Source organism: Desulfomicrobium macestii, from assembly GCF_014873765.1.
Lineage (GTDB): Bacteria > Desulfobacterota > Desulfovibrionia > Desulfovibrionales > Desulfomicrobiaceae > Desulfomicrobium > Desulfomicrobium macestii.
Genome location: NZ_JADBGG010000007.1, coordinates 1 through 56628, shown reverse-complemented (window position 1 = coordinate 56628; position 56628 = coordinate 1). Strand labels below are relative to the sequence as shown.

The 56628-nt window shown below is 57.7% G+C and carries 53 protein-coding genes, 2 tRNA genes and 1 riboswitch (1 of these 56 only partly in view); of the genes, 30 read left to right on the top strand and 25 right to left on the bottom strand.

Features of this window, described 5'->3' with window-relative positions:
- The 7 genes from qrcB to H4684_RS06260 form a co-directional block, all read left to right on the top strand.
- Positions 1–914: the end of a menaquinone reductase molybdopterin-binding-like subunit QrcB gene (qrcB, locus tag H4684_RS06290; protein ID WP_192623205.1), read on the top strand. 1147 nt of this gene lie to the left of the window's left edge; the window shows 914 of its 2061 coding nt (coding positions 1148–2061); its start codon lies off the left edge, out of view; its stop codon occupies positions 912–914.
- 42 nt (positions 915–956) lie between these two features.
- A complete protein-coding gene (qrcC, locus tag H4684_RS06285) occupies positions 957–1727 on the top strand; it encodes a menaquinone reductase iron-sulfur cluster-binding subunit QrcC (RefSeq protein WP_092193331.1) in 771 nt (256 codons plus the stop codon).
- Positions 1720–2955 carry a menaquinone reductase integral membrane subunit QrcD gene (gene qrcD, locus H4684_RS06280; RefSeq protein ID WP_092193333.1) on the top strand — a complete coding sequence of 412 codons (1236 nt, stop codon included), beginning with the start codon at positions 1720–1722 and terminating at the stop codon, positions 2953–2955. Before qrcC ends, qrcD begins: the two co-directional genes overlap by 8 nt.
- A 138-nt stretch (positions 2956–3093) precedes the next feature.
- Positions 3094–4209, top strand: a complete 1116-nt coding sequence (locus H4684_RS06275; protein ID WP_192623204.1) for an acyltransferase family protein — start codon at positions 3094–3096, stop codon at positions 4207–4209.
- Positions 4210–4221: 12 nt separating this feature from the next.
- Entirely contained in the window at positions 4222–5451 is a 1230-nt protein-coding gene (locus H4684_RS06270; RefSeq protein ID WP_092193440.1) for an MFS transporter, read from the top strand.
- An 83-nt stretch (positions 5452–5534) separates the two neighbouring features.
- A riboswitch (cobalamin riboswitch) is annotated at positions 5535–5690 on the top strand.
- A 65-nt stretch (positions 5691–5755) separates the two neighbouring features.
- Positions 5756–6394, top strand: a complete 639-nt coding sequence (locus H4684_RS06265; protein ID WP_092193337.1) for an anaerobic ribonucleoside-triphosphate reductase activating protein — start codon at positions 5756–5758, stop codon at positions 6392–6394.
- A gap of 33 nt (positions 6395–6427) precedes the next feature.
- Positions 6428–8488, top strand: a complete 2061-nt coding sequence (locus tag H4684_RS06260; protein WP_192623203.1) for a ribonucleoside triphosphate reductase — start codon at positions 6428–6430, stop codon at positions 8486–8488.
- Positions 8489–8568: 80 nt separating this feature from the next.
- On the opposite strand, the gene H4684_RS06255 is transcribed toward H4684_RS06260, so the two are convergent.
- From H4684_RS06255 to H4684_RS06245, 3 genes are all read right to left on the bottom strand, one after another.
- On the bottom strand, positions 8569–8715 hold the full coding sequence (locus H4684_RS06255; protein WP_153304614.1) for a hypothetical protein: 147 nt from the start codon (positions 8713–8715) through the stop codon (positions 8569–8571).
- A 145-nt stretch (positions 8716–8860) separates the two neighbouring features.
- Entirely contained in the window at positions 8861–9616 is a 756-nt protein-coding gene (locus H4684_RS06250; protein WP_192623202.1) for a FlgO family outer membrane protein, read from the bottom strand.
- Positions 9616–10335 (bottom strand): hypothetical protein, encoded by a 720-nt coding sequence (locus H4684_RS06245; RefSeq protein ID WP_192623201.1) that lies wholly within the window; start codon positions 10333–10335, stop codon positions 9616–9618. The genes H4684_RS06250 and H4684_RS06245 overlap by 1 nt, the downstream gene beginning before the upstream one ends.
- Before the next feature lie 108 nt (positions 10336–10443).
- Between H4684_RS06245 and H4684_RS06240 the strand changes: the two genes are divergently transcribed.
- From H4684_RS06240 to trxB, 8 genes are all read left to right on the top strand, one after another.
- Complete coding sequence (locus tag H4684_RS06240) at positions 10444–11016, top strand: FlgO family outer membrane protein (RefSeq protein WP_192623200.1); 573 nt, start codon at positions 10444–10446, stop codon at positions 11014–11016.
- 89 nt (positions 11017–11105) lie between these two features.
- Complete coding sequence (locus H4684_RS06235) at positions 11106–11978, top strand: substrate-binding domain-containing protein (RefSeq protein ID WP_092193347.1); 873 nt, start codon at positions 11106–11108, stop codon at positions 11976–11978.
- A 131-nt stretch (positions 11979–12109) separates the two neighbouring features.
- A complete protein-coding gene (locus tag H4684_RS06230) occupies positions 12110–12802 on the top strand; it encodes an ABC transporter permease (RefSeq protein ID WP_092193349.1) in 693 nt (230 codons plus the stop codon).
- Entirely contained in the window at positions 12799–13827 is a 1029-nt protein-coding gene (locus H4684_RS06225; protein WP_192623199.1) for an energy-coupling factor ABC transporter ATP-binding protein, read from the top strand. Before H4684_RS06230 ends, H4684_RS06225 begins: the two co-directional genes overlap by 4 nt.
- Complete coding sequence (locus tag H4684_RS06220) at positions 13824–14726, top strand: hypothetical protein (protein WP_192623198.1); 903 nt, start codon at positions 13824–13826, stop codon at positions 14724–14726. The genes H4684_RS06225 and H4684_RS06220 overlap by 4 nt, the downstream gene beginning before the upstream one ends.
- A 27-nt stretch (positions 14727–14753) precedes the next feature.
- Positions 14754–15206: an Hsp20/alpha crystallin family protein gene (locus tag H4684_RS06215; RefSeq protein ID WP_092193355.1), complete on the top strand. Its 453-nt coding sequence runs from the start codon at positions 14754–14756 to the stop codon at positions 15204–15206.
- A complete protein-coding gene (locus tag H4684_RS06210) occupies positions 15199–17619 on the top strand; it encodes a Lon protease family protein (RefSeq protein ID WP_192623197.1) in 2421 nt (806 codons plus the stop codon). The genes H4684_RS06215 and H4684_RS06210 overlap by 8 nt, the downstream gene beginning before the upstream one ends.
- Before the next feature lie 40 nt (positions 17620–17659).
- Positions 17660–18607 carry a thioredoxin-disulfide reductase gene (gene trxB, locus H4684_RS06205; RefSeq protein ID WP_225940285.1) on the top strand — a complete coding sequence of 316 codons (948 nt, stop codon included), beginning with the start codon at positions 17660–17662 and terminating at the stop codon, positions 18605–18607.
- A gap of 261 nt (positions 18608–18868) precedes the next feature.
- Here trxB and H4684_RS06200 read toward each other — a convergent pair.
- The 6 genes from H4684_RS06200 to H4684_RS06175 all read right to left on the bottom strand — a co-directional run bounded on the left by H4684_RS06200 (position 18869) and on the right by H4684_RS06175 (position 25979).
- Positions 18869–18944 (bottom strand) — tRNA-Asn (locus H4684_RS06200).
- A gap of 85 nt (positions 18945–19029) precedes the next feature.
- Positions 19030–19656, bottom strand: a complete 627-nt coding sequence (locus H4684_RS06195) for a hypothetical protein (protein ID WP_092193362.1) — start codon at positions 19654–19656, stop codon at positions 19030–19032.
- Between the two features lie 38 nt (positions 19657–19694).
- The gene (locus H4684_RS06190) at positions 19695–20996 is read right to left on the bottom strand and encodes a radical SAM protein (protein WP_192623195.1); all 1302 of its coding nucleotides are present in this window, start codon (positions 20994–20996) and stop codon (positions 19695–19697) included.
- Between the two features lie 43 nt (positions 20997–21039).
- Entirely contained in the window at positions 21040–22116 is a 1077-nt protein-coding gene (locus tag H4684_RS06185) for a TOBE domain-containing protein (RefSeq protein WP_192623194.1), read from the bottom strand.
- Between the two features lie 1295 nt (positions 22117–23411).
- Positions 23412–23487 (bottom strand) — tRNA-Asn (locus H4684_RS06180).
- Positions 23488–23528: 41 nt separating this feature from the next.
- On the bottom strand, positions 23529–25979 hold the full coding sequence (locus H4684_RS06175; protein ID WP_161949169.1) for a diguanylate cyclase domain-containing protein: 2451 nt from the start codon (positions 25977–25979) through the stop codon (positions 23529–23531).
- A 123-nt stretch (positions 25980–26102) separates the two neighbouring features.
- Between H4684_RS06175 and H4684_RS06170 the strand changes: the two genes are divergently transcribed.
- The 9 genes from H4684_RS06170 (at position 26103) to proB (ending at position 33899) form a co-directional block, all read left to right on the top strand.
- A complete protein-coding gene (locus H4684_RS06170) occupies positions 26103–26732 on the top strand; it encodes an MBL fold metallo-hydrolase (protein ID WP_092193370.1) in 630 nt (209 codons plus the stop codon).
- 59 nt (positions 26733–26791) lie between these two features.
- Positions 26792–26968: a hypothetical protein gene (locus H4684_RS06165; protein WP_192623193.1), complete on the top strand. Its 177-nt coding sequence runs from the start codon at positions 26792–26794 to the stop codon at positions 26966–26968.
- Complete coding sequence (locus tag H4684_RS06160; protein WP_192623192.1) at positions 26965–27525, top strand: flavodoxin family protein; 561 nt, start codon at positions 26965–26967, stop codon at positions 27523–27525. Before H4684_RS06165 ends, H4684_RS06160 begins: the two co-directional genes overlap by 4 nt.
- Complete coding sequence (locus H4684_RS06155) at positions 27519–28244, top strand: ComF family protein (RefSeq protein ID WP_092193376.1); 726 nt, start codon at positions 27519–27521, stop codon at positions 28242–28244. Before H4684_RS06160 ends, H4684_RS06155 begins: the two co-directional genes overlap by 7 nt.
- Positions 28241–30877 (top strand): hybrid sensor histidine kinase/response regulator, encoded by a 2637-nt coding sequence (locus H4684_RS06150; protein WP_192623191.1) that lies wholly within the window; start codon positions 28241–28243, stop codon positions 30875–30877. Before H4684_RS06155 ends, H4684_RS06150 begins: the two co-directional genes overlap by 4 nt.
- Before the next feature lie 151 nt (positions 30878–31028).
- Positions 31029–31340, top strand: a complete 312-nt coding sequence (gene rplU / locus H4684_RS06145; protein ID WP_015775576.1) for a 50S ribosomal protein L21 — start codon at positions 31029–31031, stop codon at positions 31338–31340.
- Between the two features lie 15 nt (positions 31341–31355).
- A complete protein-coding gene (rpmA, locus tag H4684_RS06140; RefSeq protein WP_015775577.1) occupies positions 31356–31622 on the top strand; it encodes a 50S ribosomal protein L27 in 267 nt (88 codons plus the stop codon).
- Positions 31623–31723: 101 nt separating this feature from the next.
- Positions 31724–32761, top strand: a complete 1038-nt coding sequence (obgE, locus tag H4684_RS06135) for a GTPase ObgE (RefSeq protein WP_092193442.1) — start codon at positions 31724–31726, stop codon at positions 32759–32761.
- The gene (proB, locus tag H4684_RS06130; protein ID WP_192623190.1) at positions 32745–33899 is read left to right on the top strand and encodes a glutamate 5-kinase; all 1155 of its coding nucleotides are present in this window, start codon (positions 32745–32747) and stop codon (positions 33897–33899) included. The genes obgE and proB overlap by 17 nt, the downstream gene beginning before the upstream one ends.
- Before the next feature lie 167 nt (positions 33900–34066).
- Here proB and H4684_RS06125 read toward each other — a convergent pair whose 3' ends face one another.
- A complete protein-coding gene (locus tag H4684_RS06125; protein WP_192623189.1) occupies positions 34067–34705 on the bottom strand; it encodes a thiamine diphosphokinase in 639 nt (212 codons plus the stop codon).
- Between the two features lie 161 nt (positions 34706–34866).
- On the opposite strand from H4684_RS06125, the gene H4684_RS06120 reads away from it, so the two are divergent.
- Positions 34867–36261, top strand: coding sequence for an aminopeptidase P family protein (locus tag H4684_RS06120; RefSeq protein WP_192623188.1), 1395 nt, complete (start codon positions 34867–34869; stop codon positions 36259–36261).
- Positions 36258–37112, top strand: a complete 855-nt coding sequence (locus H4684_RS06115; RefSeq protein ID WP_192623187.1) for a histidinol-phosphatase — start codon at positions 36258–36260, stop codon at positions 37110–37112. The genes H4684_RS06120 and H4684_RS06115 overlap by 4 nt, the downstream gene beginning before the upstream one ends.
- Here the strand turns inward: H4684_RS06115 and H4684_RS06110 are convergent.
- From H4684_RS06110 to H4684_RS06045, 14 genes are all read right to left on the bottom strand, one after another.
- On the bottom strand, positions 37092–37544 hold the full coding sequence (locus H4684_RS06110; RefSeq protein WP_192623186.1) for a hypothetical protein: 453 nt from the start codon (positions 37542–37544) through the stop codon (positions 37092–37094). The genes H4684_RS06115 and H4684_RS06110 overlap by 21 nt on opposite strands.
- 74 nt (positions 37545–37618) lie before the next feature.
- Positions 37619–41551: a pilus assembly protein gene (locus H4684_RS06105; RefSeq protein WP_192623185.1), complete on the bottom strand. Its 3933-nt coding sequence runs from the start codon at positions 41549–41551 to the stop codon at positions 37619–37621.
- Entirely contained in the window at positions 41520–41858 is a 339-nt protein-coding gene (locus H4684_RS06100; protein WP_192623184.1) for a hypothetical protein, read from the bottom strand. Before H4684_RS06100 ends, H4684_RS06105 begins: the two co-directional genes overlap by 32 nt.
- A gap of 26 nt (positions 41859–41884) precedes the next feature.
- A complete protein-coding gene (locus H4684_RS06095; protein ID WP_192623183.1) occupies positions 41885–42385 on the bottom strand; it encodes a hypothetical protein in 501 nt (166 codons plus the stop codon).
- 28 nt (positions 42386–42413) lie between these two features.
- Positions 42414–42824, bottom strand: a complete 411-nt coding sequence (locus tag H4684_RS06090) for a type IV pilus modification PilV family protein (protein ID WP_192623182.1) — start codon at positions 42822–42824, stop codon at positions 42414–42416.
- Positions 42825–42828: 4 nt separating this feature from the next.
- Positions 42829–43404, bottom strand: coding sequence for a PilW family protein (locus H4684_RS06085; RefSeq protein ID WP_192623181.1), 576 nt, complete (start codon positions 43402–43404; stop codon positions 42829–42831).
- Between the two features lie 15 nt (positions 43405–43419).
- Complete coding sequence (locus H4684_RS21225; RefSeq protein ID WP_192623180.1) at positions 43420–43887, bottom strand: GspH/FimT family pseudopilin; 468 nt, start codon at positions 43885–43887, stop codon at positions 43420–43422.
- 77 nt (positions 43888–43964) lie between these two features.
- A complete protein-coding gene (locus tag H4684_RS06075; protein WP_192623179.1) occupies positions 43965–44237 on the bottom strand; it encodes a hypothetical protein in 273 nt (90 codons plus the stop codon).
- Positions 44238–44384: 147 nt separating this feature from the next.
- A complete protein-coding gene (locus tag H4684_RS06070; protein ID WP_192623178.1) occupies positions 44385–48245 on the bottom strand; it encodes a pilus assembly protein in 3861 nt (1286 codons plus the stop codon).
- A gap of 20 nt (positions 48246–48265) precedes the next feature.
- The gene (locus H4684_RS06065; RefSeq protein WP_192623177.1) at positions 48266–48811 is read right to left on the bottom strand and encodes a pilus assembly PilX family protein; all 546 of its coding nucleotides are present in this window, start codon (positions 48809–48811) and stop codon (positions 48266–48268) included.
- Positions 48789–49226: a type IV pilus modification PilV family protein gene (locus tag H4684_RS06060; RefSeq protein ID WP_192623176.1), complete on the bottom strand. Its 438-nt coding sequence runs from the start codon at positions 49224–49226 to the stop codon at positions 48789–48791. The genes H4684_RS06065 and H4684_RS06060 overlap by 23 nt, the downstream gene beginning before the upstream one ends.
- A 41-nt stretch (positions 49227–49267) precedes the next feature.
- Positions 49268–49765 (bottom strand): GspH/FimT family pseudopilin, encoded by a 498-nt coding sequence (locus H4684_RS06055; protein ID WP_192623175.1) that lies wholly within the window; start codon positions 49763–49765, stop codon positions 49268–49270.
- On the bottom strand, positions 49762–50511 hold the full coding sequence (locus H4684_RS06050) for a PilW family protein (RefSeq protein ID WP_092193408.1): 750 nt from the start codon (positions 50509–50511) through the stop codon (positions 49762–49764). Before H4684_RS06050 ends, H4684_RS06055 begins: the two co-directional genes overlap by 4 nt.
- 188 nt (positions 50512–50699) lie before the next feature.
- The gene (locus H4684_RS06045) at positions 50700–50888 is read right to left on the bottom strand and encodes a hypothetical protein (RefSeq protein ID WP_092193410.1); all 189 of its coding nucleotides are present in this window, start codon (positions 50886–50888) and stop codon (positions 50700–50702) included.
- Positions 50889–51141: 253 nt separating this feature from the next.
- Here H4684_RS06045 and H4684_RS06040 point away from each other — a divergent pair, with 253 nt between their 5' ends.
- The 4 genes from H4684_RS06040 (at position 51142) to msrA (ending at position 54178) form a co-directional block, all read left to right on the top strand.
- Positions 51142–52482 (top strand): sigma-54-dependent transcriptional regulator, encoded by a 1341-nt coding sequence (locus H4684_RS06040; protein WP_192623174.1) that lies wholly within the window; start codon positions 51142–51144, stop codon positions 52480–52482.
- Between the two features lie 183 nt (positions 52483–52665).
- Positions 52666–52938 carry a hypothetical protein gene (locus H4684_RS06035; protein WP_192623173.1) on the top strand — a complete coding sequence of 91 codons (273 nt, stop codon included), beginning with the start codon at positions 52666–52668 and terminating at the stop codon, positions 52936–52938.
- Complete coding sequence (locus tag H4684_RS06030) at positions 52895–53440, top strand: LEA type 2 family protein (RefSeq protein WP_192623172.1); 546 nt, start codon at positions 52895–52897, stop codon at positions 53438–53440. The genes H4684_RS06035 and H4684_RS06030 overlap by 44 nt, the downstream gene beginning before the upstream one ends.
- A 201-nt stretch (positions 53441–53641) precedes the next feature.
- Positions 53642–54178, top strand: a complete 537-nt coding sequence (gene msrA, locus H4684_RS06025; RefSeq protein ID WP_244150372.1) for a peptide-methionine (S)-S-oxide reductase MsrA — start codon at positions 53642–53644, stop codon at positions 54176–54178.
- An 88-nt stretch (positions 54179–54266) separates the two neighbouring features.
- Here the strand turns inward: msrA and H4684_RS06020 are convergent, their stop codons facing one another.
- The gene (locus tag H4684_RS06020) at positions 54267–56399 is read right to left on the bottom strand and encodes an acetate--CoA ligase family protein (protein WP_192623171.1); all 2133 of its coding nucleotides are present in this window, start codon (positions 56397–56399) and stop codon (positions 54267–54269) included.
- Positions 56400–56628: the final 229 nt, after the last annotated feature.

Genomic DNA, 56628 nt, shown 5'->3' with positions numbered 1-56628 from the left:
TCGCATACCTGAGCTCCGTGGCCGACGGCGGCGCCGAAGCTCCCGCGCTGCTCATGGTCTATGGCGCCAACCCAGCCTACGCCCTGCCGAATCTGACCAAGGCGCAGGCCGCCATGGACAAGGCCGGCTTCGTGGTTTCCTTCAGTTCGTTCATGGATGAAACGGCGGCCATGGCCGACCTGATCATGCCTGACAGCTACGCCTTTGAACGCCTTGACGACGCCTATTCCCCGTATGGTTCGGGCCAGCCCAACTATACCGTGGTAGCACCTGTCATCAAGCCGGTTTTTGACACCAGACCCGCCGGCGACGTTCTCCTGGTCGTGGCCGCCAAGGCCGAGCTGGACCTGGGCTTCGAGTCTTTTGAAGACGTGGTCAAGGCCAAGGCCGAAGCGCTGGGCGCGGACTTCGACGAGATGGTCGAGGGCGCGGCCTGGGTTTCGGAAGAGTTTCCGGCTCAGGACCTGGCGTTGTGGACGACTCCTCTGCAGGAACTGGCCGTTGCGGCCAAGGACGGCAAGAGCCTGGCCCTCGCTCCTGTGCAGCGGCTCAAGATTGGCAGCGCCAAGATAGCCATTCCTCCTTTCAACACCAATGCCATCCGCTTTGACGAAATGCTCGGCAACGACATGTACGTACTGCTCAACGCGGCCACGGCGAAGAACCTTGGGTTGAAAAAGGACGATGCCGTCAAAATCGCCAGTTCCGGCGGGGAATGCAAAGCCCGTGTGCGCATTTTTGAAGGCGTGATGAATGATACCGTCGTGGCCCCCCTGGGTCTTGGCCATACCGCCTGGGACGCTTTTTCCAGAGACAAGGGAGATAACGTTTACAAACTGCTGGCTGCCGATACCGAAGCAGAGTCCGGGCTGTCCCGGTTCGCAACGGTGCGTGTCACTGTCAGCAAGGCGTAGCACTTCCTTTGGGCACCTGGAGAAAATAAGAGGATATTCACAATGCAAGCAAAAGAATTCAAAGTAAAATGGGGCATGCTTGTCGACCTTGACAAGTGTACCGGGTGCGGTGCCTGCACCGTGGCCTGCCGGGCGGAAAACAACCTTCCCCCCGAGGCCGACGCAGCCAACAAACTGCGCACCAACGACTGGATGAACATATACGAACTGTCCAACGAGAAGCCTTTCCCCGACCATGAGGTCGCCTATCTGCCTCGGCCATGCATGCAGTGCGGTCATCCGTCCTGCTCCACGGTCTGCCCGGTAGTGGCCACCCTCAAGGACGAGGAAGGCGGCATCGTCAGCCAGGTCTATCCCCGCTGTATCGGTTGCCGGTACTGCATGGCGGCCTGTCCTTACCATGCACGTTATTTCAACTGGTTCGATCCAATCTGGCCCGAAGGCATGGAAAAGGTCCTGACTCCTTATGCTTCGGCCCGTCCGCGCGGCGTTGTCGAGAAGTGCACGTTCTGTCACCATCGATTCATGGCTGCCAAGGAGCAGGCTCGCATGAACGGCGAGGATCCGACGGAATTGGCCGAGGACGCATACATCCCCGCCTGTGCCGAGATTTGCCCGACGGGTGCGATCAAATTCGGGAATCTGAAGAATCCCGAGCATGAAGTCAGCAAGCTGGCCGCAAGCAAGTACGCTTTCCGCCTGCTGGAGAAACTCGGCACCGATCCGCAGGTCTATTATTATTCCAAGCGTGAGTGGGTGAGGAAGCTCGGGGACAATTACCTGAAGAATGCCAAGGGGGGCGAACATGTCTGATAGAGCGTACTGGCCCGAAGGGGTGGAGCGTTGTTCTGTTGGGAAGTTCCTGGCCTGGTTGGGCGTGATCAGCATCTTCCTCGCGTGGGGAGGGTACGGCGCGTTCAAGGTCCTGGGAACCGGTATCGGCGTGACGGGCCTGGACAACTATTTCGGGTTCGGCCTGTGGATCACCTTTGACTTGGCGGTCATCGCCCTGGGCGCCGGAGCCTTTTTCTCCGGATTTCTGCGGTATATCGTCCGTATCGACGAACTCAAGAACGTCATCAACCTGGCTGTCATCGTCGGATTCCTTTGCTACTCCGGCGCCATGCTGATTCTGGTGCTCGACATCGGCCAGCCGCTCAGGGCCTGGTTTGGCTACTGGCATCCCAACGTTCACTCCATGCTGACGGAAGTCATCTTCTGCATCACCTGCTACTGCACGGTGCTGATCATCGAATATGTGCCGATCGTCCTGGAAAACCGCAAGATCAACCAGAACAGGTTCTGTCATCATCTTGCTCACAACTTCCATGTCTACATGCCGCTTTTCGCCGGCATCGGCACTTTCCTGTCCTTCTTCCACCAGGGTTCCCTGGGCGGCATGTACGGCGTGCTCTTCGGCCGTCCGTTCGTGTTCCGTGAAGGCTTCTTCATCTGGCCCTGGACCTTCTTCCTGTTCATCTCTTCGGCCATCGCCGCCGGACCCGGCTTCACCATGCTGTGTGCCGCGATGATGGAAGGCATCACCGGGCGCAAGCTTGTCAGCTATGACACCAAGAAGCTCCTCGGCAAGATCTCCGGTCTGCTTCTGTGCGTCTACATCTTCTTCAAGATCATCGACACCTACGCTTGGGCCAAGGGCATCCTGCCCGGCATGGGTCTGACCTTTGACGAGATGTTCAGCAGCGAGCACGGGTACGGCAAGATCTTGCTGTGGCTCGAACTCTTCTGGTTCGGCGTGATTCCGGCCGCGTTGCTGGTCACTCCTGCAGTGCGCAATCGTCCGTGGCTCATGTACAGCGCTGTCGTCATGGCCGCCATCGGCGTCACCATCAACCGTTTCGTCTTCACGGTTCAGGCCCTGGCCATCCCGGTCATGCCTTTCGACCGTTGGACCACGTACGTACCCAACTGGGCAGAATGGTCCACCTCGCTCATGATCGTCGCCTACGGATTCCTGGTCATGAGTATCTCCTACCGCTATCTGCCGATCTTCCCGCAGGAAGTGAAGCTCAATAAGTAGAGATGGTTGTCACAAGAAAAAGGCCCTTCGGGGCCTTTTTTTTTGGGGGATGACAAATGCTTGGCATCTGTGTTCATTACCTGTGTGCTGTCGAAATTTGATGGACCGGACATGAGGCGGCAGCCTCAAGGAGTTGTCATGAAGGATGCGGAAAACGGGCGCCAGGTCGCCATCGATGTTGCCAGGGCGCTTGGACTCTTGCTTGTCTATTACGGACACTTCGTCGAACAGATCATGTATCTGAAGAATCCTGCCGCCGCCGTGCATTACAAGTGGATCTATTCGTTCCACATGATTCTCTTTTTTGTCCTTTCAGGGTGGGTTAAGGGCGCGCGGCCAAGTGTTCCGCCCATTCGGAAATTCGTGCAAACGACCTTGGCCGGGAGGATCGCGCCTTACCTTTTTTTCAGCATCACGCTGGCGGCCTTGTCGCTGGTGTTCTCGGGCTGGTTCCCCATGCTCGATCTCTCCGGCGTGCTTGGTTACTTCAAGGCCGCCGTGTCCACGGCCCTGGGCTTCCCCCTCTTCAACATCCCACTGTGGTTCGTGGCTTGTCTGGTCAGCGTGGAGTGCCTGCATCGCCTTTTACAGCCGTATCTGGATTCTCCCTCGCGGATCATGGCGGTTGCCCTTGTCTGTTATGTCGGCGGTTTCGCCCTCAATGAGCAGTATTTCTTTTTCGGCCAGAACTTGAGCTTCTGGCTCATGCATGAAGTCCCCGTGGTGTATGCGTTCTATCTCGTGGGTGTGCTGCTTGGCAGGAGTGGACTTCCGGGTCGCGTTTCGGTGGGTGCGGCAGCGGCGATTTTCGTGGTGGCGCTGGCTGCGGTTCATTTCACCTATGACCTCAACCAAGGCCCGTTCAGGTACCTGCAGGCCGTGATCATCCTGCTTTCGGGGCATGGGCATTTCCTGTGGTTTCCTTTCACCGCCTTGGCCGGAACCGCCATGATCATGGCGTTGGGGCGTGTGCTGCACAACGTCTCCCTGCTCACTTTTTTTGGGCGCAATGCCATCATATTGCTCGGTTTGAACGGGGTGTTCTATCATTTTGTCAATCCTCCCGTTGCCGCGTGGAGCGTTGCCAATCTTCCTCCGGATGGCTGGAGCGTATTTCTAGTGAGTGTCCTGGTGACGCTCGTGAGCTTTGGACTCAGCCTTCCGATCATTCACGCACTCAACCATGCCTTGCCTCAGCTGGTGGGCAAGCCTCGTACGGCGGGTCGTTTCTTTGGCCCTCTGATCAGGGAGTAGCGGCTCGTGCTCTTGCGTGGCAGGACGGGGAACGGCCATGGGCAGGACAGCGAGGATGGACTGCGGCGCACGCTGCTGACCCTCAACGTCTTCGCGGCGCTGAAGATGACCCTTTTCCCCATGGCCATCATCACCCTGTTCTGGAAGGACGAGATCGGTCTGACCCTGACCGAGATCCTGACTCTTCAGGTGTTTTTCTCGCTGGCCAGCGTGATCATGGAATATCCGTCCGGATACGTCAGCGACCGCCTGGGCTATCGGTGGGCGCTTATCACGGCCTGCGTTTTCGGCATTGTCGGGTGGGGCTGGTATCTGGTCGCGGCGACCTTCTGGGGAGTGCTTGTCGCCGAGTTGCTGCTGGGCGTCTCCTACGCCTTCATCAGCGGATCGGATACGGCGCTGCTTTTCGAGACCTTGCGCGCCAAGGACCGGGTGGACCTCTACACCCGCTGCGACGGGCGCATGGTCGGATGGGCCCAAGGGGGAGAGGCCGCGGGCGCGCTCTTTGCCGGACTCATGTACGCGCACTGGCCGCTGTTGCCCTTCGTCGCCCAGATCGGGATCTGGACCCTGGCCCTGGGTTTGTGCCTGACCTTGAAAGAGCCCAAGGCGGAAAGCGGCGGGCCGGTGGTATCGCATCTGGCCGAAGCTTTGGGCGTTTGCAGATTCGCCTTTCGGGAAAGCTCGGCCATCCGGGCGACCATCATGAACGGCATGCTTCTGGGGCTGGCTTCCTTCTACATGGTTTGGCTCATTCAGCCCTATATGCAGGAATGCCTGGTTCCCGTGACATGGTTCGGTCCGGCCTGGGCCGGGGCCAATCTGGTTGTGGCCCTGGCTGCCGCAAACAGCCATCGGGTCGAGGGCAAGCTGGGCGCGGGCGGCATGCAGACGCTCTTTTTCGTGCTGATCGTCGTGGCGTATCTTGGACTTGGAACCGTCACGGCCGTGGGAGGTTTTTTGTTCTATTATCTGCTTACGGCCATGCGAGGGCTGCAAGGGCCGCTCATGCGCTCGCGGTTGCAGGCCTTGAGCAGCCGGGCGAACAGGGCCAGCATTCTGTCGTTGCACAGCCTGGCCTTTCGAACGGGGTTCGTGGCCACCGGCCCGCTGGTAGGTTTGCTTGCCGACAGCTTCGGTCTGTCAACGACCTTCCTTGTACTGGCCGTATTTTTTTCGCTGGCTCTTCCCGTGGCAGGGCTGAATTTTTTACGCCATAACCGCTCGCATTCATTGACCTGAATTCTTCTTCCACACGGTAAAGACGCCCCTGTGGAAAAGGTTTTGGTTGATCCCGATGTCTCGATGTCCTAATACTCGACCTGTTCTGCGAAACTACTTCAGGAGCAAGGGAACCCGGTGCGAGTCCGGGGCGGTCCCGCCACTGTAATCCCGATTTCGCGCGTTAAAGGCTGATCCCGCAAAGGGAGACGCCGCGTGCGGGGGCAAGCCAGAAAACCTGCCTGAAGCAATTCTCTTAACCCTCTGCACGCGGATGCAGGGCGTTGAGTTGTTCAGAAAAACGTCATCACAACTTCGAGCGAACATGACTGACACGATTCCTTCATGGGAACGCGTGCGCGGCATGGTGCCGGTGAGTCTTTGCGACTGGCCGGGCAAAATCACGTGCGTGCTTTTTGCCGGCGGCTGCAATTTGCGCTGCCCGACCTGCCACAACGCATCCCTGGCCTGGAAATGGGCCTTGTTGCCGAGTCTCGACCGGGACATTGTCCTGTCTGACCTGCGCCGCCGCAAGCGCTGGCTGGACGGGATCACCCTGTCCGGTGGAGAGCCGACCTGCCTGGCGGATCTGGACGGGCTGCTTGAGGATCTTTCCTCGACCGGCCTGCCGGTAAAGCTTGATTCCAACGGCTCCGCGCCGGATGTCCTGGAGCGCGTGCTGGCAGCGGGGCTTGTCCAGGCCGTGGCCGTTGACGTCAAGGGACCCTGGTCGATGTATCCGGAGCTGACCGGGCAGGCTCTGGCGACCGATACGGCCCGCGACGCGCTGGAAGAGGTTTTTGGCCTGGCCCGCGCGTATCCCGGACGCGTCTATTTTCGCTGTACCAAGGTCCCGAGCCTGACCCCCGAAGATCTGGAGACGACCCGGGCCCAGATGCCGCAAGGCCTGTCCTTGCATTTTCAGGAATTTGTGCCGCCTCGAAGCGATGATGATTTTTCCTGATTCTCAATTCGACCGAACTTTATTGGAGTATTCATGCCTCAGCAGATTGTGAAACGTGATGGCCGTGTTGAATCCTGGTCCGTGGACCGGATAGCCCTGGCAATTTTGAAATCCCTCAACGCCAGCGGCATCAAGGATCCCATCCTGGCCAAGCGTCTGGCCGGAAAGGTCGAGTCCAAACTCGAAGCCGAGGTCATGCCCGAGCAGGAGCTGGTTCAGGACACCGTCGAGCAGGTGCTCATGGAGTCCAGGCTTTATCAGGTCGCAAGGCGCTACATCGTGTACCGCGAAAAGCGTCGCACGATCCGCAGCCAGACCGAAACCTTCCTGGACGTGACCGAGACCATCGACAGCTATCTGGACAAGTCTGACTGGCGTGTCAGCGAGAACGCCAACATGGCTCATTCCTTTCAGGGCCTGATGCTGCATCTGTCCGGCTCCGTTCAGGCCCGCTATTCCCTTGAGAAATATCCCGAGGAAGTCCGGCAGGCCCATGAGCACGGCTATTTTCACATCCATGATCTTTCTTTTGGCCTGGCCGGGTATTGCGCCGGTTGGTCCCTGCGCGACCTCTTGCTTGAGGGGTTCAATCTCGAAGGGCGCTGCTCGTCCGGCCCGCCCAAGCATTTTGACGCGGCCCTTGGACAGATGGTCAATTTTCTGGGCACGCTGCAGAACGAATGGGCCGGTGCGCAGGCCTTCAACAACGTGGACACCTATCTGGCCCCGCTCGTCCGCCATGACAATCTGACCTACGAAGAGGTCAAGCAGGCCATGCAGAAGTTCGTGTTCAACCTGAATACGACCTCGCGCTGGGGCGGGCAGAGCCCGTTCACCAACCTGACCTTCGACCTGGCCCCGCCCACGCACATCGCCTCGGAGGCCGTCATCATCGGGGGCAAGCTTCAGGACAGCACCTACGGCGAATACGCGGCCGAGATGGAGATGATCAATCGGGCCTTCCTTGAAGTCATGTTGGTCGGCGATTATCACGGGCGGATTTTTTCCTTCCCCATCCCAACCTACAACATCACCCCGGACTTTCCCTGGGAGACGGAGGTTGGCGAGCTGTTGCTGAAGCTCACGGCCAAGTACGGCGTCCCGTATTTTCAGAACTTCATCAACTCCGACCTGAAGCCCGAGGACGTCCGTTCCATGTGCTGCCGTCTGCAGATGGACCTGCGCGAGCTGCGCAAGCGCACCGGCGGCCTTTTTGGCGCGGGGGATCTGACGGGATCCATCGGTGTCGTAACGCTCAATCTGCCCAAGCTGGCCTATCTGGCCCAGGGCGAGGAAGACTTTCTGGACCTGGTGGGCGAATATGCCTCCCTGGCCAAGGATTCCCTTGAGTTCAAGCGCAAGATGGTCACCGACAACATGGACAAGGGCATGTTCCCCTTTTCCAGCCGCTATCTCAAAAACGGCTTCCGCAGCCATTTCAGCACCATCGGCATTCTGGGTGGGCACGAAGCCTGCCTGAATCTGCTCGGCAAGGGCATCGATACCGAGGCCGGGACGCGACTCATGGTCCGGACCCTTGAACATCTGCGCGAGATCACGGTGCGCTTTCAGGAGGAGACGGGCAGCCTCTACAACCTTGAAGCCACTCCGGCGGAAGGGACCAGCTACCGTTTGGCCAAGATCGACAAGAAGCTTTATGCGGACATCCAGGCCTCCGGAAACGGGGTGCCCTACTATACCAACTCGACCCTGCTTCCCGTTGGGCACACCACGGATATCTTTTCCGCCCTGGAGCACCAGAACCGGCTGCAGCCCATGTACACCGGCGGCACCGTTTTCCATAGCTTCCTCGGTGAATCCGTGCCGGACACGCAGGCCCTGAAGAGTTTTTTGGTGCGCGCCCTGACCGAGACCAAGATTCCCTACGTGTCCATCACGCCGACCTTTTCGATCTGCAAGGATCACGGCTATCTGACAGGCGAGCAGATCACCTGCCCGCACTGCGGCCAGGAAACGGAAGTGTATACCCGCGTGGTGGGCTACTACCGTCCGGTCAAGATGTGGAATCGCGGGAAACAGGCGGAATACAAGGATCGAGTGGAATACTCCCAGGCCTCCTGCTTCGGGCAATAGGGGGGAGGGCTTTTAACGCCAAAACGGCCGGACTGCGATGCAATCCGGCCGTTTTTTTGCGACTTCAGGCGTGGGTGGGCTTATTTTCCGAGCGCCGATCTGCGCAGCCCGTTCAGGACGCCGAGCGCCGAGCGCAGGCCGCCGGCCAGGCTCATGATCGCGGTGGAGATGATCGGTTTCGGGCGCTGGATTTTCTGGGAATGCAAAAACAATGTGATTTCACGCATGGCGTACCTCTATATTCGGAAATATGGTAAATTTTACGAACTTCGTTTTGAAACGAAAGCTAGCTAGGCGCGAAAAGTCTGTTCGTCAAGGAAAATGCTGACGATTATTTTTTCGACAGGGCCTGGTGGAGGGGCTGGCGCGGGGTCAGGAAGCGGGCAGCAGGGCGGCCTGGGTGGCCGAATCCCATTCGGCAGTGGCCGGCATGGCCAGGGAGGCGCGGAAGCGTGTCAGGGCGGCCTTGGATCTTTTGCCCCAGATGCCGTCGACTTTGCCTTTGTAGAGCCCCTGGGCGGCCAGGGCATGTTGTACGCGCTTGGCGTCGGCCTTAACCTTGAGGTCCAGGAGCACGGCGGGCAGGGTCAAAGCGGCGGGCGTGGGCTCGACTGCCGCAAGCAGGCTTCGGATTTCCTCCGACAAACGCAAGCGGCAACTGGCGGTGGCGAGAACGGCGTGATCCGTGGGCTGGACCAGGCGTGCGGAGATGCGCAAGCCTCCATCGGCCATGGCATAGGTGCCGGTCAGCATGGTGTGCAGTCCGGCCGTGGCTCCGGCCTGATCGGGTTCCGCGGAAAGGGCCGTCTCGCCCTGTTCCTTCAGCGAATAGGGCGAAGGCATGAACACGCGGGTGTCCGCCAAACGGTATCCGTGGAGGGTGAGCGCGTTGCCCAGTTCTTCGGCCAGAATCCGGCCCAAGGGGGAAGTACTCTTGACGTCATGCAGGTCGGCGAAGGGGGCGGTCATGATCAGCCCGGAGCGGTCCAGCCTGACCTGCAGGTTGGAGACCAGCTCCGCGGCCAGGGAGTCGCAGAGCATGTCGATGCGCGACGCTCCGCACTGCGCATGTCCTGAAATGGGGAAGACGCACAGGAGAAGGGCCAGGAAGATTGCCGGGCGGATCATCAGTTCACCAGTGAGTAACGTTTGAGTTCCACGCCGCCCTGCGGCGTCTGCGGCTGGTAGTGGGCCCAGTCGGGGCTGCTGACGTAGAAAATGCTCGAGTCGCGGTACAGATAGGCGCCCTGATGGACCAGGGCCGAATTGATCTGGACTTCCGAGTCCGGAGTAGGTGCGTCAAAATAACCGCTTTCCTCCCCGATTTCCGGTACGGGCACGTAGTGCCCGGCACTGTTTTTGGCCTGTCTGAAGCCCGGCTCCGGAGCACGCCGCAAGCCCTTGGACGTTTTATCGAGGACTCGTCGGTGCGTGACGAGGCCCAGATTGGCCTCTAGCACGGCGGCTCCTTCCGGGGCAAAAGCCACCGGGACGCCGTAGTCAATGAGGTGGGTCAGCAGCGCTTCCCTGTAGGCCTTGGCGAAGGGCGTCGTGCCAAGAGGCGCGACATACACGCGTACATCTTGCTCGGGAAAGAAGTGATCAAGAGCTTTGCCGCAGTTTCGCGCTACCTTGTCGGCCAGCAGGTCCCAATGGGCCATGGCCTGCATCTTGGGCTGGGTGCTGAGCAGGTAGCCGCTTGAAATGGGCGCCTGAGCCGTGACCAGCTGGGAGGATTGGTCGGAATTGACGCTGACCGAAGAGCAGCCGGTCACGAGGCCAAGTGTTATCAGTGTGAGCAGGGCTGCGATGCGCATGGCGTGGTCCTTGATTTTGGTTCTTTCCATGATCAGATTATCGGCCGCAGTCTGGAAAACTTAAGGCCGTTTGAGGAAATGTTGGCACGCGGCATGCTTTGCATTCGGCAGTCGGCATTTTTCTCCGGAGGATCGGCAATGTCCAAGCTCTATGTCCTGCTTTTTTGCGTTTTCATCGGCGGCTGCGTGCAACTGCCCCCCTTTTACGAGGTGGGTTCGCGTACCAGGACGCCGCCGCTCATCCCCTTGTCCTACAAGGCGGGCGATCACCTTCACCGGCAGCTTTCCGGGAGCGGGGTCGCGGGGTATCCGATGCTTGCGGCGTCCTTTGTCGATTCCACCAATGTGGAAAACACCAATGATCTTGGGCGGCTTCTCTCGGAGCAGGTTTCGTCCCGGTTGAGCCAGCTCGGATATTCCGTGACGGAAGTCCAGCTGCGTTCCGACGAGTTGCGGGTGCTGCCCGAAGGCGGAGTGCTCGCGCTCTCCCGGGACTTGTCGCGGATCAACACCGATGTGCCCGCCTATTCAGTGCTGGTCGGAACCTATACGGTCATCGAACGCCAAATTTACGTCAACGCAAGAGTGCTGCGCACGGGCGACGGGGTGGCTCTGGCCTCTTCGGATTTCACCCTGCCGTATGTGCGTCCGAAAAAAAATGACGGAGGCGGGAGCGCGGCTCGGCCTTCCGTCAAAACCAGTCTCGATTGAAGAATAAGTAGGTCCTTCCTTCTTGTCCTGGTGTCATGTTTGACATATGGGAGTTCCGATATGTCGCTTTTCACTTAATAGGAGGAAGTATGAAGAAATTCCTGGTGTTGTTTGTTTTAATGGTCTTGCCGTGCGTGGGGCTTGCCCAAGACAAGGTGCTGAGCATGTCCACCACGACCAGCACGCAGTCTTCCGGCCTGCTTGATATCCTGCTTCCGGAGTTCAAGAAGGACACGGGAATCGAGGTCAAGGTCCTGGCCAAGGGGACGGGCGCGGCCATACGGGATGGCGTGGACGGAAATGTGGACGTGATTTTCGTGCATGATCCGGCCCGCGAGGAAAAATTCGTGGCCGATGGCTTCGGGACCAAGCGTTACTATGTCATGTACAACGACTTTTTGATCATCGGCCCCGAGGCGGACCCGGCTGGGGCCAAGAGTGGCGACGCGACTTTGGCCATGAAGAAGATTGCCATGTCGGAAGCAGTGTTCGTTTCCCGTGGCGATGACAGCGGCACCCACGCCAAGGAACAGGATCTTTGGAAATCCAGCGGCTTGGCCTTGAAGGAAGAGGATACCGTTTTCAAGTCCAAGACCAAGGAAGTGACCTTCAAGACCGTCCATCCGGAAGGGATGAAGAACTACATGTCCATAGGTCAGGGCATGGGCAAGACGCTTACCTTCGCCGAGGAGAAGCAAGGCTATACCATCACGGATCGCGGCACCTACGTTCAGTATAAATATGGCCGCCCCGAGGGCTTGCAGCTTGTGCCCATAAGTGAAGGCGACAAGACCCTCTTCAATCCGTACGGCGTTATCCCGGTCAATCCGGAAAAACACCCCCATGTCCGTTTCGACCTGGCCGACACCTTCGCCAAGTGGCTGGTGTCCGAACGCGGCCAGAAGGTCATTGGTGATTACAAACTCCTTGACAAGCAGCTCTTCTTTCCGGACGCAAAGTAGCTTCGAGCGGATGTGAAGAGTCGACCCCGAGCCGTTTTTTTGAGTCTCGGGGGTGCTCAACGTGAGGTTTGAGACGGCCCGCTCCGACAGCGGGCCTTTTTTTTTCAACGCCTTCTTGATTCGGGGGCTGCATGTTTTTTCTGGACAGTCTTTGGGCCGCGCTCAGGCTGCTGCTCGAGTTCGATGCCGAACTCCTTCATATCGTCGGCGTGTCCCTGAACGTGAGTTTCTGGTCCACGGCGGCCGCGTGCATTCTTGGAGTCCCTGCGGGATTTCTGATCGGGGTCGGGCGTTTTCGCGCCAAACAGGCCGTCATCACCTTTTTCAACACCATGCTGGCCCTGCCCACCGTGGTCATCGGCCTTTTGGTCTATTCCCTGCTTTCGCGGCGCGGTGTTCTGGGCTCCCTTGGCTGGCTGTACACGCAAAAGGCCATGATCTTCGGTCAGATCATCCTCATTACTCCCATTGTCATTGCCTTCACCATTGCCGCCGTGGGCCGCATCGATGACCGCTATCGTCGTACGGCCCTGACGCTGGGCGCTTCACCATGGCAGGTCGCGCTGGTGATCCTGCGCGAGGCGCGTTTCAGCATCATGGCCGCCATTGTGGCCGCCTTTGGCCGGGTCATTTCGGAGATAGGCATCTCCATGATGCTCGGCGGCAACGCCAAGGGTTTCACCCGGACCATGACCACGGCCATGGCCCTGGAATACGACAAGGGCGAATTCGTCCTCGCCCTGGGGCTGGGCATTGTGCTGCTGGCCATCAGCCTGGCCGTCAACGTACTGATGGGCTACGCACAGGGGAGGACGCAGCGATGAGTCTTTTCGAACTGCACGATGTGCGCGTTGTCTACGACGGCCGGGTAGTGCTCGATCTGCCGGGGCTGTGTATCAAGGAGGGCGAGGCCTATTCCCTGCAAGGGCCCAACGGTGCCGGAAAGTCGACCCTGCTCGGCATCCTTTCCTTCTTGAATGCTCCGCATCAGGGGCAGATCCGCTTCGAGGGCAAGCCCGTGGTGTGGAAAGAAACCGCGCTTCGCTCCCTGCGCCGCAATGTCGGCCTGGTCGAGCAGCATCCGGTCATGTTCAGCCGAAGCGTACGCGAAAATGTGGGCTACGGGCTCGCCATCCGGGGGGTGGAGAAGGGCCGACGCGAACATCTGGTCCACGAGGCCCTGGACCTTGTGGGCCTTGCCCATCTGGCCGACAGCCATGCTCCGCGCCTGTCCGGGGGAGAAACGCAGCGCGTGGCCATTGCCCGCGCCCTGGCCAGTCGTCCCAAGGTTCTGCTTCTGGACGAGCCTACAGCCAGCGTCGACACGCAGAACCGGGTCATCATCGAGCAGATCGTGGCCGATCTGCGCGACCGGGGCGACACCACCATCGTGCTCTGCACTCACAATCGATCCCAGGCCGCGGCTCTGTGCCCCGAGGTCATTTATCTGGAGGACGGCCGCCTTGCCGCCCGTCCCCTGAGCAACTCCTACGCCGGACAGTTCGCGGATGAAAACGGCCAGACCTGGTGCCGAATCGCCGCGGGCTTTCGCGTGCCGGTTCCACGGTGCGGACCGGGCCGGGGTCGGGTGGTCATTGAGCCGGGCGCGGTGCGTCTGGGAGTGGCCAGGGAGCCAGGGCCGAACCGTGGGATATTGACCCGGATCCGGCTTGAAGGCGAAATGGTCAGCCTGAGCGTTGATTTGGGCAGGCCGCTGCATGTGCAGATGGCATTGAAGGAATTTTGGGGGGCAGGTCTTGAGATCGGGGCCTTGGTACGTGTCGACATACCGTCTTCCGCCGTGGAGTGTTTTTTGGACTGCCCGGGCCGGATGTCCGAGACCGCATGAACACGAGTCAGGAAGAAAGGGACGGGAACACGGCGCATTCGGAGTCTCAAGAAAAAGCCCTCGAAGCGCAATGGCGGGAACTGTGCCGCCGCTGCAACGAACTGCGCCGGGATCCCCGGAGCTGGTGGGCGCGGATCGTCGGGGATGCCGAGACGGTTCCGCGTGTGGATGAAACCGGGATCACCGTGCGTCTGCGCGGCAACGTCTTTGCGGAAGTATGCCTTCACGGCCCGGCGTTGCAGTGTCGCATTGCGCCGGAGCATCTGCTTCTGTCGCATCCCGGGACGAGGGCCGTGCTTGGCGATACCGACGCCGTGCCTCGTCAAAGGCAGGTCGAGTGCCTGGCCGATCTCGCCCGGTTCCATGACCGCGTGCGGCGCCGGGTCTGCCGGCATGAAGATCGGCGGGCGGCCATCCTCGACCGGCTCTTTCTGAGACATTCCTGCGTCCTGGCCGTGGACGCCGCCTTGCCTTCGGGACGGGCCGACCTGGTCGTTCTCTCTCCCAGGGGCACGGGCGTTTTTTTTCTGCTTCGCCGTTACCAGGACGGTGATCTGCGTCTTGCGGGGCGAGGCGGAATCGTCTGGCGCATGCACGAGTTCGGTCGCCTCCTCGCTGACAAACCGGTCATGGACTCCTGGTTTCATGATTTCCTTGAACGTTCCCGAGCACTTGAAACGCCGCACTTGAAACGGTATCGTTTCGCCGGGAATCCCGTCATCCATCCCCGTGTCCGTCTGCTGATCGTCGATTTCGATCATGCCCAGCGTCTTGGCGGATTGCCGTCCTTGCGCGCCGATCTCGAAGCCGGACTTGACCACACCGCCGCCCGGGGTGATATTCATTGCATTGGCGACGCCGGAAACATTTCGTACACTACCTTGTTTTCCGGCATTTGATTGGCCCACTTTTTTGCGGAGGGAAATATGTCCGATCTGCATTTGTGGCACCGCACCGAACTCGGCAAGCTCAAACAGGACATGGAGGAGCTTTTCGATTCCTTTGTGCGCGATTTCTGCAGTCCCATGGACCTGCGGCTGCTGCGTCACGAGCCGGATGTGCGCGTGCTCAACGAAAAGGATGCCGTCATCGTCTCGGCGCATGTTCCAGGCCTTGATCCGCAATCCATCAAGGTTTCGATCACCGGCCATCAATTGTCCCTGGCCGGAGAAAAGATCGAGGAGGTCCGGGACGGGCGGGGGCTGAGCATTTCCCATCAGGGATTTTCAAGCTCGGTGCGCCTGCCCGCGCCAGTGCAGACGGATCAGGTCCGCGCCAGTTATTCGGGTGGCGTGCTGCGCGTTGTCTTGCCCAAATGCAAGGACTGCACGCCCGTACAGGTGAGTACGGAAGAACACGAGCGAGGTAGGAATGAATGAATCCTTACGATTGACGCCAGATGAGCTGCGGTGGACCCTCGACACCTCCACCCTGCCTTTTGCCACGACGGACGAGCTCGAACCCCTGGATGAAATTTTGGGGCAGGATCGGGGCGTGGACGCGCTCAGGTTCGGCATCGGTATCAAGCGCCCAGGCTACAACATCCTGGTCACCGGAGCTCCGCGCACCGGACGCATGGATGCGGTGAAGAAGGTTCTCGCCAAGGTCGTGCAGGACGGGGAAATCCCCGGCGATCTCTGCTATCTGAATAACTTCAAGGACCCCGAGGCGCCCATTCTGGTGCGTCTGGGCCCGGGCTTTGGGGCGAGACTGAAGAAAAACATGCAGCAGCTGGTCGAGGAGCTCAAAAAAGAGGTGCCCAAGCTCTTCGAGAGTTCGGAATATCTGGCGCGCAAGAACGAGATCAACGAGGTTTACGAGAAAAAGACCGCCAGTTTCTTCATGAACCTCGAAAAGCAGGTCAAGGAGGCTGGCTTTGCGCTGGTCACCTTTCAGGGCCGGCAGGGGCAGCAGCCGGAGGTCATGCCCATCGTCGACGGCGAGCCCACCCCGATCCTGAAGCTTGAACAGATGGTTGAAAAGGGGCGTTTTCCCAGGGAAGAATTCGACCGCATCAAGGCCAAGCATGTCGAGATCAAGACCGAGATAGATTCCATTTTTCTGCAGATCCGCGTTTTGCAGAAGGAAATCCAGGAGAAGAACCGGCAGGCCGACAAGCTCATGTTCTCAAACCTTGCAGGCGACCTCATCGCGCCGCTCAAAGCCGAATTCGCCTGCGCCGAGCTTGATGCCTATTTCCGGCACATGATCGACGACATGGTCGACAACATCGCCATCTTCTTCAACCAGGAACGCCCGCCGCACATGCCCGTGGGTGACCCTTTCGAGCAGTATTCGGTCAACGTGCTGGTCGACAACGGCGAGCAGCAGGGCCCGCCGGTCATCATCGAGGAGTATCCGACCTACCGCAATCTTTTCGGCAGCATCGAACGCATCGTGGATCGCAGCGGAGTCTGGCGCACGGACTTTTCCCGCATCAAGGCCGGCTCCTTCGTGCGCGCCAACGGCGGATATCTGGTTCTGAACCTGCTTGATGCCATCATGGAACCGGGCGTGTGGCAGTCTCTCAAGCGGGCGCTCAAAAGCCGCAAGATGGAGATTCAGACCTACGACCCTTTCTATCTGTTCACCACCTCATCCATGAAGCCCGAGCCCATCGAGATGGACATCAAGGTCATTGTTCTGGCCGACACTTATCTGTACCATCTGCTGCAGCATCATGACGACGATGTACCCAAGATTTTCAAGGTTCGGGCGGATTTCGACTCCACCATGGACAAGACCGGCGAGTCCGTGCTCCGCTTTGCACGCTTCATCCACACCCAGTCCGGGGAGCATGGCCTGCGGGCCTTCGACCGCTCCGCCGTGGCCGCGCTGGTGGAAGAGGCCGTGCGCATGGGCGGACGGCAGGAAAAGATGGCCGCGACCTTCCCGAAGCTGACCGATCTGCTCATGGAGGCCGATTATTTCGCCGGACAGGACGGCCGCGAGACAGTGCTTCGCGACGACGTTGTCCGGGCCATCGAGGCCCGCATTCATCGGTCGAGCCTCATCGAGGAAAAGATCCAGGACATGATTGACCGCGGCTCGATCATGATCGATACCGACGGGGCCAAGGTCGGACAGATCAACGGCCTGGCCGTGTACAACATGGGCGACGTGATGTTCGGGAAACCCAGCCGCATCACCGCCGCCACGTCCATGGGCAAGGCCGGAATCATCAACATAGAGCGGGAAGCCGATCTTTCGGGAAGCACCCACAACAAGGGCGTGCTCATCCTTGGCGGGTACCTGCGCAAGATGTTCGCACAGGACAAACCCCTGGCCGTCAGCGCTTCCGTTGCCTTCGAGCAGAGCTATTCCGGTGTGGACGGCGACAGCGCCTCCTCCACCGAGATGTACGCGCTGCTCTCCAGTCTTTCGGGGGTGCCCATCAAGCAGGGCATCGCCGTGACCGGTTCCGTGAATCAGAACGGCGAGGTGCAGGCCATAGGTGGCGTCAATCACAAGATCGAGGGGTTTTTCGCCTGTTGCAAGGCCAAGGGGCTGACCGGGACGCAAGGCGTGATCATTCCAAAGGCCAATGTCCCGGATCTCATGCTCAAGGCGGAAGTGGTCGAGGCCGTGCGCCAGGATCGCTTCAACATCTGGTCCGTGGCCAATATCGAGGAAGGCATCGGACTTTTGACCGGCAAAAAGGCCGGCACACGAAGAAAGGATGGCTCCTATCCCAAGGGCAGCATTTACGCCCTTGCGGACCAGCGGCTTAAAGAGCTGGCCGAGGGCATGGCAAAATTCGGCAAGCAGGAAGATAAACAGGAACAGGCCTGATCAGGGGTCAACCTTGGGGCCAACCTTGAAGGAGAATGTCTTGGAAAACGAAATGTATGATCTGGTTATTGTCGGCGGTGGCCCGGCCGGGCTCTCCGCGGGAATCTACGCCATGCGCGCGGCTCTGCACACGGTTCTGATAGAAAAAGGCATGCCGGGCGGCCAGATCGCCCTGACCAAGGATGTGGAAAACTATCCGGGCATCGAAGAGGTCGGCGGTTTCGAGTTGTGCGAGAAATTCCTGAACCACGCCAAGCGGTACGATCTGGAAATTCGGGAAAACGAAGTCGCCCGGGTCGAGCCGGGGGTGGATTACCATGAGGTGGTCCTGAGCGACGGCACGCGTCTGCACGCGCACTCGGTCATTCTCGCTCCGGGCGGATCGGCCCGCAAGCTGGGCGTGCCCGGTGAGATGGAGCAGTACGGCAAGGGTGTGTCCTATTGCGCTACCTGCGACGGGTTCTTTTTCCGCGGCAAGACCGTTGTCGTGGTTGGCGGGGGAGACACGGCCCTTGAAGACGCCCTCTACCTGTCCAAGATTTGCGCCAAGGTTTATCTGGTGCATCGCCGTGATGAATTTCGCGGCAGTCGTATCCTGCAGCAGCGGGTGTTCGCCGAGCCGCGCATCACCCTGGTGCTTGATTCCGTGCTGGACGACATCGCTGCCGATGATCAGGGCGTGACCGGAGTGACCGTTAAGAACGTGAAGACCGAGGAGACCCACAAGATCGCCACCGACGGCGTGTTCATCTTTGTGGGCTTTATGCCCAACAACGCCCTTGTCCCTGCGGGCGTCAAGATGAACGCTGCCGGTTACGTCGTAACCGACGAGAAATGCGAAACCAGCCTGCCCGGCATCTTCGCCGTGGGCGACCTGCGCCAGAAGTACGCCAACCAGATCGTCCTGGCCGCGGCCGACGGCTGCGTGGCTGCGCTGGCCGCCGCTCACTATGTGGAAGCGCGGAAAGCCCAGGCTGCACGCAAATAGCGGTACGGACAAGGCACGCTTAACGGCGCGGGCTTCGGCTTTGCGCCGTTTTTTTTGGCTAGCCGCTCCTTGCGGGATTTTATGGCGACGCAGGCAGGCGTTTGTGAGGACGACAGTGTTTGCCCATGTGGTGGCGGTTGCAAGAATCGGGAACGAAAGTCTGGAAGGCAGTGGGCCTGATCCTGGCGGACATGTGACACGGCCAACAAAAAACCCCTTGAGAATTCAAGGGGTTTTGTCGCCGTATGGGCGGGAAATTCGTGGCTCCCCGGGACAGATTTGAACTGCCGACACGGTGGTTAACAGCCACCTGCTCTGCCAGCTGAGCTACCGGGGAACAAGAGCCAGAAAGCGCTTTTATGGAAAGGGAGGCGGACTGTCAACCATGTAGTTTTCCACTTCATTTCCAACAGGTTTCGTATCTAGAATGGTCGGGGATGGAACAATTCCCGGCGCTCCTGAGGATACAGCTTGCCATACGCGGGCAGGGTGAGGTGCGCTTTTCCGGGGGTGAGTTCCATGATGCGGACCAGCGTCGTGTCCACGGGCAGCCTGTCCAGAACCCGAACCCTGTACTCCGGCGCCGGAGTGAGGCCTGCCGCGCGGATTTTTTCAAAATACTGTCCGTATTCCGGATCGGTCGAATCAGAACTCAGTCCATAGGCGGCTTCGCGGTAGGGGTAGCCCTCGATGTCCTTCTTGTTCCCGCCAAGGTAACGGAAAATGTCGACCTGGCTGGTCTTGATCACCCGGGACAGGATCAGGATCGCGGGAGGCTCCTGCCCTTCACGCACAAAGATGAGGGACCTGACCTCATCCACCGGGGTCAGGATGGAATCCTGGATTTCGCCGCGTACGAAGACCTTCGCCTCGTCAAGATATCTCCACTCCGGTTCCAGGGGGATGGGTTCGTCCCGCCACAGGAAAATCGTCTCGGCTCCGGGCTGGTAGCGTTCGTTGAACGGAGTGTGCGAGCAGGCCAAGATCAGGGTCAGTACGGCCGACATCGCTGCGTATATGAAAATTTTGCGGGATGAGAGAATGTTCATGGCTCCTCCAGGAAAGAAATCAGGGAAAGCGGTTTTTTTCAAAAGTACACGCCAAGGCCCGGCGTGATCCATTCGCACGATTCCTCAAGACTGGGCTGATGGAGGCCCGCCGTGGCCGGATCCGCTCCGGGATGCTCGGCGAAGGTGTCCGCTGTCGGTCTTGCGGGATGGCGTTCCAGAAATACGGCAAAATCCACGGAGATGGGTATCTCCCGGTGCTGGAACTCCGGGTTGGCCAGGGGGCGCACAAAGGCGGCCGCGTAGCTCGGGCTGCCTGCACGGTTCATTCGGAGCAGCCTTTCGTCCTCCGGAGCCTGCGGGTTCGAGCCGGTCTCCGCTGTAGCCACGGCCGTCTGAGGGGTGCGAATGAAGCCGTTCTCGGTCAGCAATTCGCCGTTTTCAAGCAGGCGCACGCCAAATCGCCTGCGGCTTGCCGCAGCCTGAAAACGGTATTTGTAGACAAAAGAGCAGTAATTCACGGCCAGTTCCAGCTTGTGCGCGGCCGCATGGGCCACGAGCCCGAGGGCGCAGAGTTCCGACTCCAGCACCGTGACCTTGGGGCCATGAATGTACGTATAATCATGTTCTAGCAAATGTCTGGCATTGTGGGGAGTGAGGCGCAGCTGGTGCAGGTTCAGATGCGAAACTCCGACCGCCGACAGTTCGGGCAGCAATGCTTCAAGGAGTCCGGCTTCTTCCGGCACGGCGGGAATTTCCACCGTGACCGTGGCCACGATGCCTGCTGCCTGACGCACGAATTTGAGGTCATAGTCCGTGGCTCCGATGTCGAAACGGATCTCGTTCAGCCCGGCGGCCGCGAGTCTGGCGAGTTTCTCTTCCGTGACCAGCATGCCGTTGGTGTAGAGCCAGATGTGCAGCGCCGGGTCGCAGGTGCGGCGCAAGCTCTGCACGAAGGCGAGACTCTTGTCGAAGTCCAGAAAGGGTTCGCCGCCACTGACGCTCGCTCCTCCAAATCCGAAAAAGCGGACATAGTCGGCGTAGTCCTGGGCGCGATGAAACGGCACGCTCCCGGACATGGGCGGATCATCCATGTTTTGGGGCGTCGGGCAGTAGAAGCACCGCCCGTTGCATCGCCCGCTGATGAACAGGCAGGACCATGCCATTCCCGAGCACTGCAGGCATCCCGGCGACAACGCGCCGTGATGGATCTTGGTCCCAAGGCATGACACGCTGACGCCCGGCGCTTGCAGGAGCTGAATCCGCTCCTGATTCGCCAGCCTGGCGCGTTCCTCGGTGATCCAATTGATGTAATTGAAGATGGGGCCGTATTCACGGGCGTTCATCTCGATAAAGTGGTCTCTCGTCCGTTCATCGTTCATGGAATCAATGTCTCCTGGTTAAGACGATGCGACCTTGGCCGGGTCAATCGACCCGCAGAATGGTGGCGTAACTGCCGAAAACTGCCCAGACAGAGTCCCTTTCCTGCAACTCAAGACGGCGCAGGCTGTCAGTGGTCGTGATCACGCACAGTTCCGTGTCCGGGCCGATGCGCAGCACGTACTCGGTGTTGACCCGGCCGCGCTTGATGCGGGTGATGACGCCGGGGATGCGATTTTCAGCGGTGCAGAGGGGCTCTTTTTCGGTCTTGTACAGGGTCACCCAGGGCGCCTTGACCTCCACCGTGGCCAGCCGTCCGGTCTTGAGCCCCAGACGGTGCAGGCTGTCCAGGGTGATGACCGAAGAGATGATCTGGCCGTCAAGGGTGGTGAGTTCCACCTCGGCCTGGATGTCGGCGGGACGGATGCCCGTGATTTTACCGAAAAATGAATTGCGCGCGCTGGTCTTGCGGTGGCTTTCCCGTTGCAGGAAGGAAGAGGTGATGGCGCGGATCTCGTCTTCGGAAAAGGACACGAAGGCGGAGGTCAGGTTGGGCGTGGAGTGTCCGAGATACATTTGTACGGCGGGCAGGGGCATGTTGGACTGCATCAGCTCCACCCCTCTGGATTTGCGGATCATTTCCGGACTGCCAAGGGTTTTTGGAAAGCCGCAGGCCAGGGCCCGTTCATAGAATTTGCGCCGAACAAAGGCCGGGTCAACGCCGAGCGCTTGCCCGGCCGTGTTGCGAAAGGCTTCATCGGCAAACATGTCGCGGATTTCCAGGGCCAGGGGGTGCGCCAGAGGCACGGATCTGACCTGCTCCGGAATGGACTTGCCGAAAGTCACGATCAGGCGGTCATGGTCGATGTCCGCCAGGGGGTTAAGGTCCAGGACCTCGTGCAGTTTGGCTCCGGTGTGGCGGATGAGCAGAAAGATGAGCAGGATGCGCTTGCGGGATATGGTCACGTCCGCGCGTTTGGAATCTTTGGCCCAGGTCCGGAATTCGCGTTCCAGGTGTTCAAGCTGCAGGGAGTCGAGGCAGGGCTGGCCTTCCTCGACGATTCTGCCATGGTCGGCGTGTCCGGAGGAGGGGCGGGGGGCTGGAGTGTGCGAGGCTTTCATGATCTCTATCATGAACCGATGGGTGGCTTGAAGGCAAGCGTCTATTTTGGGTATTGCGCTGTGTTGTTTTTGCGGAACTACTCCGCGCCATCCCCTCGGCAATGCCACGTTAGAGCCTTTTGGCATAACGATGCGTCTGCTCCCGGTAGGTTCATGCGTCATCCCTTCGGTATGGCGACGTGTCATCCCCGCGAAGGCGGGGATCCAGGCTTTGTGTGGAGGAGATGCTCGGTTTTTTCGTCTGGCCTGAGTGGCGGAGCGGGTTGGTCCGGTCAGGCCGCCTCGAAACTCCCTCGCGGGCCTCGTACGGCTGAATCGTTGCGTGCAGGACGAACGAGGGTGGCGGAGCGGCCAGCAACGATTCCGCCAACGATGCCTGGCTCGGTCAGACAGTCGAGGCAACCTGCCCGGACCAACCCGCCCCACCACGGCACTGCGTGATATTGTCGGTATTGTGCTGAGGCGTGGGCGTGGAAAGCTGTGCGCGATCTCTTGGGCATTACCGAGGTGTCATCCCCGCGAAGGCGGGGATCCAGGCTTTGTGTGGAGGAGATGCTCGGTTTTTTCGTCTGGCCTGAGTGGCGGAGCGGGTTGGTCCGGTCAGGCCGCCTCGAAACTCCCTCGCGGGCCTCGTACGGCTGAATCGTTGCGTGCAGGACGAACGAGGGTGGCGGAGCGGCCAGCAACGATTCCGCCAACGATGCCTGGCTCGGTCAGACAGTCGAGGCAACCTGCCCGGACCAACCCGCCCCACCACGGCACTGCGTGATATTTTCGGTATTGCGCTGATGCGTGGGCGTGGAAAGCTGTGCGCGATCTCTTGGGCATTACCGAGGTGTCATCCCCGCGAAGGCGGGGATCCAGGCTTTGTGTGGAGGAGATGCTCGGTTTTTTCGTCTGGCCTGAGTGGCGGAGCGGGTTGGTCCGGTCAGGCCGCCTCGAAACTCCCTCGCGGGCCTCGTACGGCTGAATCGTTGCGTGCAGGGCGAATGAGGGTGGCGGAGCGGCCAGCAACGATTCCGCCAACGATGCCTGGCTCGGTCAGACAGTCGAGGCAACCTGCCCGGACCAACCCGCCCCACCACGGCACTGCGTGATATTGTCGGTATTGTGCTGATGCGTGGGAGTGGAAAGCTGTGCGCGATCTCTGGCATTAGCGACGTGTCATCCCCGCGAAGGCGGGGATCCAGGCTTCATAGGGGAAGGCGTGCTTTTTTTGGGAGGCGAAATAGGAGGGCGTTTTATTGCGATTCGGCATAAAAAAAGGCCCTTCGAGTGAAGGGCCTTGAAAAATCTGGCTCCCCGGGACAGATTTGAACTGCCGACACGGTGGTTAACAGCCACCTGCTCTGCCAGCTGAGCTACCGGGGAATGCGCGTGAGGAGCCTCTTTAGGCAAAGAGGGCTGCTCTGTCAACAGGTTTGAGCGGCGGCTCGAATTTTTGTCTGGTTCGCCTCTTCGGTTTTGCCTTGCTGTTCCAGGGCCGTGATCAGCACTTCCCAGAAGGCGGGGACGTCGGCTTTGAGGTGCACGCTCTGCCGGGCCAGGGACTCGGCGATTTCCGGATCGTCGCCGCGCTCCAGATAGATCGTGGCCAGAAGATGGAACGAGTGGGCGTCCTGGGGATTGGCGGTGATGGCCTGGTGCAGGTATTCGCGGGCCGTGTCGCGGTCGTCGCGGCGGAAAGCCAGCCTGGCCAGGTAGCGGTAGGCCAGATTGTGCGTGGAGGCGAGGTGCTCTCCGTCGGACATGGCCCGGACCTGCTCGTAGAGGTTCCAGGCGCGCTCGAAGTTCCCTTCCTCCTCCGCCATGAGGCCGAGCCGGATCATGGCGTAGACATGGTCGGGCTGGATTGTAAGCACCTGCTCGAAGGCCTGCCGGGCGGCCACGGGATCTCCATCCTTGAGACAGGCGCAGCCGAAATTGTAGAGCGGCATGATGTGGTCTGGATGGAGGGCGATGAGGTCTTGAAAGATGGTTCTGGCCGTGGCGTATTTGTTCAGCCTTGCATAGCAGACTCCAAGGGAGTTTCGGGCCAGCAGGTTGCCTTCGTCGACGGTCAGGGCTTTCTTGTACTCGGCGATGGCGTCGTAGGTTTCGCCCTGGGCGAAAAGGCGGTCGGCGCTGATGTTCAGCGAGACCGAGTCGAAGCAGGCGATTCTCTCCTCGTGCAGGAATTCGGCGTGGTCCAGGGCTTTGCGCGCATTCTCCAGGATGTCGGAGCGTGTGTAGTCCAGAAAGGGGAAGGCCGCGATGCCGACGGATTTCTCCAGTCCGGCGAAGCGTTCGTCTTCAAGCAGTTCGCGTACGATGCGTAGGCATTCTTCCTGGTCCAGCCCCGGCACATGATAGATGATGCAGTTCACGCTGAACCGTCCGCCAAGGGCTTCCGGACCGAACAGGGTTTCGACCCGTCCGGCGAGGGTCTGGAAGAACTGTTCTTCCTTCATCTTGTCCATGGGCGTGCGTTCCGCATGGGGAGTTTCGAGGCGCATGAGCACCATGCAGAAACTCTTTGCCTGGCCGCGGACGGATTGCCAGGCCTGCAGAAAATCCCGGTAGGGATAGAGGCCGGTGAGAGGGTCTTTTTGCGGGGTGCGGTCGCCGGGCTGGACTTCGCGCTGCTCCATGCGTCCGGCGTGGTCGTCGAGCAGGGTCAGCTTGTCGCCTTTCTCCACGGTCCAGTTCGGATCGCTCTGCACCAGCACTTCGGCGATGGACATCTCGTCCTGCACCTCGACCAGCGAGACCTCGGCCTTGTACATGGGCGGGTAGTGGCCGAAAATCGCATCGCCCTGCGTTCCGACAATGGTCTCGCTGCCGTTGAACCTGCGGGACCAGATCAGGAAGCGTTGCCCTTCGTGGGCGTCCATGCTCCGCCCGAGGTTTATGATCAGGCGGTTCATGGGCATCACGTCAAGGACCACGCCGCCCTGGGTGAGGATCTGCCGGAAGGAATAGATCTGGGAGCGGCCGCCGGCCTTGGCGGTGCTCAGGGCTTTTTCGGCCTTTTCCAGAACCAGCCAGGCCTGCTCCTCGGGAGCTTTTTGGAACTGCGCACCCTGAAGATCCTGCGGATAGTTGACGTATCCGATGCTGGCCGAAACGCCGACATCCTCGCGCAGGGGCGTGAAGCGCGCCGTGACCCGGGCCAGTTCGGCGCCGAGGCTCAACGCCAGTTCGCTCATCCTGGCGCGGGAGGCCTGCGGCCAGAGCACGCCGAAGGAGTCTCCGTCCAGGCGGCAGACCAGGGTCTGTTTGGGGCAGACGGCCCGCAGACGCTCCGCCGCCAGAACCAGGATCCTGTCTCCGAAATTGTGTCCGAAATTGTCGTTGATCTGGCGGAAGCGGTCCAGGTCCAGGATGATGAGACCGAAACAGGCGCTGTGTCCCTGCAGGGAGTCGTCGGCCATGGCTTCTGGGCCGGGCATGATGGCGCCGACGATGCCGGAAATTTCCCGGATCAGGGCCTGATGCATGCAGTGGCGGTTGAAAAGGCCGGTCAGGGGGTCGGTGATGGCCGATTTGCGAATCTTGATCTGCTCCAGGCACAGGGAAGCCATGTGCGGCAGAAATGGCAATGCCCGGGCCGTTTCCTCGGGGTTTACGCCCCTGGCTTCAAAGACCGCGAGCAGCCTGTCCGAATGCGTCAGAGGCAGCGAGAGGCGATCATTCTCCAGCGCCGCGCGCCCGAAGGGATGCAGCGGATCCGCTTCCATGTCTTCTGGGGTTTTGGCCGGAAACATGAGGCTGTAGGAGGAAAAGGGGATGATGGCCCTCAGGGCCGTCTTGAGCAGGGGCTCGTATTCTATGATGTCCTGTCTGCGCAGCGTGCCTGTCTCGATGGAAGTGGCCGTGTTCATAATTGACCCCGGTTGTTTTTGAAGCCATTGCCTCATGCCGGAATCCTTGTCCAGAAAGCAGAATTGTGTTTTGGACCGAAGCTGGCTACATCTTGGGTTCAAATGTTTCTAAGGGAGGAATTGATGCTCAAAGTTACCGTCATGCCGCTTGGCCCGCTGGATACAAACTGCTACGTCGTGCACTCGGACCGTGAGGCCGTGGTCATCGACCCGGGAGGGGAGGCGCAGGAAATCCTGTCTTTTCTCGCTTCCGAAAAAGTGAGCCTGGCCGCGATTCTGAACACGCACCTGCATTTTGATCACATCCAGGGCAACGCGGACCTGGTCGCGGCCACGGGACTCCCGGTCATGGCCAGCGCCAAGGACGGATTTCTCCTTGAAACGGAGCTGGGCGGCGGCGGAATGATGGGCTTCCCGCGCACTCCGTCCTTTTCATTCACGCCGCTGGAGGAGGGCGAATTGCCCCTGCTCGGCACGACCTGCCGGGTGCTGGCCACCCCGGGGCATAGCCCGGGCAGTCTGTCCTTTTATTTTGAGGAGCTGGGCGCGGTTTTTGTCGGTGATCTGCTTTTTTACCGCTCCGTCGGACGGACCGATTTTCCCGGAAGCTCGGAGCGGGAACTGATCCGCTCCGTGCGCGCCAATATCTTCACCCTGCCCGAGGAGACCGTGGTGTATCCCGGTCACGGGCCCGAAACCACGGTCGGGCAGGAAAAACTCAACAATCCGTTTTTTACCGAATTCACCCGTTAGGAGTGGCCATGATCCCCGAAGGCGAACACGATTTCCGGGACAAGTGCTGACACGTGGGAGTGGATGCCAGTTGGCAGCTGCGTTTCAGCCGGACGGACAGGCAGGTTTTTTGGGTCAAGCCGAGCGTGGTGCCCCAGCTTGAGAACGCCCTTTATGTGGAAACCGATTGGACCCTCAGCCTGAGCGAAGTCGGCGAATTCGTACGGGCGGAGTTCGTTCGCAAGCCTCGCCCATGACTGAACCCCTTGTCATGTCCATGAGCCCCCGGGCGGGCGGGAACAGCGATCATGCCGCCGCTCTTTTCGCACGCAGTCTGGTCCGTCCGTCCCGGCCCGTTTTTCTGCGCGATCACCGGATGGAGCCCTGCACCGGATGTGGATGCTGCGCTGAGGACGGCCAGTGCAGGATTGGCGCGGACGGGGCGGAGGAACTTTTTTCGCGGCTTGACCACGCCTCCGGACTGGTCCTGACCGCGCCGGTCTATTTTTATCACCTGCCAAGTCAGGCCAAGGCCTGGATCGACCGTTCCCAGTCCAGATACATGGCCAGGCAAAGCGGTCTGCGTGCGCCTGGCGCCGAGCGTCTGGCCTACGTCGTGCTGGTAGCGGGGCGGACTCGGGGCGAGAATCTTTTCACGGGAATCATGCCGACCTTGCGTTATTTCTTGCAGATTTTTGATTATCGCATCGAAAAGGCCCTCTTTCTGCGCGGTCTGGATGGCGCCGACGACTTTTCCCGGGACCGCGCGGCCGAGAACGCCGTGCGCGACCTGGCCGGGTGCAGCGGATGGTAGGGGCGGGACTGGCGCGCGGTCTGGCCGCCGTGCTGCATGTGGCCGGTCGCCGCTGCCAATTTTGCGCGGCGGTGCTCGAACATGCAGGCGACTTTCCTCTGTGCCCAGCCTGCCGGGCGCTCCTTGCCCCGCGTGTCGGGGGCTACTGTCCCGACTGCGGAATCTGCTACGCGGACTCCTCAGCATCCGCATATTCATGCCTCGCCTGCCGTCTGGGCAAGCCGCCGTGGTCGGGAGTGGCTTTTCATGGGCCCTACTCCGGAGCCCTGCGCGATCTCATCCATCAATACAAGTTCAGTCACGATCACGGCCTGGGGCTGCTGCTGCGCGACCTGATCCGTCAAGCCTGGGACAGGCACCGTCTGCCCCGTCCCGACTGCGTCGTGCCCGTGCCCATGCTGCCCGCAAGGGTGCTTGACCGGGGCTTCAACCAGAGCGCCGAGCTGGCGCGCATGCTCGGCAAGGTCATCGGCATCGCTCCCCTTCTTCGCGGTCTGTGCAAGATCCGGGATACCAGGGCCCAGTCGAGCCTGGGCCGGGCCGAGAGGCATCGCAACGTCGCGGGCGCGTTCGAGGCGTCCATGGACCTGTCCGGCCGGCATGTTCTGCTCGTCGATGACGTCATGACCACGGGCGCGACCCTGACCGCCTGCGCCAAAGCCTGCCTTGCCGCCAAAGCGCGGCGGGTGGACATTTTTTTTCTGGGCAGGGCGGTATGAAGAACCTTTCCTTCAGGAATTTCGGGCATCCGAATCAGCGGCGGGTTCTGGGGCTGCTGGCGCTCATGTTGCTCGGGATCATCTTGCTGGGGATCAAGGAAGCCTATCGCTACCGGGTCATTTGGGAACATCAGTTGCTGATGAAGGCCGAACAGGCCCATCTGGATCTGGTCCAGACTTTTCGCGTCGAAATGAGCGCGGCCCGTCTGGGTTTTGACCGTCTGCCTCACGTCTCGGACCTGCCTGGTCTTTTCACGCTTGAATCCGCGATCGACCGGGCGCTCATGCGCTCGCGGGGAGCCTTGGTCGTGATGCACCAAGGCGGCCGGCTCGGCGGGGACGATCCGGACGGACAGGTCGCGGATCAGGGAATACATCTGGCCCGGCCCATGCCCCCGGAACTTTTGAGCGAAGCCTCGAAGCTCGTCCCCGTGGTACGGGAAATTTCGGATCACGGGCATTTCATGGTCCGCAACCTCCTGCATGCCCTGGATGGGGCGGAAGCGGAGGAGGCGGACACCGACATGGCGCCCATCCACGAACAGGCCGAGGCCTTGTTCGATCAGGCGGAGACGACGGCCGACATTCTTCAGCGCGACATCAGGGCCCGGATCGCCTTGGCCATCGACAACCATAAGGCCAATGCCGACAGGCTTCTGGTCATGACCTGTGGGTTGGTCATCGTCCTGCTGACGGGCATGGTCGCGCTGTGCCTACGCATCATGTTCTCCTTTGCGGACATGCTTAGATCCCGGGAAAAAGACGGCGCGGCCGTGGTGGAAGCCAACGCGGGCATGGAAAGGATTCTGGAGGCTCTTCCGGTGGGCATTGCCATTCTGGGCCAGGATCGGATCATCCGCCGGGTCAACCTTGCCGCGACCAACCTCCTCGATATAGAGCCTGGCTGGTTTTTCGAGCGCCGCGTCCCGTGGGACATGTTTTATGAAAAACCGCAAGGCAGTGATCCCGAACGGCAGCCCCGAGTCGAGTTCGAGCACGAGGTGCGCATGCGCGCCCTGGAGGGGCGGACTCTGGACGTGATCAAGAGTTCCATTCCGGTCATCCTGCAGGGCGAGACCCTTATTCTTGAAGTTTTCATGGACGTGACCCAGCGCAAGCAGGCCGAGCGCGAACTTCTGCAGGAAAAATCGCGCCTTGAGTCGCTTCTCTCGGGGATAAACGAGGGTGTCGCACTGACCGACGAGCAAGGAGGCGTGCTTGAGGTCAACGACAGCCTGTGTCGCATTCTGGGCATTGAAGCCGCCAGCCTTCTGGGGCGGAACGTCCGGGATCTCTTTCCTGACGGGATTCTCGGGACGCAAATGGCGCAGGGCTTGCGCGCCCTGCAGGAAGATCCTCGGTCCCGCCTGCGGGAAATCCAGCTGGAATCGTTCCGGGACATGGCCCTGGTGGTGCGCATGCAGCCTGTCCTTGGCGCGGAGGCTTTTGGCGGCATGATCGTCAGCGTCATCGAGGTTACCGAAATTGTCGATGCCCGGCGCAGGGCAGAAGCCGCTTCCCAGGCGAAAAGCATGTTTCTGGCCAACATGAGCCATGAAATCCGCACGCCCATGAATTCCATTCTCGGTCACGGGGAATTGCTTGCCAGGACACGGCTCGACCCCGAGCAGACGGACTGCGTGCAGGGAATCCGCGTCTGCGCCGAGAGTCTCCTGGTCATCATCAACGACATTCTTGATTTTTCCAAGATAGAGGCCGGAATGCTGCGCATCGTGTCCGAGGATGTCGAGCTGGGCGAGTTGCTTGCGCGTGTGCGGACCATGTTCAGCGATCAGGCGCAGAAAAAGGGGCTTGACCTGCGTCTGGTCACTTCCGGATTGCCACGGGTCGTGAGCACTGATTCCGGGCGACTGACGCAGATTCTGGTCAATCTGGTCGGCAACGCCATCAAGTTCACGGAACAGGGCGGTGTGGAGCTTTCCGTTCGCGGGAAGATTGGCGCGGGAGGAAAGGCCTCGCTTGGTTTTTCCGTGCGCGACACCGGGATCGGCATTTCTCCGGACCGGCAACAGGGCATATTCATTTCCTTTGAACAGGCGGATGGCTCCCTGACCCGCGAGTACGGCGGAACGGGCCTGGGCCTGACCATCGCCAACAGCCTGGTGCGCCTGCTGGGAGGTAGCGGCATCTCGGTGCAAAGCCGGGTCGGGCAGGGCAGCACTTTCGCCTTCACTCTGGACATGAACGTGTCCGCGGCCGCTCCTGCGCGGCAGCTTGCAGCCATTGACGCCGATGAGCGATCCTTCGGGCACGTCCGGGTCCTGGCGGCGGAGGACAATCCTTTCAACCGAAGTTTGCTGATTAAGATGCTGAACAGCCTGAACGTGAAGGATGTCCAGATGGTCGAGAACGGGCGTGAAGCGGTGGATGTCCTGGCGGCAGGGCAAATTTTCGACATAGTGCTTATGGACATCCAGATGCCGGTCATGGACGGCCTTGAGGCTACCAGGAAAATCAGGGCCATGGGGCTGGGCGTGCCGATCATCGCCCTGACTGCCCACGCCCTGGAGTCGGACCAACTCAAGAGCCTGGAGGCGGGCATGAACGGGCACCTCTCCAAGCCCTACAGCTTGCAGGATCTGGTCGAGACACTGGGAACCTGGTGTTCTTGAATTTTTTGTTGACGCTCATCAGGTTTCGTTTTATTTGCATCCTCCCTCTCGACAGCTGTCCTGCTCCGGACGGCTTTATAGCGTTATGAAAGTCTTGACGGGGCGTCTCGGAAGAGGTAGCCACGTCGTTCAATATTTTGGAGGACGCAAGATGTTTGCAATCGTGGAAACGGGCGGAAAGCAGTTTCGTGTGGAAGAAGGCCGCAGTCTGAAGGTAGCCAAGCTTGACGTGCAGGCCGGTTCAGAGCTCACTCTGGACAAGATCCTGCTTGTCGGAACAGGCGCCGATGTCAAGATCGGCCAGCCTTTCGTCGACGGCGCAGCCGTACAGTGCGAAGTGGTTGAGCATGGTCGTGACAAGAAGATCATCATTTTCAAAAAGAAACGCCGCAAGGATTATCGTAGAACCCAGGGTCACCGTCAGGATTATACAACCCTGAAAGTGAAATCCATTCAGGCCTAGTGTCGGGAGGAAATAATGGCTCATAAAAAAGCAGGTGGTAGTTCACGCAACGGGCGCGACAGTGCCGGTCAGCGACTTGGCGTGAAAAAGTTCGGTGGCCAGACGGTTTTGGCGGGCAACATTCTTGTGCGTCAGCATGGCACCAAGGTTCATCCCGGCGTTAACGTTGGCGTGGGCAAGGATTTCACTCTTTTCGCTCTGATCGACGGAGTCGTGAAGTTTGAGAAGTATACCCGCAAGAACAAGGTCAAGACCAGGGTCAATATCGTTCCTGCTGTCTAGGCTTTGTCCAGCACAAGCCTTTTTCAAGCCGCTTCAAGAGAGTGCTCTTGGGCGGCTTTTTTTGCTGTCCGGCGGTCTTGCGCCCCGGACTTGGAGAGAACATGAGATTTGTAGATGAGGCCAAGATCATCATCCGTTCCGGAAGCGGTGGTCAGGGCAGTGTTTCGTTCCGCCGGGAAAAATATGTGCCTCGGGGTGGTCCCGACGGAGGGGACGGGGGCAAGGGCGGCGACGTGATCATGCGCGCCAACAACAACCTGTTGACCCTTTACGATTATCGCCACGCTTCCTTCCAGGAAGCCGAAAGCGGGCGGCCCGGTGGCGGGCGGCTGTGCTACGGTCGCGCCGGCGAAGACAAGATCGTCGAGGTGCCCGTGGGTACCCAGGTTTTCGAGGAAGTGGACGGCCAGGAGCGGCTGATCGCCGACTTCACCAAGGACGGCCAGGAGATCGTCGTGGCCGAAGGCGGGCGTGGCGGCAAGGGCAATGCGCATTTCAAGTCGTCCGTCATGCAGGTGCCACGTTTTGCGCAGCCTGGAGAACCGGGCGTGGAAAAATACATTCGCCTCGAACTCAAGGTATTTGCCGATGTCGGCCTCCTGGGGTTGCCCAACGCGGGCAAGTCCACCCTCATTTCCCGCATCTCCGCGGCCCGGCCGAAAATCGCGGCTTACCCCTTCACCACGCTGGCACCCAACTTGGGAGTGGTCATCGACGAGCATGAGCGCAAGCTTGTCGTGGCTGACATTCCCGGCCTCATCGAAGGCGCCCATACGGGGCAGGGTCTGGGGCACACCTTTTTGCGCCACGTGGAGCGGTCCCGTTTTCTGGTTCATATCCTGAGCATCGAAGACGTGAACGTGGAAGATCCATTGTCCGGGTTCCACATACTTGACGACGAGTTGCGCATGTTCGATCCGGCGCTTGGCGAGAAGCCTCAGATTCGTGTCATCAACAAGATCGACCTGGTTGACGAGGCGCGTTTGGCCGAGGTGCGGGCAGCTTTTGACCAGCTTGGGCTCAAAGTGTACTTCATGTCGGCGTTGGACGAAACCGGAGTGGACGTGGTGCTGGATGCCATGTGGAATCTGCATCTGCAGACCGTCAAGGATGAAACCGAACATGGAACTATCGACTGATTGGCGCGAACAGCGCCGCCGGATTCTGGAGAAGGCCAAACGGGTCATCATCAAGATTGGCAGCGCCGTGTTGACTACGGAAAAGGGTCTTGACCCGCGCGTGGTGAACCGTTTGGCCGATCAGATCGCGGGGCTTCATGACCGGGGGCTCGAAATAGTCCTTGTGACCTCTGGCGCCGTTGCCGCGGGCCGCTGCGTGCTTGGCGCGGACAAGGCCGCCGGGTGCATGGTCCACAAGCAGGCCGCCTCGGCCGTGGGCCAGAGCCGCCTCATGCACAGCTATGACGAAGCTTTTGCCCATTATGAGAAGATCACCGCTCAGGTCCTCTTGACCAAGGACGATCTGCGCAGCCGGGAGCGATTTCTGAACGCTCGCAACACAATGTGCCGGTTGCTTGACTGGAAGGTCATCCCCATCGTCAATGAGAATGACACGGTGGCCGTGCAGGAACTCAAATTCGGCGACAACGACGCCCTCTCGTCCATGGTCGCCAACCTGGTCGGGGCCGATGTGATCATCAACCTGACCTCTGCCGACGGTGTCTTCGACGACAATCCGCTGGAAAATCCCGACGCCCGCTTTGTGCCGATCATCGAAAACATTTCCGAGCTCAATCTGCAGTCCATGTGCCGGGGCAAGACCGGGGCCGGGACCGGTGGGATGCTCAGCAAGCTCATGGCCGCTCGCCGTGCCGCCACCATCGGCGTCCCGACGCTTATTGTTTCGGGTCGGCAGAAGCACGTGCTGGAGCGGGTGTTCGATCTGGAAGACCTGGGCACCTGGATCGCGCCGACGCAGAAGATGCTCTCGGGCCGCAAGTTCTGGCTGGCCTACCACCTGGACCCGGCCGGGACCATCGTGGTTGACGACGGGGCCGCGCGGGCGCTGACGGGCAAGGGCAAGAGCCTTCTGGCCGCAGGCATAGCCGGGGTGGAAGGCAACTTCGGCATGGGCGCCCTGGTCAGGATAGTGGGTCTTGATGGCGGCGCAGTGGGCGTGGGCCTCACGAACTTCAAGGCCGTGGAGTTGCGCAAGATCCAGGGCCTGAGCAGCTCCGAAATCGAAAAGATCCTGGGGCCCTGTCCGCATCAGGAGGTTGTGCACCGCGATAACATGGTGCTCGACAGTTCGCTCTGAAGAAAAAGACGAAGCGCCGCCGCGCTCCGGGAGAGAAGGCTTCTGCATGTTGCATGCACGAAGCCTTTTTTTGCGCGCGTCGGGCTCCCTGCGCTCCGTGCCAGTCGGTGCCGGTCCGTGTCAGTCCCTCTGTTCAGGTCCTGCGGGACAGTTTTGAGCAGGGCGGCTCAGGATCTGAAAAGGTGAAACACGAATAGGCGCCCGCTACCAATGGTTACGGTGACCCGGTTTTCCACAAAGACGTTGCTCATGCCCCAACTTGTGCCGAAGGTGAGTGTGGCGTCATGGAGCGGGTATTCAAGCCCCGTCAGGCTGACCCCGCGCGCCTCGGGCGTGGCGGGGAGCAGGGACAGGGTGTCGCCAACGGCGCCATCCAGGGTCAGGGTCTGGTCCGTCAGGTGAATGCATTGCTCCTGGTCCATGATGCAGGCCGGAATTCCGCCCGGCAGGCAGCGGGCCAGAAGAAAGAGATTGCCCAGGGTATGGTCGAGCCTGCCTCCGGTCCCGCCCAATATCGAGATGCGCTTGGCGCCTCTCTCCAGAGCCAGTTCCAGGGCCAGTTCGAGATCCGTGGCGTCTTTTTTGGGAGGATGGAGATGCAGCTCCACTCCCGTGTCCCTGTATCGGGCGAGCAGGTCGGCGGGGATGGAGTCCATGTCGCCGACGGCCAGGTGGGGCAATCGGTCCAGCGCGTGCAGATGCCTGCTGCCGCCATCGACTCCGATCAGCCTCTCGGCGGAAGAGATGAACTGGCGGATTGCGGGTGAGAGAGCGAGCGGCCCGTTGGCCATGAGAACCCAGTGCATTGTGCCTCCACGATCGAAAAGTGGCGTTCTTGCTGTTTCGGGCGCGTCCCGATACGAAGCCCCTAGTTAATCATGCGTGCCGAACAAGGCAAGGCGCCGGATGGGCTGCCTTGGCGCGTTTTGGCGCCTTCTCTGTTCCGACAACTGGAAAGGAGCGATCCATGTTCGATTCCTCTGTCTACGCGGCCCGCCGTGCGGCGCTGGCCCGACTCGTAAGAAGCGGCTGCATTCTGCTGCCCGGAAATGATTTCATCGGCATGAACTATCGCGCCAACACGTTTCCCTTTCATCAGGATGGCTCTTTCCTATATTTCACGGGGCTTGATAGGCCTGGGCATTGCCTGTGGCTGGACTGCGAGAGCGGCGAGGAGATCCTTTTTGGTCCCGAGCCTGGCATTGAACAAACCATCTGGAGCGGAGCGGCTCCTTCTCTTTCGGAACTGGCGGATCTTTCAGGCATCGCCGTGAGCAAGGCCATGCACGAACTGGCGGATACCGTCAGGCTGGCAAAAGGTCAGGGGCGCAGCATTCATTATTCCCCAACCTATCAAGGCGAGTCGGCCCTGCTTTTGTCTAGCGTCCTGGGCATCCCGCCTCTGGAGCTTGAAGCCGGTTTTTCGAGCATCCTTGTGCAGGGCATCGTGGAATTGCGTAGCGTCAAGAGCGCTGCCGAAGTGACGCAAATCCGCCAGGCCATCGCGATTTCCGCTGAACTTTACGACAGCCTCATGCAATCCTGCGTTCCAGGCGCCAGGGAGATGGAACTGTATGGCCGCTCTCAAGGGCTGATTTTTTCGCATGGCAGCCGAGAAGCATTTCCCATGATCCTGTCCCGGCGCGGGGAGGTGCTGCACAATCACACTCACGATCAGATTCTGCGCGACGGCGATCTGCTGCTGGTCGATTCCGGGGTGGTTTCGCCCTTGGGGTATGCCTCGGATATTACACGCACCCTGCCTGTTGGCGGGAGTTTTTCCAGCCGGCAAAAGGACATTTACGAGATTGTGCTCGAAGCGCTGGTTGCCGGGACCTTGAACATGGCTCCGGGCGTCCCCTTTGTGGAATGTCACCTTGCTGCGGCAAGGGTCGTGGCCAGGGGCCTGACGGACCTTGGGCTCATGCTGGGCGATCCGCTTGAAGCCGTGGACCGGGGCGCGCACGCACTCTTTTTTCCGCATGGGCTCGGGCACATGCTGGGGCTCGACGTCCATGATATGGAGGCGCTGGGTGAGGATTTCGTGGGGTATGACCATGAGTTCAAGCGTGCGGCCCAGTTTGGACTGTCTGGATTGCGCATGGCCCGCAGGCTCAGGCCCGGATTTGTCATGACCGTGGAACCCGGCATCTATTTCATCCCAGCTCTCATCAGACAATGGCGGGAGCAGCGGCGGCTTGAAGAGTTCATCAATTACGAGGCGCTGGATGCCTATCTGGATTTTGGCGGCATTCGCATAGAGGACGACGTGCTCGTAACCGAAGATGGCAGGGATGTCTTGAGCAAGGACATTCCCAAAAGCGTGGACGATATTTGCAGGCGAATGGGAAAGGCGTCGTGAGAAAGATCAGCCTGCACGGCGGACACAGCGGGCAATACTGCGATCACGCCCGCGACACACTGGCGGATATCGTGGCGGCCTACCATGAAGCCGGCTTTGAGTGCATCGGCCTTACCGAGCACATGCCGCCTTTTGGCGACGCCGGACTGTATCCCGATGAAATCGAATTGGGCAGAACGGCGGGCTGGATGGAGGCTCGGTTTGCCCTGTATGTGGCCGAAGCCAGATCCCTTGCGCGTGCTTACCAGGATCGGATGCGGATTCTGGTGGGCATGGAGACTGAATGGTATCCGGGTTGCGCAATGTGGGTGAGAGAACTGCGCCAGTATCACGCGCTTGATTACGTGGTGGGCTCGGTCCACCACGTTCAGGGTGCTTGTTTTGATTTTTCCAAGGAAGCCTACGACACGGTAGCCACACTGTGTGGCGGAACCAGCCGGATGTATTCGGCCTATTTCGACGAGCAGTATGATATGTTGCGGGAGATCAAACCGGAGGTTGTGGGGCACTTCGATCTCATCCGGCTCCACGATCCTGACTATTTGCAAACCATTGCGGAGCCGGAGGTCTGGAAACGGATCCTGCGCAATCTGGAATGGATTCGAGGAGCCGGCGCCATCCTTGATATTAACGCGCGGGCCCTGCTGAAAGGCCAGCTCGAACCTTACGTGTGCGCGCCGATCCTGGACGCTGCAGCAAAACTTGAGATTGGCGCAGCCTACGGAGACGACGCTCATGGGGTGGCGGATGTTGGGTACAGGTTTGGGCAGGTAGAAAAATTGCTTTCAGTGCGAAAGATGCAAGGACCGGAGGCTTCAAGCGCCCTGATTTTAGGGAGTCTTTGCGGCTGAGTTCTTCCATGCACGCCAAAGAAGCCTGCTGGAATAGGCCAGGCCGCTGCCGACCATGACGTAGAGGCCGGTCTTTATTCCCGCTTCGATGGGCAGGACGCTCAAGGTCCGTCCGAATATGATCATGACCGCGATAAGCATCCAGTTCCGAACGGAAAAAAGCCCTCCCAAGCAAGACCGCGTGGGTTTGGCTCCGATGTGCAGAATAATCCTGTCGGCTATTCGGTCCAGGATGAATCTGCCTTTTACCATCCCGAGAATCAGTCCGACCAACACTGCGGCCAGAACGATTCCCCTAGAGCCTTCCCGAAAAAGATAAACGCTTTTGACGGAAAGAAAAACGCCTGTCGCAGACCACGCGAGAGCTGCGGTGAGCAAGCGCGTGCCAGGGTAGGCGCGGGGGGTGACGCGGTCAAGGAAGTGGGGGGGCATGGGGACTCCTTGCGTGCCCAACTCTAGAAAGCCTGTAAGTGAAAGTCAAACGCAGGGCCTTTTGGCCCCGCGTATTAATCTGTTACTTTACGCCAAAAAAGTGGCCCAGAGCGAACGCTTATTGGCGTTTCAACGTCGATTGTAAGAATTGCGCCAGTGCTTGTCTGGACAAATGCCGTAGTTCCATCTTCGCCTACATGAAGCGTTGGTGTAAAAGCAAGTCCACGTCCTAGCGGAATAGAAGTGTTTAAAATATCACCAGTTGCACCAAGAATTGGGCTATAGAATGCTGTTCCTGTTTTGTAGTGAACGGCCCAAAGACTGCTAATGGCATCGAAAGCATCGCAGACATCACTTGTTGGCGTGTTGCTTGAGAAAATAACAGATCCGCTAAGAACAGCAGGCTGCCCTAATACACGTTCGCGATCTGCATCAAAGTCAATTTTCCATCCTGATGAACTATCGATGCTGGCTAAAAGGTTTTTCCAGTGTCCATTTGGCCATGCTCCGGTCATCTCTGTTCCGTCTTGCGAATACTTTATGCAGTTAATATTAGTTGTCTCTCCGCATGCACTGTTGTTAGCTACAACATTAGAGCTGTTGAAAAGGCTCGCTGTAGATACTGTAGTAAGGGTCATTTTTTTTGAAGTGGAGTCAATTGGTTCTTTGATGCCGTAGAAAGACATTTTTGAAGGCTGAGGGATATCCTGCAAATTGAAGAGGCGGCCCGCGCCAAAATATACCCATATCCGTCCGACGTCATCTTTGGCCACGCTAGCAGCCGATGTAATAGGCTTGCCAGTGTCAATAAGAGTAGAAATGCTATCCCACCCCGTTGTGCTGTCGTTGTTGGTGTTAAACCGATACATTTTTCCAGCTGGAGCCGCCAGAGTACCAGCCGTGGTGCCAAAATAAACCAAGTCCGTCCTGAATTCCTTGGTAGAGGGGAATGGTCCGATATCGAGGTCCACAGCTATGGGGTCAAAAATGAAGGAGTTTGGTTCTGTGAGTCCATACGGATCGCCACTTGCCGACAACGTCCCTGTTCCGTTTACGGTGAGGAGTTCTTTGTCAGCGACGAGAGCTTTAAGGTCTAGGACAAAGAGTCGGCCATTCTGATCGCTTGTTTCCAGGCCAAATTTAGTGCGTGATGCTTTGCCAGACGAATCTGCCGGACCGGAACCGAAAACAAGATACCATTGGTTTTCCGTTGCTGAAGAGGTATTTCGCTGTGTCATAGGCATAACCGTTGGGTAACAGGTCGTGAACCCCTGTCCTGGCAGAGCGATTTCTGCTAACAGTTTAGGAGGTTGTTCTGGGTCCGTAATGTCCATGATGACGTAAGCAGAAGACATGGAGCGGTCGGCAGTTCCGTCCTTGGTGATATCAACTCCGATCTCGGCCCCACCAAGCCGCATGCCGGCAACAAGTATAGTTCCCCAGCCATTCGGGTATGTGTTTGGATCTTGAGATACTTGGCTGGTTGTGTCATCGAAGAACACTCGCGCGTCAAAGACACGTGGTTTGAGGTCCATGTACGCCGCATGTTGATTTTGACCGTACTCGGGATGCATAAGCCATTTCAAATGAGGTAGAAGATTGAAGGGTATGTAGCCCCATGCTTCCATTCCCAGTGGCCAGTCGTGCTCACCGTTAGGGGAGGTCAGAAATGTTTTTTGAGTGCTATTGTAAAAGCCCGCGTTGAAAGCATGAAGCATTCCGTCGTTTGCGCCAACATAGACCATTTGTCTTCTATTTTTATATTTATTGACGAACCCTTCATATGTTTTGTCTTTGTAGATCATGTGATAGTTTTCGGCGGGTCTGCCGACAACAGTTGGGGATGAGTAAATAATGTCGCCCAAGCGCCATGTCTTGCCGCCGAAGGCTCTGCTTCGGGTAAAATCATCTACGCTTCCGATGGTTGCATCACCGACATCCAAGCCTCGAATGAAGTTTATCTGTCGTTCCGACAGGTTTTTAAGTTGTGTATCAGTAAGACTAGCGGGAGGGGCAACCGCGCCCGAAGTGTTTTCGTAAAGTGTCAAATAGCTACAGAAGTTGTTTGGGTCTTTGCAGTCGGTGTCCGTATATGTAAAAGGTATATCTTCGCCTGTGTCCGACACCATGTTGTTATTTTTATCTACAAAAGTAAAAATATATCTTGAAGACGTTGTTCCGTAGTCACGATTTGATTGTATCATGCTGTCGTTGATGTCGTTTAGCCAGTCTTTCGAAGACCACAATAACTTTATTTGATTTATATTGAGCCCCTTAGTCTCAGCCGTTCCATTTGCCTCATAACGTGTGATATATTCTGTAGCGTCAGCTTTGGTAAATCGTATTATTTTGTCATAATCGACTTGATCTGGATCTGTATCGAGTTTCTTGTTGCTGGTTGTGTCTTCGCGCATGTTGCCTTGCGAGTCTACTAGCAAACCGTGTAGTTGTCCGCCCCATGCCGGACCAAGCGCGGCATTTGCTGCTGGTTGAAAAAAGATAGCTTGATATACTGCGCCCTCTCCTTCACCAGAAGTTGGAGGCAAAGAAGCAGAGGTTCCAGATGCAACTCCGGCTGTGGCAATTGCAAGGGCTTGAGTAACCGCAGCTTCAAGTTCTTCGCCCGATGCAGCTTGGAAAAAATTCTCCGGAGATGCGAAGTCCGCTTCTTCTAAATCCGCGACCGTGTAAAGACCGTCTTTGTTTTTGTCTGCAAAAGAACCGAATTGAGTGGCACGTTTAAGTAGTTCCGCTCCCGTTGTTTCGCCAAATGAAGCAAAAATAGTAAATAAATTAACACGTTGAGTCGCTGGTAACTCAGGGTCTGATCGGAGGTCTGTAGTTCGTGCCCACCAAGCTACATCTTGCAGTTTATCCTCCCCTAGGCTTTTTCTGAAAGGAGAGGGGGCAATCTTGGGGGAGGTGACCTCGTTATCAACGCTAGCTTCGCCGTCTGTAATCATTATTACTGTTTGTTGCGTGCATGGAACTAGCTTATCATATTCTGAAAAATAAAATGGATCACCTTTATTCCCTAATGTGGGAGAATAGCTTTCTTCTCGGTACCTTGGTCCAGAGTTGCTTGCGGGAGATCCGTTCTGTCTAATATATCCACAGATTGTCCATAGCGATTCGGCAAGAGGTGTACCGCCATTTGGGTCGATAGCCGCAAGTTTTGTTTTGAGTTGTTCAAGTTCTGCAGGTGTCTCCGAAACATACGATAGAATATTTGCGCCATTGTTTCCAGAGCTTACAGGGTGGTATTGGAATAATGACAATCGTGCCTTGGAGGCAAATTTGTCTAGCACTCCTGTTTCTTGAGGTGCTTTTAGTCGAAGAGTGTAAGAGTTTTTATGGTAATAGCTATTGTAGCTTAATTCGCGAGTAACATATAATATGGTTGGCTCTGTACTAGAAGATGCTTGTTGGTAAAAATATGAATACGCACTTGATCTTTTGTTCGTGTCGTGCGCAGATAGTGGTGTCATGTAATTTAAATTTCCATTAAGGTCAGTTACTTTATATCTATCGTCGTAAAGCACCCATGTATAGTTGCTCCACGAGTTAACTGAAGTTAAAGAATACAGTCCGCGTATTTTGTCGTAGTTCCCTCCAATCATGACTTTTTTTGCGATATCGTCTCGGTGCATTGTTAGCCAGTTCAGGAAGTTACCGTTCCACAGATCCCCGGATGTAGCTTCAATAAAGTATGGAGCAGATGGTTCAGATGTGGTATATCTATAATATTTTTTTGGATTAAAATATCCATAATATTGGTATGAAGGGTTGAAGTTGCTGTATACGACGTTTTTCCCGCCATAAGCTCGGAACTCCATGCTTCCCGAACTGTCAAATAGTATGTGAACTGTTGGTTTTTCGTCCTTTGTCAAAAAAGGGGGGATCCAGTTGAAGTCAGTGGCCACGTATGAGAACGCATATGTCGCGTAAAAAAACAGTGCAATAAGTAAAAAAATATTAGTTACAAGGAATTTGCGCTTCACGGACATAGTAACCTCCTTCGACTGACATATTTTTATCGCAGCTGATACTAGTTACTGGGTATCCTGAGAATCTGCTAGGGATCGGGATTTTGAATATTTCTTCGTCACAGCCATAAATTATTGTATTTTCGAGCAGAGGAATCTGTCGGTCCTCTGCGCTGCTGGTGACAAACCATTTCCCGTTTTCGTGCAATAAGTATCCGTCTGTAAAGCAAACATATTCTGTTTTTACAAATTGTAGATGTTGCTGAGCATAAGCAGGTGCTGATAATATTAAAAATAAGCTTATGATGAGACCCTTTGAAAAAAACATACAGATTCTCCTCTACTTCGTCATAATTATCTATTAATATATCGCCAGCCCAAGTCTACAGTTGCTTGACTATTGCGGCGACCCTCTCTGTGTGCGCGGATGAGGTAATTAGTGAATGTTCCACCACTGGCCGCACCCTTCCCTGCGCCCTCGTAGCCTGCTCCGATCTGCATGGCGGAGCCTTCGAGTACGCCATTGTCCAGCCACCCCGTGCGGATGAGCGTGGCCATGGTGCCCTGGGCAAAATATTTCAAAGGATCAGCAGGTGGGGAAGCGCCAAAACCCGTACTGTTGCCCCAAAAATTTGCATTGGTCGAGTTGGTTCCGTCGTCGTAAAAGGTGGAATTTGTATCATCGATGGCCTGTCCCAAAAACACATGGCCAATATTGACCCCGGAATCTGCATGAAAAAAAGCTTCACGGGTGTCGCGGTCATTGGCTGCGGTGAATAGATTTAGGTCCGCAACATCAAGGGCTGCTATTCCTAGCGCGGCGAGGATCGCCAGCACAATAATCGCCACGACCAAGGCAGAGCCTGATTGAGGCCGTTTAGTCTCAATACTTGGGGGAAAAGACGTATACATACGATGTACTCGCTTGGATGCCTTTGTTGTTCCAGTTCACGGTGCAGGTCATTTCTTTGCATCTGTTCAGAGGCGTAGACTCTTGGATTCCGCAGTTCATTGTATATGCAACTCCTGAGATGACAGTGTTGACCGTAGCGTTGGAAAGACTGTTAAAAGTGGTTGCTGCGTACTGTGCGCGAGTAGCGTTTTCTATGAAGTCTTCTATTATCAGGCTGGCATGTGTCATGTGGTATGCGCGGCTATCTTGAATAGTGGATCTGGAAATCATGGTGACAACTGAAAGAAGGCCTATAGCCAGAACAGCCGCAGCTACGAGGACTTCAACAAGAGTAAAGCCCTTCATGTGCTGAGATGATGAAAGTTTTATTTTAAGCAGCATGTTTTTATAGCCCCATATTTCGGCAATACACGCGTGTGTTCATGAAACGGTTGGGAATGTTCATCCCGGATCTTTCTACGGATGCTGCGGCTACGATCGTAATATCAATAAATCTTATATCTTCTACATTTGTCGTGTTGATAGGATCAAGAATTGTTCCGTTGCTATTTCTGTAGACAAAGTTAAGATCAGCTATATTTTCCGCAGCTGTAACCCACTCTGAAGATGCGTTTAGCCAGTCAATGGTGTTGTTTGGCATCAAGATATATCCTATTTGAGTGCTGCCATCTGGCGCCGGATCCCTGGTGCAGCGAACAGACGTCGCATTTGTTTCATTTTCATCAAATCCGTTTGCAGGACCGCTGGTAGCTTTATATCCGCACATCCTCAAATCCTCGGCCATTTGCACCATAGCCGACAGGAGCTCCTGCTGCATGAGTGTCGTTTCTTCCTGTTTCGCGGCCATAAGGTTATGAACGCGGAACAGGTTATATACCCCCGTGATTACTATCCCCATCATGACCATAGCCACCAGTAATTCCACTAGGGTCATTCCTGACTGGTTTATTTTCTTGGACATACGAAAGTACACCGCCTAGTTTGTTATTATGCTTCCTGATGTCCGCACTGTAATGGACAGAGTTGAAGCAGCGTTGTTCGCTATGGGGATGGTCCCTGCATTGAGAGCTCTGCCTCTACTGCTGAATGTAGTATTCAAGGAATTTGAAAGGTGTACTCCGCTCCCGATGGTCGAGAGGTCAAACTGCCTGAGTGCCGTGCCGTTGGTGAACGAAACGACACATGTGTTTGTCACGTTGTCGCAATTGAAATTGATCCGCTGGTTTCGCTTGATGGCCTCTACTCGTGCATCCTGACACATGCTCACTATGGTTCGCGCGGCGCGCTTCAGATTGGCCTCGGGCAGCCATTTCATTAAAGCTATACCGGAAATCCCCGCTAGAATCCCTATTATCGCAATAACTACAAGTATTTCAACCAAAGAAAAACCTTTTGTCTGAAAAGTCTTGTTCTGATGTTTCACGCTTTGAGTTTTTGTATTCATAATTGCTTCACAAATGTTCGATTTCCGGATCTGAAAAAACAAGTTCTTTTACAAATTCTGCCTCAGATTGTCTGTTATCACCTAAATTTTATGGCTTTTTCCCACATCGTGATTGGCGCTACTCCAGTGCGCAATAGTAATTTTTGTTCTGTGTCCGATCCGTTTCGGGTAATCTGCGCAGTTCTTGATACGTTGTGCGCAATTTTTTTTCTTGGTTCAAGTTTGTCCTTAAGTAATTTATCTTTTTTAGTACCATAATATCGTATTTTGAAGGTGTCAAAGCCTAGTGTCATCCAGTAGTGATCTTTTGGATTTATTATCAGCAGGAAGTATGCCGTCTCGAATGGCATGGAAACGTGTTCCGTTATGCCGTGCGGATCGATTGGTATTACGCGGAAAGACTTGACAGTGTGTTGCTAAGGCATGGTCTCGGAATCGTTCGTGGATTTGGGGTCGCAGGGCGTTTTTTTTGCAGGACGAGTGGTTTGTTTGCTTCTCTAGTCCGTGTTTTTTCTCCAGAACAAACTCCCGGATTTGATAGCGAAAGGTGTGGTTATCTCGGACTTCAGAAGCGTGCTTGAGCTTGTATTGGTGACGGCCGTGACCGTTGCTTTTTCTCCGAGGTGCAGGGTTGGGTTTGAGGCTAGCCCTTGGCCGAGTTCGATAGCGGTGGGGAAGTCGCCGTTGTGGTTTGCCAGGATCGGCCAGAAATATGGTGTGCCAGTTTTGTAGTAGAGCGCCCACAGACGGCTTGATCCCTTGGAAGAGCAGGCTTCGCTCGATGGGGCGTAGCTTGTGAATATGACGGAACCTCCAAGAACGGCAGCCGGACTCAGAACCCTTTCGGTCGTCGCGCTGAATGAGTGTTTCCAGCCCGACGCTGAATTCATGCTGTTGCTCAGCCACGCCCAGTCCCTGGTGGAATTCGAATCCTCGTTTGTCTGAATTATCCCGACGCAGTTTTCAGAAAATTCTCCTTCGCCGCAGGTGCCTTTTGTCACGGTTATTTTGTTGCTCTTGAAGAGGTTGTGGCGCGCGATAGCTTCCCAGCTTTTGACTCCGTTCGTTTCAGGTTCCCTGACCCCATAGAAACTCATGGGCGAAGATTGCGGAATGTCGGCGCGGTTCAGGAAGCTTCCGGTACCAAAAAATATCCAGAGTCTGTCGGTCTCGTCCAATGCTGCCGTCGGGGCCGCGCTTACGGGGCCTGCCGCGTCGATGAGCGTCGAGGTTGCCCAGTCCCAGGGCTCTTTGTTCCCGGTTTGTAGCCTGTGCACTCTTCCGGCCGCAGCGGTTTGATCCCCGCCAACCGTTCCGTAATAGACAATGTCGGTCTTGAATTTTCCGGCTTGGCTATTGGGCCCGATGTCCAGATCCAGGCAAATGGGATCACTGATGAATGAGTTCTCTTCCGCGAAGGCAAAAGGTTTTGTTGTGGTCGTGATCACTCCGTCGCTGTCCACGGTCTTGACGATTTTTTCCGTGTACAGTGCGCTGAGATCCAGAACGAAGAGCTGGCCTGGCTGCTCGCTGGTCTCGGTCCCGAGTTTTGACTGGTCGGCACGCCCATTGGAATCTGCCGGGCCGGAGCCGAAGACCATATACCATCTGTTCTGATCCGCTGCGCTTGCATCGGGGGTGCTCATGGGCATGACCGCTGGAGCGCAGGTCGTGAAACCCTGTCCGGGCAGGGAGATCTCAGCCAGCACTCTTGGCGGGGATTCCGGGTCGGTGATGTCCATGATCACGTAAGCCGAGGTCATGGTTCGGTCGCTGTCCGCATTCAGGCCATTTCCGTCGGTCTTGTCGATGTCCGCCTGTATGGCTGATCCGCCAAGGCGCATGCCCGCGATCAATATGGTTCCCCAACCGCCGGGGTAGGTTGTCTCGTCCACGGGCGTCACACCGTCGGACATGAAAAAAATCCGGGCATCGAAAATTTTGGGCGTAAGGTCCATGTAGGCGACATGAAGCTTTTCGCCGTAGTCCGGGTTCATGAGCCATTTGAGATGTGGCAGAAGATTGTAGGGGACGTAGGCCCAGAGTTCCATGCCCAGTGGAAATTGCGTTTGCGCGCCCAAAGTCAGGTCAAAGCTCCTGGTCTTGCGGTTCCAGAATCCTCCGTTGAAAGCGTGAAGCATGCCGTCATTGGCCCCGACATAAATGACCTGACGGCGGTCCAGGTATTTTTTCAGGAATTTTTCGTAGCTCGTATCATTATATATAAGGTGGTAGTTCTCGGCGGGTTGCCCTGCCACGATGGGCGAAGAGGAAATGATGTCGCCCAGTCTCCAGGTGGTATTGCCGTGCGTGCGGCTTCGCGCGGAATCGGCAATTCCTTCGATGGTCGCGTTGCCGACTTCTGCTCCGCGAATGAAGTCTACCTGCCGTTTGGCCAGAGTTGCCTGCAAATTGGAGAAGCCGGATGGATTGTCTTGCCGCAAGGCATTGATCGCACTCTGGCGCGGATCGAAAAGATCAAACCCGATCATCCCCGTTGCCGACTCGTACAGAGTCAGGAAATTGTGAAAAAATTCTGGAGAACTGAGCGTTGTCTCCACAGGTTTGGCGGCGAGTTCGAAGTGCTGGATTTCTCCGGCGCCTGCATCCGCGATCATGTCCTGATTCTTGTCCGCGAAGGTCATGATGTATCGGTTGGGCGCCACGCTGGCGTAACGCCCACGTTGCGTCACCACCTGCTGGTCGGTCAGGCTGCTCAGCCATGTGCTTGATGACCAAAGAAATTCAATATCCCCGATGTTGCCAAGCGCTGTGGCGTTTCTCTCTCCCGCATCGATTACCCCGTCGCCGTTGGCATCGACATGGGCATGGATCAGATCTTCGCCAAATTCGATAATCCTGTCGCTGGTCGGGTCCAGGCGCTGGTTGGCGTTGGTGTCCTCGCGCAGATTGCCTTGGACGTCGATCAGGAAGGCATGCACCTGTCCTGCCCACGAAGGGGCGATTTTGTCTGTTCGACTCGGGGGAAAATAGATGGCCTGATAGGCGGCCCCCTCTCCGCCACGCGCTTGGGAAGAAATGGCCGTGGCCGTGCCGGATGCAATACTCCCCGTGCTCAATCGAAGGACGCGGGTGATTTGCGTTTCCAGGTTCCGCCCGGACCGCGCCGTGAAAAAGTTGTCAGGCAGGCTGTCCCCGTCGGCGTCGAATTCCGCCTGAAGGGAGGGCATCAGATCCCCGTCCAGATCGTTGAATTTTCCATGACGGGCGGCATCCTTCACGAGATAGCCGTCGTCTTCACCAAGGCAGACCGCGTAAAAATCCCAGTTCTGAACGCCTTTCATGTCGGACTCGGGGCTCAAGTCCGTTGTGTGCCCTGTGTAGGCGACGTCGATGAGGAACGTGCTCCCGTTTGCGGACAGGTCATAGTCTTTGTCGGGGCGAGGGCGCGGCACAATGTTTTTCAAAAAGGCCGGGATGTTCTGATCCTGTGAACTCTTTCCGGCAGTCACCAGGATGACGTTTTGTTTTGAGCATGGCACGTTCTGCCCACGGGAAGGATCGTGGAATGGATCCGGCGCTTGAAGCCCGGTCTGGTCGTCGTGACCGAGATAACCAAGCACCTCATGTAGCGCCGTCGCCAGCGGAGCCCACCCCGTCGGTCGGACATTGTTTATTGTAATGATCATGTCATTGAAGCTTGCCTCGTCATCGCTCATGGGTTGCAGGATTCTGCTCGTGCCACCGAACGCGAAAAGAGCAATGCGCGCCTTGTTCCTGATGGAATGGAACAGACCCCTGTCCGGTTCACCTTTGACGCGAAGCGCGTATGCCGCTCCGGTATCGGGTCCGGACACCAGCATCGTGTCGTTTTCATCCTGCTGCGTCATGGTGAGTTGGTGGTGATGGGGCGTCATGTGTGCGATTCGTCCGTCAAGATCGCTCTTGGGAATCGTGTCGTCATATTCAAGGTGCTGCGCGTTGCCTTGAGTGTCTGGCGGCTCCATTTCAAGGCAGCCGTTTTCGGGATTGTATTTTCCGCCAGTCATCAGTTTGCGCGCGAGATCCATGCGCCGCATCGTTGCCCAGTTCAGAAAATTTCCATTCCACCGTCCCGTAACGTTGTTTGGATAAAAATGGGGAGCGGCCGCGTCAGCATCATGGCTGTAGTACGATCTGGAATCAAAATATCCGTAGTATTCGTCTGTCGAGTTGAACGGACCGGCATATGCCCGCTCAAGCATGTTTGCCGAAGTGTCCAGGACGAAGGTCACCGAGGGTTTTTCCTCCGTGGCCAGAAATGGAGGAACCCAATGGAAATCGCCGGCTTGGAAGGGGGCGCCCGTTGCCGGGAAAAGCAGGCACGCCGCAATGATCAGCAAAAATAATTTCTTCAAGGCAGGCATCCCTCTGCTGCTTAATGGTTTATGTGCCACCAGCCCAGATCCACTTCGGCCGCGCTGCCGCGCAAACCTTGTCTGTGCGAGCGGACAAGATAAGTGGCGAAAGTGCCGCCCGTGGCCGCTCCCCTGCCAGTGCTTTCGTATCCCGAGGCCATCTGCATGGCGCTGCCCGGAACAATGCCCGTCGCAATGAGCCCGGCCCGGACATGAGTGGCCGCAGCCCCGTGCCGGTGCCATTTGATGGGATAATCATCGGGGTTGAAGGAGTTCTTTTTTTCCCAGACCGAGGCGTTGGTGGCGGAGGTTCCGTCATCGTAGAATGTCGAATTGGCGTCAGCGATGGCTCTTTCCAGGAATTCATGCCCTGCGTTCACGCCCGACTCCGCCAGGAAAAAGGCGCTTTTGGAGTCGCGGTCATTGGCGGCGATCAGGCTGTTCAGATGCGCGGTCTCATGGGCCGCGAGTCCAATGACTCCAAGCAGGGCAAGGGTGACGATGGCCAGGATGAAGACCATGCCGGATTCGTGGGCACCGGATCTAGAATTTTGGAGATAAAACATGAATGTACCGGATGGTTGAGTTGAGTCCCTTATTGTTAAAGGACAGATCGCAGGTCATTTGCCTGCACCTTTCCACGGGAGTGTCTTCGGCCAGGGCGCAGGTCATGGAAAATTGAATGCCATCAATGACGGTGCTTGCGTTCATGGCCGTGAGGGCGCGGAACGCTTGGGGCGAATATTGCGCGCGGGTCGCTTTTTCCAGAACTTCCTCGACCAGCAGGCTGCCTCGTGAGGCATGGTAAGCGCGACTGTCCTGGATGGCGGCGCGGCTAATCAGGGTTGCGACGGCCATCAGCCCAACACCCAAAATGGCAGTGGCTACCAGGACTTCGATCAAGGTGAAGCCCTGGCTGCGTCGTTCTTTTTGGGTGATGCCGTTCATGGCTTTCGGGGCGGCGATCCGATCACGGCGCATGGGCTTCGCGGCGCGAAAATTGGGCCTGTGCATTTTTCCGGCTACTCTGTCACCACGCTGCCCGAAGGCCGCACGATCACCGAACGGGACAGTCCGGCGCTGTTGTGGATGATGATCGTCCCGGCCATGGAGGCTCGGCCTCGATCGTTGAAGTGGGTCGTGTAGGATTTTTCAAGGAAGTGCTGATGTTTCAACTCGGTGAGATTGAAGCGCCGCAGCAGCGAATTGTCTTTCTTGATTCTGACTTCGCATGTGTTTTGCCCCTTGTCGCATTGGAGGCGGATCTGTTCGTTTCGTTTTATGGCTTCGAATCTGGCGTGTCTGCACATGGAGACAATGGTCCTGGTTGCGCGGTTCATGCTCGCTTCCGGCAATAGTCCAAGAAGCGTCGTGCCCGAAACGGCCGTGAGCACGGCTACGATGGCCAGTACAACCAGGGCTTCGATCAGACTGAAGCCCGAACACTCTCCAGGATGCAGGCCTTTCCGCACAGACAGTTGCGACACTGCGGGCAGTGCCGGGTCAGTATGCGCGGTCATGGGGCGCTGCTCGAAGCGACGACAGCCATGGCCGCATCCACGGAGCCGGTGCTCAAGGGATTCCTCTTGTCTGTTCCGAGATTTCTGCACCACACCATCGTGGACATGGTGCGATTGCCTATCTTGAGGCTGGCGCGCAATGGCGAGGGTATGGCCGTGATTTCAACCTTGACGCCGCGAATGATCCCGGGGTTTGCTTGCGGATCGGGGATGACAGCGCCTTCGGCGTTGAAATAGGTGAAACGCAGGGCGCCGATGTTGGTGCTGATCGGCTGCCAGCGTACGGCGCCCGTGTCGTATTTGCGCAGCACATTGTCGGCGACTGCTTTTGCGGAGCCATCATTGGCGACATTGAGCCTGAAGCCCGAGTGTTCGCGAAGGCTGCCGCTGCCGCTCTCGTTTATGAGGCCGTCATTGTTCCAGTCCCGGCGGCAATAGACGGCTGTCTGGTTCGTGGCTCGCCCATGATCCGGTGCGCCCGCCTCTGGCCTGTGCAGAAAACCGAACCCCAGCGTCCCTTGCGCCGAGTAACCGCACATGCGCAGCTCTTCCGAGATGAGCGACATGGCGGAAAGCAGCTCCTGCTGCATGAGGCTTGTCTGTTCCTGTTTGGCGGCGATGCGCTGGTGGGATTGAAAAATGGAGTAGATGGCGCCCATGACAAGGCTCGAGATGGCCATGGCGACCAGGACTTCGATGAGAGTCATGCCGTATTGGCCGGGGAGGCTTTGTTTGTTTTTGATCATGCATCGTACCTTTGAACGCGAGGGGATTTTGTTCAAAATCGAATGCACGATAGGCTGTGGATACCAAAAATCCAATAATGGTAAGGACTAGTATTGAAGGCTTGAGGTGTTGGTAGGGCTGGGGGGCAAAAAAAATGCGGTCTGGGCATCTTCTGCCCAGACCGCGCTTTTCTTGCCGTACGTGACAGCTATTTGTCCACGACCGCGCAATCCGGATTGGGACACCACCATTCCTCGCCTTCACCGGTGATGGCCTTGACCTCGTTTGATTCAAGCATGGCGGCTGTATGAGAGTCCAGCTCCTTGCATTTGCGGCCACTGAGTTTTTTTTGGGTGTCGCCGACCAGGGGCAGGGTGTTTTCCTGTTTGTCCGTCATGGTGGACCTCCTTTGGTTATTTCTGACAATATACCCGTGAGCGCGGTGACTGACAACAACCAGACCGGGGCAGTGCCGCACGGGAGCGCAAGTCGGCCCCCCGGAACACGGCGCAAGGCCGTCCGCTCTTGTTTGAGTCTTCTTGAAGTTTCGGATATATCGGCGAAATGGAGATAATCGAACCTCGGATATTGATCGGGCTTTCAACGACTTGTCGCTTGGGTCGCGCTGTGGGCTCCGACGGGCTTCTTCGGTGAATGCCGAAAAAATCGTTCTGGTCGTCGATGCCGATCTGGCTCGGCGGCAAGCCCTCATCGATCTGCTGGCAACGGACGGTTACGCCGTTCCGGTCGCGTCCGATGGCGAAGAGGCCCTGCTTAAGCTTGAGGGCGGGCAGATCGACCTGGTCATCGCCGAAGAGGACATTCCGGGCATGACCGGCAGAGAGCTTTTGTGGGAGTGCGTCCGGCGCTGGCCGGGCCTGCCGTTCATCATGCTGACCGGCAACGGAACGGTGCGGGGCGCCGTCGCGGCCATCAAGGACGGAGCTACGGATTATCTGACAAGGCCCGTGGACGGACAGGATCTGCTCCGGGGAATTGCCCGGATTTTGGCCGCAAGCGGAGGGCGCGCTTGGGCTCGCGGCGGCAACCTGCTGACCGAGGAGCTTTGGGGCGGGAAAAGTCCTTCCATGCAACGCCTCTACAAGTTGATCGAGCGGGTGGCCCCGACGGAGGCCACGATCCTGCTTCTGGGCGAGAGCGGCACGGGCAAGGAAAAGATCGCCGGGCTCCTGCATCGCCTGAGTCAGCGCTCGCGGGGGCCGCTCGTGATCGTCGATTGCGGCTCAACTCCATCCACCTTGCTTGAGAGCGAGCTGTTCGGACATGCCAAGGGCTCGTTCACCAATGCCTACAAGGACAAGAAGGGGCTTGTGGCCGAGGCGCATGGTGGAACCCTGTTCCTTGACGAGATAGGGAACATCTCATCGGAAATGCAGCTCCGTCTTTTACGTTTTCTGCAGGAACGAAAAATCCGGCGGGTTGGCGATCTGGCCGAGACCGCCATCAATTGCCGCGTCATCGCCGCGACCAACGCGGACCTGGCCGAGCTGGTGCGCAGCGGCGAATTTCGCGAGGACCTGTACTACCGGCTCAAGGTCATCACCATTCAGGTGCCGCCCCTGCGCGAGCGCAAGGCCGACATCCCCGTTTTGGCCGAACGTTTTCTGCAACTCTTTGCCGAGGACGGGCCTTTGTCCCGGCTCGACGCAGAAGTCTCCGAGGCCATCCTCGACTACCCCTGGCCCGGCAATGTGCGTGAACTGCGCAACATGCTGGAAGCCGCGGTCATTTTGTCCTCTGACGGACTTATCCGGATGGAGGACATGCAGTTCGAGGACAGCTTTGATGACACGCCCCTTCCCGGCAATCTTCTTTCCCTGGCCGGAAGCGAGAAGCAGGTGGTCCTGAACGCTCTCGAGCGAAGCTCCTGGGTGGTCAAGGACGCCGCCGACCTGCTTGGGGTCAGTCGTCGGACCATGCACTACAAGATCAAGAAATTTCAGATTGATACGGCAAAACGATCAGCCTGACGAAAAGTTCCGTTTTTCGTTCTTAGCGTAAAGCCCAGCCTGGGCTCGGCAATCAAATTCCGACGTCCGGACGCATCGGTTCCAAGCCAGGGGTCTCTTTTTCAGGCCAATTCCCTTTTTAACGTTTGTCATCCCGTCCACAGTGATTAGCATGGGAAAAGACAGTTGAAGATGGGAGGGCCTATGAAGAATATGAATACCTTGTTGCACTTCATGCGTTATTTTGAACCGCATTGCATAGAGAAGAACGGTGAAAGAATCTGTTACGTCTCGGCTCTTGAGTATCCCGACGAAAACGAGGCGCTCGAAGTTCTGGGAGGAAATGGATTCTTTGCCCATGGACCGAAGAAGGTGATTCTGAGGTATGCAGGGCGGAAAAATGTCGACGGAGAAGATCAGTGGAGGTTGTCTGATGAGCAGCTTCCAGAAACTTTTCCCGTTTGGGAAGCACGTTGAAGTATGTTATGATCCTGGTTTGAAGGGAGGGGAAATGAGACGTCTCGCGTTGTTTCTTGTAGTTTCTTTTTTTATTGCGATTTCCGGATGTGCCCATTTTGGGCAAAAAATGGAGTCCCCAACGGTGAGACTGGTCAATGTGGTTCCCGCAAGCAGCACTCTCTTTGAGCAAAGAGTTGCTTTGACTTTGCGGATAGTAAACCCCAATCCTTTTGCATTGACCTGGACCGGAGTCAGGGTCAATGCACGTTTCAATGACATGAATCTTCTGCCCGCAGTGTCTTCGGAGAATGGGCGGGTGGAGGCTTTGAGCGAGGCGGTTTTCAAAGTCGAGGCCTCCGCCTCGACACTGGACCTGTTGCGTCAGATCATGACCTTTCAGAACGGTCCGGGCAAGCTGACCTACGCCCTGGACGGGGTTTTGTATCAGGGCGGGCTGAGTTCCGGAGGGATTCCTTTCCTTGCGGAAGGTGCGCTCTGGGATTCTGGAACGGAACTGTAAGGACGACACTGCAAAAAAGTCGCAAAAGAACCCGAGTGTCATTCCCTCGAAGGCGGGAATCCATTCTTTTCAGATAGTTAAAAAGGCATGGATCCCCTTCTTCAAGGGGATGACGACTTTTTGCAGTGACATCTGTAAGGAGGCCTCATGGGAAAATCATTGATTCTGGCTCTTCTGATTTCAGGCTTGTTTGGAGGTAACGTGGCTGCACAGACAAAAGAGGCGGTATTCGCGGGTGGATGTTTCTGGTGCCTTGAAGGACCCTTTGACGCCCTGCCCGGTGTCTTGGAAACCGAGGCGGGATACACGGGCGGACAGATCCCGAATCCGACCTACGAACAGGTTTCGTCCGGAACCAGCGGGCATATTGAGGCCATGCGGGTGAAGTATGATCCGGAGCTGGTCGATTTTGGGAAACTCCTTGACGTTTTTTGGCGCAACATAGACCCAACCGATGCCGGTGGCCAGTTTTGCGATCGCGGTCCTCAGTACCGGTCCGCTGTATTCTTTGCGGACGAGGCCGAGGAATCCGCCGCGCGGGCTTCCAAGGCCCAGCTTGAAGAGGCCCGGGGATTCAAGATCGCAACCGAGATTCTGCCCAGGGCTGAATTTTATGCCGCCGAGGAATATCATCAGGATTACTACAAGAAAAATCCCCTGAGATATCATTTCTATCGCCAAGGCTGCGGTCGCGACCAGCGCCTGAGGCAGCTCTGGGGAGCGGAAGCCAAAAAGTAGCCTAGGGGCACACCAAAAACGGGAAAGAAAACCCGACCGTTGCAATTCGCAATGGCCGGGTTTTCTTGTGTGCGTGTGGCAGCGTTCTTCAATCTTCCCGGAGTTCGGCTTCGCTCATGAAGTTGCGGTCGTAGCGCTCCCAGATGTCCAGCGCGATGCTGAGCGGTTTGACCATCGGCACGGTGTAGGTGTGGAACCGTTTGGCGTAGAGGGACTCCCGGAATCTGGTCACATGCGTGCACAGCCCGCGTGGGGAGACGATGAAGGGCTTGTCGATGGAACGCCTGAACTCGACCAGTCGTTCGGCCAGATACTCGGAAAGGTAGGGCACCTGCAGGTAGATGGCGGCCACGATAACGTCGGTGTCCGGGTCATCGGCGATGATCTCCAGCGCACGGATGAGCCTGCGATCATCGCAGTTGCCCAGAAGATCAAGTGGATTGTTGCCGACGTTGACGAGCATCTGCTCCAGATCGTCGGGGTTCGAGGCCTTGATGTTTTCGCGCAGCAGGTCCTGCAGACGTCTTCTGGTTTCCGGGGTGAACCGGGCCAGCTCCAGGCCTTCGGCCGTGATCTGGTCGGCCAGCAGCACCGCCGCGCCGCCGCCGACGCTGACCACCGCCGTGCGCTTGCCCTTTGCCTTGGGCTGCGTGGTCAGGATGGAGAGCACGTTGACCATGATCTTCGGGTCTTCGGTCAGGTCCTCGATGAGGTAGAATCCGGCCTGGGAGCAACAGGCCCGGAAGGCTTCGTGACTGCCCGCCAGCGATGCCGTGTGGGACATGGTCGCCTCCTTGCCGCCACCCGAGCCGCCCTTGATGATGACCACGGGCTTTTGGGCCGCCACCTGCCGTCCGATTTCCATGAGTTTGAGCCCCTCGGACAGCCCTTCCAGATAGATGGCGATGACCTCGATGCGCGGGTCCTGGCCCATGTGCGCCAGGATCTCCGCCACGCCGACGCTGCTGGAGTTGCCGCAGGACACCCATTTGCCCATGCCCACCCGGTCGGCTTCGAGCATCTCCATGAGCTCCATGCCGATGCCGCCGCTTTGGGAGATGATGCCGATTCCGCCCTGCTCGCGGATGACTCCCGTGCGATGGGGAGGAATGAACATGGTGTTCACTCCCGAAAAATTGTCGATGATCCCGAGACAGTTGGGACCGATGTAGCTGACTCCGTACTCCAGGCTGAGGCTGCGCAGCCTCTCTTCAAGCTCCCGCCGTCCGGATTCGGCAAAGCCGTCGCTGATGATGATGGCGCCCTTGCCTCCGGCCACGCAGAATTTCTCGAATTCGCGGACCACCGTTTCCGAGTTGATGACGAACACCGCCATCTCGGGCACCTCGGGCAGGCTTTCAAGGCTTGGGTAGCAACGCATGCCATGCAGCGTGGTCGTGCGCGGGTTGATGGGATAGATGCGGTCCAGGCGGCGCAGGTTCTGGAGCACGATGCCGCCCACCGTGCCGGTGTTGGAGGCGCCGTACAAAACCACGGATTTGGGATTGAAGATTGTGTGCAGGCTGCTCATTTTTTGCGGCGAGACATCGGTCTGACGGGGGTAATGGACCGGTTCGCCGGCAATGAGACGGGCGTCGACAATGGCGAAGCCTTCTTCGTAGACGATGACGGGATTCAGATCGAGCTCATGGATTTCGGGGTGTTCGGCCATGAATCGCGACACGTTCACGGCCAGCCGGATGGCGGCCTTTTTGTCCAGGGCCGGTCCGCGAAATCCGTCCAGAATGCGCCCGGCGCGAGTCCTGTCCAACATGGCCATGACCTCGCCTTCCTCCAGAATGCCGATGCCCGGTGCCACATCGCCCAGCAGTTCGACAAAGCGCCCGCCGGATCCGATCATGGTCATGGGTCCGAAGCTGGCGTCCTGGGTGGCGCCGATGAGCACCTCAAGACCTGGCCTCACCATGGGCTGGATCAGGATGCCGTCGATTTCCGTCACTCCGGCGGCGCGGACGTTGTCCATGAGCTGGGCGTATCCGGCTTCAAGCTCGGTCTGATCCTTGAGGTTCAGGAGCACGCAGCCCAGATCGGTCTTGTGGATGATCTGGCTAGAGACCGTTTTCATGGCCACCGGGAAACCGAGTTCCCGCGCGGCGAGCACGGCCTGCTCAGGCGTGCGGATCATGCGGCCCAGGACGGGGATGTCGTACGCATCCAGAAGGGTTCGGCTTTGTTCAAATCCAAGCTGTGTCGGTTCCATGGGGGCTCCTGAGGTGCGGGTGTCGTTTTCGATTTTCATCATGAGGGGCGCGGCGTTTTTTTGCAAGAAGGTCCTGGGTGTGGCAGGAGTGTGGCCGGGGGGGGGCGGCTCGGGTTGGCCCGGTCAGGCCGCCTTGAGCTATCTTCACTTTAGCGGACACACCAACTACCCTACGGGGAAGGAGAGGTGTGTTTATGAGCAAACAACGCAAGTACGATCCTGACTTCAA

Excerpts from the sequence above, each read along its gene's own strand:
- qrcC (WP_092193331.1), top strand. The coding sequence starts at position 957 with ATGCAAGCAAAAGAATTCAAAGTAAAATGGGGCATGCTTGTCGACCTT.
- qrcD (WP_092193333.1), top strand. The coding sequence starts at position 1,720 with ATGTCTGATAGAGCGTACTGGCCCGAAGGGGTGGAGCGTTGTTCTGTT.
- H4684_RS06275 (WP_192623204.1), top strand. The coding sequence starts at position 3,094 with ATGAAGGATGCGGAAAACGGGCGCCAGGTCGCCATCGATGTTGCCAGG.
- H4684_RS06265 (WP_092193337.1), top strand. The coding sequence starts at position 5,756 with ATGACTGACACGATTCCTTCATGGGAACGCGTGCGCGGCATGGTGCCG.
- H4684_RS06260 (WP_192623203.1), top strand. The coding sequence starts at position 6,428 with ATGCCTCAGCAGATTGTGAAACGTGATGGCCGTGTTGAATCCTGGTCC.
- H4684_RS06255 (WP_153304614.1), bottom strand. The coding sequence starts at position 8,715 with ATGCGTGAAATCACATTGTTTTTGCATTCCCAGAAAATCCAGCGCCCG.
- H4684_RS06250 (WP_192623202.1), bottom strand. The coding sequence starts at position 9,616 with ATGATCCGCCCGGCAATCTTCCTGGCCCTTCTCCTGTGCGTCTTCCCC.
- H4684_RS06245 (WP_192623201.1), bottom strand. The coding sequence starts at position 10,335 with ATGGAAAGAACCAAAATCAAGGACCACGCCATGCGCATCGCAGCCCTG.
- H4684_RS06240 (WP_192623200.1), top strand. The coding sequence starts at position 10,444 with ATGTCCAAGCTCTATGTCCTGCTTTTTTGCGTTTTCATCGGCGGCTGC.
- H4684_RS06235 (WP_092193347.1), top strand. The coding sequence starts at position 11,106 with ATGAAGAAATTCCTGGTGTTGTTTGTTTTAATGGTCTTGCCGTGCGTG.
- H4684_RS06230 (WP_092193349.1), top strand. The coding sequence starts at position 12,110 with ATGTTTTTTCTGGACAGTCTTTGGGCCGCGCTCAGGCTGCTGCTCGAG.
- H4684_RS06225 (WP_192623199.1), top strand. The coding sequence starts at position 12,799 with ATGAGTCTTTTCGAACTGCACGATGTGCGCGTTGTCTACGACGGCCGG.
- H4684_RS06220 (WP_192623198.1), top strand. The coding sequence starts at position 13,824 with ATGAACACGAGTCAGGAAGAAAGGGACGGGAACACGGCGCATTCGGAG.
- H4684_RS06215 (WP_092193355.1), top strand. The coding sequence starts at position 14,754 with ATGTCCGATCTGCATTTGTGGCACCGCACCGAACTCGGCAAGCTCAAA.
- H4684_RS06210 (WP_192623197.1), top strand. The coding sequence starts at position 15,199 with ATGAATGAATCCTTACGATTGACGCCAGATGAGCTGCGGTGGACCCTC.
- H4684_RS06195 (WP_092193362.1), bottom strand. The coding sequence starts at position 19,656 with ATGAACATTCTCTCATCCCGCAAAATTTTCATATACGCAGCGATGTCG.
- H4684_RS06190 (WP_192623195.1), bottom strand. The coding sequence starts at position 20,996 with ATGAACGATGAACGGACGAGAGACCACTTTATCGAGATGAACGCCCGT.
- H4684_RS06185 (WP_192623194.1), bottom strand. The coding sequence starts at position 22,116 with ATGAAAGCCTCGCACACTCCAGCCCCCCGCCCCTCCTCCGGACACGCC.
- H4684_RS06175 (WP_161949169.1), bottom strand. The coding sequence starts at position 25,979 with ATGAACACGGCCACTTCCATCGAGACAGGCACGCTGCGCAGACAGGAC.
- H4684_RS06170 (WP_092193370.1), top strand. The coding sequence starts at position 26,103 with ATGCTCAAAGTTACCGTCATGCCGCTTGGCCCGCTGGATACAAACTGC.
- H4684_RS06160 (WP_192623192.1), top strand. The coding sequence starts at position 26,965 with ATGACTGAACCCCTTGTCATGTCCATGAGCCCCCGGGCGGGCGGGAAC.
- H4684_RS06155 (WP_092193376.1), top strand. The coding sequence starts at position 27,519 with ATGGTAGGGGCGGGACTGGCGCGCGGTCTGGCCGCCGTGCTGCATGTG.
- H4684_RS06150 (WP_192623191.1), top strand. The coding sequence starts at position 28,241 with ATGAAGAACCTTTCCTTCAGGAATTTCGGGCATCCGAATCAGCGGCGG.
- rplU (WP_015775576.1), top strand. The coding sequence starts at position 31,029 with ATGTTTGCAATCGTGGAAACGGGCGGAAAGCAGTTTCGTGTGGAAGAA.
- rpmA (WP_015775577.1), top strand. The coding sequence starts at position 31,356 with ATGGCTCATAAAAAAGCAGGTGGTAGTTCACGCAACGGGCGCGACAGT.
- obgE (WP_092193442.1), top strand. The coding sequence starts at position 31,724 with ATGAGATTTGTAGATGAGGCCAAGATCATCATCCGTTCCGGAAGCGGT.
- proB (WP_192623190.1), top strand. The coding sequence starts at position 32,745 with ATGGAACTATCGACTGATTGGCGCGAACAGCGCCGCCGGATTCTGGAG.
- H4684_RS06125 (WP_192623189.1), bottom strand. The coding sequence starts at position 34,705 with ATGCACTGGGTTCTCATGGCCAACGGGCCGCTCGCTCTCTCACCCGCA.
- H4684_RS06120 (WP_192623188.1), top strand. The coding sequence starts at position 34,867 with ATGTTCGATTCCTCTGTCTACGCGGCCCGCCGTGCGGCGCTGGCCCGA.
- H4684_RS06110 (WP_192623186.1), bottom strand. The coding sequence starts at position 37,544 with ATGCCCCCCCACTTCCTTGACCGCGTCACCCCCCGCGCCTACCCTGGC.
- H4684_RS06105 (WP_192623185.1), bottom strand. The coding sequence starts at position 41,551 with ATGTCCGTGAAGCGCAAATTCCTTGTAACTAATATTTTTTTACTTATT.
- H4684_RS06100 (WP_192623184.1), bottom strand. The coding sequence starts at position 41,858 with ATGTTTTTTTCAAAGGGTCTCATCATAAGCTTATTTTTAATATTATCA.
- H4684_RS06090 (WP_192623182.1), bottom strand. The coding sequence starts at position 42,824 with ATGCTGCTTAAAATAAAACTTTCATCATCTCAGCACATGAAGGGCTTT.
- H4684_RS06085 (WP_192623181.1), bottom strand. The coding sequence starts at position 43,404 with ATGTCCAAGAAAATAAACCAGTCAGGAATGACCCTAGTGGAATTACTG.
- H4684_RS21225 (WP_192623180.1), bottom strand. The coding sequence starts at position 43,887 with ATGAATACAAAAACTCAAAGCGTGAAACATCAGAACAAGACTTTTCAG.
- H4684_RS06075 (WP_192623179.1), bottom strand. The coding sequence starts at position 44,237 with ATGCCATTCGAGACGGCATACTTCCTGCTGATAATAAATCCAAAAGAT.
- H4684_RS06065 (WP_192623177.1), bottom strand. The coding sequence starts at position 48,811 with ATGTTTTATCTCCAAAATTCTAGATCCGGTGCCCACGAATCCGGCATG.
- H4684_RS06060 (WP_192623176.1), bottom strand. The coding sequence starts at position 49,226 with ATGCGCCGTGATCGGATCGCCGCCCCGAAAGCCATGAACGGCATCACC.
- H4684_RS06055 (WP_192623175.1), bottom strand. The coding sequence starts at position 49,765 with ATGACCGCGCATACTGACCCGGCACTGCCCGCAGTGTCGCAACTGTCT.
- H4684_RS06050 (WP_092193408.1), bottom strand. The coding sequence starts at position 50,511 with ATGATCAAAAACAAACAAAGCCTCCCCGGCCAATACGGCATGACTCTC.
- H4684_RS06045 (WP_092193410.1), bottom strand. The coding sequence starts at position 50,888 with ATGACGGACAAACAGGAAAACACCCTGCCCCTGGTCGGCGACACCCAA.
- H4684_RS06035 (WP_192623173.1), top strand. The coding sequence starts at position 52,666 with ATGAAGAATATGAATACCTTGTTGCACTTCATGCGTTATTTTGAACCG.
- H4684_RS06030 (WP_192623172.1), top strand. The coding sequence starts at position 52,895 with ATGAGCAGCTTCCAGAAACTTTTCCCGTTTGGGAAGCACGTTGAAGTA.
- H4684_RS06020 (WP_192623171.1), bottom strand. The coding sequence starts at position 56,399 with ATGGAACCGACACAGCTTGGATTTGAACAAAGCCGAACCCTTCTGGAT.